Origin of the sequence: Mesorhizobium vachelliae, from assembly GCF_033977325.1 — a bacterium.
Lineage (GTDB): Bacteria > Pseudomonadota > Alphaproteobacteria > Rhizobiales > Rhizobiaceae > Mesorhizobium > Mesorhizobium vachelliae.
Map to the genome: position 1 here is coordinate 166,418 of NZ_JAVIIR010000010.1, position 54,449 is coordinate 220,866.

The 54,449-nt window shown below is 64.9% G+C and carries 58 protein-coding genes, 1 tRNA gene and 1 riboswitch (1 of these 60 cut by a window edge); of the genes, 26 read left to right on the plus strand and 33 right to left on the minus strand.

From position 1 onward, the window contains the following. Nucleotides 1-375: the end of an ABC transporter ATP-binding protein/permease gene (locus RFM41_RS21595; protein WP_320250879.1), read on the plus strand. 1,467 nt of this gene lie to the left of the window's left edge; the window shows 375 of its 1,842 coding nt (coding positions 1,468-1,842); the start codon falls outside the window, past its left edge; its stop codon occupies nt 373-375. A 112-nt stretch (nt 376-487) separates the two neighbouring features. Here the strand turns inward: RFM41_RS21595 and RFM41_RS21600 are convergent, their stop codons facing one another. The 3 genes from RFM41_RS21600 to metX all read right to left on the minus strand — a co-directional run bounded on the left by RFM41_RS21600 (nt 488) and on the right by metX (nt 3,522). Beyond that, on the minus strand, nt 488-1,417 hold the full coding sequence (locus tag RFM41_RS21600; RefSeq protein WP_320250880.1) for a glycosyltransferase family 2 protein: 930 nt from the start codon (nt 1,415-1,417) through the stop codon (nt 488-490). 262 nt (nt 1,418-1,679) lie between these two features. Next, the gene (metW, locus tag RFM41_RS21605; protein WP_320250881.1) at nt 1,680-2,294 is read right to left on the minus strand and encodes a methionine biosynthesis protein MetW; all 615 of its coding nucleotides are present in this window, start codon (nt 2,292-2,294) and stop codon (nt 1,680-1,682) included. A 58-nt stretch (nt 2,295-2,352) separates the two neighbouring features. Further along, complete coding sequence (gene metX / locus RFM41_RS21610; RefSeq protein ID WP_320250882.1) at nt 2,353-3,522, minus strand: homoserine O-acetyltransferase MetX; 1,170 nt, start codon at nt 3,520-3,522, stop codon at nt 2,353-2,355. A gap of 96 nt (nt 3,523-3,618) precedes the next feature. Then, a riboswitch (SAM riboswitch) is annotated at nt 3,619-3,696 on the minus strand. Nucleotides 3,697-3,832: 136 nt separating this feature from the next. Here metX and hisC point away from each other — a divergent pair. Both hisC and RFM41_RS21620 read left to right on the plus strand, forming a co-directional pair. Beyond that, nucleotides 3,833-4,936 carry a histidinol-phosphate transaminase gene (hisC, locus tag RFM41_RS21615; RefSeq protein WP_320250883.1) on the plus strand — a complete coding sequence of 368 codons (1,104 nt, stop codon included), beginning with the start codon at nt 3,833-3,835 and terminating at the stop codon, nt 4,934-4,936. Nucleotides 4,937-4,942: 6 nt separating this feature from the next. After that, nucleotides 4,943-5,881, plus strand: a complete 939-nt coding sequence (locus RFM41_RS21620) for a prephenate/arogenate dehydrogenase family protein (RefSeq protein WP_320250884.1) — start codon at nt 4,943-4,945, stop codon at nt 5,879-5,881. Here the strand turns inward: RFM41_RS21620 and RFM41_RS21625 are convergent. Further along, the gene (locus tag RFM41_RS21625) at nt 5,878-6,825 is read right to left on the minus strand and encodes a sugar kinase (RefSeq protein ID WP_320250885.1); all 948 of its coding nucleotides are present in this window, start codon (nt 6,823-6,825) and stop codon (nt 5,878-5,880) included. The two genes, RFM41_RS21620 and RFM41_RS21625, sit on opposite strands and share 4 nt — an antisense overlap. Before the next feature lie 7 nt (nt 6,826-6,832). Next, nucleotides 6,833-7,831, minus strand: a complete 999-nt coding sequence (locus RFM41_RS21630) for a DUF2125 domain-containing protein (RefSeq protein WP_320250886.1) — start codon at nt 7,829-7,831, stop codon at nt 6,833-6,835. 118 nt (nt 7,832-7,949) lie between these two features. Between RFM41_RS21630 and RFM41_RS21635 the strand changes: the two genes are divergently transcribed. From RFM41_RS21635 to RFM41_RS21645, 3 genes are all read left to right on the plus strand, one after another. Next, on the plus strand, nt 7,950-8,486 hold the full coding sequence (locus RFM41_RS21635) for a gamma-glutamylcyclotransferase (RefSeq protein WP_320250888.1): 537 nt from the start codon (nt 7,950-7,952) through the stop codon (nt 8,484-8,486). 134 nt (nt 8,487-8,620) lie between these two features. Continuing rightward, complete coding sequence (locus tag RFM41_RS21640) at nt 8,621-9,568, plus strand: aldo/keto reductase (protein WP_320250889.1); 948 nt, start codon at nt 8,621-8,623, stop codon at nt 9,566-9,568. 231 nt (nt 9,569-9,799) lie between these two features. Next, nucleotides 9,800-10,420: a LysE family translocator gene (locus RFM41_RS21645; protein ID WP_320250891.1), complete on the plus strand. Its 621-nt coding sequence runs from the start codon at nt 9,800-9,802 to the stop codon at nt 10,418-10,420. A 4-nt stretch (nt 10,421-10,424) separates the two neighbouring features. On the opposite strand, the gene RFM41_RS21650 is transcribed toward RFM41_RS21645, so the two are convergent. Both RFM41_RS21650 and RFM41_RS21655 read right to left on the minus strand, forming a co-directional pair. Then, nucleotides 10,425-11,219, minus strand: coding sequence for a lysophospholipid acyltransferase family protein (locus RFM41_RS21650; protein ID WP_320250892.1), 795 nt, complete (start codon nt 11,217-11,219; stop codon nt 10,425-10,427). Nucleotides 11,220-11,358: 139 nt separating this feature from the next. Then, nucleotides 11,359-12,261, minus strand: a complete 903-nt coding sequence (locus RFM41_RS21655) for a LysR family transcriptional regulator (protein WP_320250893.1) — start codon at nt 12,259-12,261, stop codon at nt 11,359-11,361. A gap of 214 nt (nt 12,262-12,475) precedes the next feature. On the opposite strand from RFM41_RS21655, the gene RFM41_RS21660 reads away from it, so the two are divergent. Further along, entirely contained in the window at nt 12,476-13,096 is a 621-nt protein-coding gene (locus RFM41_RS21660) for a pyridoxamine 5'-phosphate oxidase family protein (RefSeq protein ID WP_320250895.1), read from the plus strand. On the opposite strand, the gene RFM41_RS21665 is transcribed toward RFM41_RS21660, so the two are convergent. From RFM41_RS21665 to ftsE, 3 genes are all read right to left on the minus strand, one after another. Then, entirely contained in the window at nt 13,093-13,782 is a 690-nt protein-coding gene (locus tag RFM41_RS21665) for a YdcF family protein (RefSeq protein WP_320250897.1), read from the minus strand. The genes RFM41_RS21660 and RFM41_RS21665 overlap by 4 nt on opposite strands. A 194-nt stretch (nt 13,783-13,976) precedes the next feature. After that, nucleotides 13,977-14,969, minus strand: coding sequence for a cell division protein FtsX (locus tag RFM41_RS21670; RefSeq protein ID WP_320250898.1), 993 nt, complete (start codon nt 14,967-14,969; stop codon nt 13,977-13,979). Then, entirely contained in the window at nt 14,962-15,621 is a 660-nt protein-coding gene (ftsE, locus tag RFM41_RS21675) for a cell division ATP-binding protein FtsE (RefSeq protein ID WP_320250900.1), read from the minus strand. Before ftsE ends, RFM41_RS21670 begins: the two co-directional genes overlap by 8 nt. A gap of 180 nt (nt 15,622-15,801) precedes the next feature. On the opposite strand from ftsE, the gene RFM41_RS21680 reads away from it, so the two are divergent. The 3 genes from RFM41_RS21680 (at nt 15,802) to RFM41_RS21690 (ending at nt 17,518) form a co-directional block, all read left to right on the plus strand. Beyond that, a complete protein-coding gene (locus RFM41_RS21680) occupies nt 15,802-16,440 on the plus strand; it encodes a hypothetical protein (protein ID WP_320250902.1) in 639 nt (212 codons plus the stop codon). A gap of 83 nt (nt 16,441-16,523) precedes the next feature. Beyond that, entirely contained in the window at nt 16,524-17,066 is a 543-nt protein-coding gene (gene hpt, locus RFM41_RS21685; RefSeq protein ID WP_320250903.1) for a hypoxanthine phosphoribosyltransferase, read from the plus strand. 80 nt (nt 17,067-17,146) lie between these two features. Further along, entirely contained in the window at nt 17,147-17,518 is a 372-nt protein-coding gene (locus tag RFM41_RS21690) for a response regulator (protein WP_320250905.1), read from the plus strand. Here the strand turns inward: RFM41_RS21690 and RFM41_RS21695 are convergent. Further along, a complete protein-coding gene (locus tag RFM41_RS21695; RefSeq protein ID WP_320250906.1) occupies nt 17,501-18,466 on the minus strand; it encodes a DMT family transporter in 966 nt (321 codons plus the stop codon). The genes RFM41_RS21690 and RFM41_RS21695 overlap by 18 nt on opposite strands. 210 nt (nt 18,467-18,676) lie before the next feature. Here RFM41_RS21695 and RFM41_RS21700 point away from each other — a divergent pair, with 210 nt between their 5' ends. Then, entirely contained in the window at nt 18,677-19,561 is an 885-nt protein-coding gene (locus RFM41_RS21700; protein ID WP_320250908.1) for a LysR family transcriptional regulator, read from the plus strand. A 57-nt stretch (nt 19,562-19,618) separates the two neighbouring features. Here RFM41_RS21700 and RFM41_RS21705 read toward each other — a convergent pair whose 3' ends face one another. Together RFM41_RS21705 and RFM41_RS21710 are read right to left on the minus strand one after the other, a co-directional pair. Beyond that, nucleotides 19,619-22,240 carry a TIGR02302 family protein gene (locus RFM41_RS21705; RefSeq protein ID WP_320250910.1) on the minus strand — a complete coding sequence of 874 codons (2,622 nt, stop codon included), beginning with the start codon at nt 22,238-22,240 and terminating at the stop codon, nt 19,619-19,621. Between the two features lie 114 nt (nt 22,241-22,354). Then, nucleotides 22,355-23,296 carry a threonine/serine dehydratase gene (locus tag RFM41_RS21710; RefSeq protein ID WP_320250912.1) on the minus strand — a complete coding sequence of 314 codons (942 nt, stop codon included), beginning with the start codon at nt 23,294-23,296 and terminating at the stop codon, nt 22,355-22,357. A 50-nt stretch (nt 23,297-23,346) separates the two neighbouring features. Between RFM41_RS21710 and RFM41_RS21715 the strand changes: the two genes are divergently transcribed. Further along, on the plus strand, nt 23,347-23,649 hold the full coding sequence (locus RFM41_RS21715) for an ArsR/SmtB family transcription factor (protein WP_320250914.1): 303 nt from the start codon (nt 23,347-23,349) through the stop codon (nt 23,647-23,649). 16 nt (nt 23,650-23,665) lie between these two features. Here the strand turns inward: RFM41_RS21715 and lysA are convergent, their stop codons facing one another. From lysA to argH, 3 genes are all read right to left on the minus strand, one after another. Beyond that, a complete protein-coding gene (gene lysA / locus RFM41_RS21720) occupies nt 23,666-24,934 on the minus strand; it encodes a diaminopimelate decarboxylase (protein WP_320250916.1) in 1,269 nt (422 codons plus the stop codon). Nucleotides 24,935-24,989: 55 nt separating this feature from the next. Beyond that, nucleotides 24,990-25,196: a lipoprotein gene (locus RFM41_RS21725; protein WP_320250918.1), complete on the minus strand. Its 207-nt coding sequence runs from the start codon at nt 25,194-25,196 to the stop codon at nt 24,990-24,992. A gap of 128 nt (nt 25,197-25,324) precedes the next feature. Beyond that, nucleotides 25,325-26,725, minus strand: a complete 1,401-nt coding sequence (gene argH, locus RFM41_RS21730) for an argininosuccinate lyase (protein ID WP_320250920.1) — start codon at nt 26,723-26,725, stop codon at nt 25,325-25,327. A gap of 33 nt (nt 26,726-26,758) precedes the next feature. Here argH and tlpA point away from each other — a divergent pair, with 33 nt between their 5' ends. After that, complete coding sequence (tlpA, locus tag RFM41_RS21735) at nt 26,759-27,442, plus strand: thiol:disulfide interchange protein TlpA (protein WP_320250921.1); 684 nt, start codon at nt 26,759-26,761, stop codon at nt 27,440-27,442. Nucleotides 27,443-27,472: 30 nt separating this feature from the next. On the opposite strand, the gene RFM41_RS21740 is transcribed toward tlpA, so the two are convergent. After that, nucleotides 27,473-28,513, minus strand: coding sequence for an endonuclease/exonuclease/phosphatase family protein (locus RFM41_RS21740; protein ID WP_320250923.1), 1,041 nt, complete (start codon nt 28,511-28,513; stop codon nt 27,473-27,475). 251 nt (nt 28,514-28,764) lie between these two features. On the opposite strand from RFM41_RS21740, the gene RFM41_RS21745 reads away from it, so the two are divergent. The 5 genes from RFM41_RS21745 to RFM41_RS21765 all read left to right on the plus strand — a co-directional run bounded on the left by RFM41_RS21745 (nt 28,765) and on the right by RFM41_RS21765 (nt 33,985). Beyond that, nucleotides 28,765-30,117, plus strand: a complete 1,353-nt coding sequence (locus RFM41_RS21745; protein WP_320250924.1) for an extracellular solute-binding protein — start codon at nt 28,765-28,767, stop codon at nt 30,115-30,117. Nucleotides 30,118-30,221: 104 nt separating this feature from the next. Continuing rightward, a complete protein-coding gene (locus RFM41_RS21750) occupies nt 30,222-31,106 on the plus strand; it encodes a carbohydrate ABC transporter permease (protein ID WP_320250925.1) in 885 nt (294 codons plus the stop codon). 8 nt (nt 31,107-31,114) lie between these two features. After that, nucleotides 31,115-32,029 (plus strand): ABC transporter permease subunit, encoded by a 915-nt coding sequence (locus RFM41_RS21755; protein ID WP_320250927.1) that lies wholly within the window; start codon nt 31,115-31,117, stop codon nt 32,027-32,029. A 9-nt stretch (nt 32,030-32,038) separates the two neighbouring features. After that, complete coding sequence (gene ugpC, locus RFM41_RS21760; protein WP_320250930.1) at nt 32,039-33,145, plus strand: sn-glycerol-3-phosphate ABC transporter ATP-binding protein UgpC; 1,107 nt, start codon at nt 32,039-32,041, stop codon at nt 33,143-33,145. 42 nt (nt 33,146-33,187) lie between these two features. After that, nucleotides 33,188-33,985: a phosphodiesterase gene (locus RFM41_RS21765; RefSeq protein ID WP_320250931.1), complete on the plus strand. Its 798-nt coding sequence runs from the start codon at nt 33,188-33,190 to the stop codon at nt 33,983-33,985. 1 nt (nt 33,986) lies between these two features. On the opposite strand, the gene RFM41_RS21770 is transcribed toward RFM41_RS21765, so the two are convergent. The 5 genes from RFM41_RS21770 to RFM41_RS21790 all read right to left on the minus strand — a co-directional run bounded on the left by RFM41_RS21770 (nt 33,987) and on the right by RFM41_RS21790 (nt 38,547). Beyond that, complete coding sequence (locus RFM41_RS21770; RefSeq protein WP_320250932.1) at nt 33,987-34,385, minus strand: type II toxin-antitoxin system VapC family toxin; 399 nt, start codon at nt 34,383-34,385, stop codon at nt 33,987-33,989. Then, nucleotides 34,382-34,657: an AbrB/MazE/SpoVT family DNA-binding domain-containing protein gene (locus RFM41_RS21775; protein WP_292515658.1), complete on the minus strand. Its 276-nt coding sequence runs from the start codon at nt 34,655-34,657 to the stop codon at nt 34,382-34,384. The genes RFM41_RS21770 and RFM41_RS21775 overlap by 4 nt, the downstream gene beginning before the upstream one ends. A gap of 56 nt (nt 34,658-34,713) precedes the next feature. Beyond that, on the minus strand, nt 34,714-35,796 hold the full coding sequence (locus tag RFM41_RS21780; protein ID WP_320250935.1) for an ABC transporter ATP-binding protein: 1,083 nt from the start codon (nt 35,794-35,796) through the stop codon (nt 34,714-34,716). Continuing rightward, entirely contained in the window at nt 35,793-37,319 is a 1,527-nt protein-coding gene (locus RFM41_RS21785) for an ABC transporter permease (protein WP_320251047.1), read from the minus strand. The genes RFM41_RS21780 and RFM41_RS21785 overlap by 4 nt, the downstream gene beginning before the upstream one ends. A 223-nt stretch (nt 37,320-37,542) precedes the next feature. Then, nucleotides 37,543-38,547 (minus strand): iron ABC transporter substrate-binding protein, encoded by a 1,005-nt coding sequence (locus RFM41_RS21790; protein ID WP_320250936.1) that lies wholly within the window; start codon nt 38,545-38,547, stop codon nt 37,543-37,545. Nucleotides 38,548-38,752: 205 nt separating this feature from the next. On the opposite strand from RFM41_RS21790, the gene RFM41_RS21795 reads away from it, so the two are divergent. From RFM41_RS21795 to RFM41_RS21805, 3 genes are all read left to right on the plus strand, one after another. Beyond that, entirely contained in the window at nt 38,753-39,289 is a 537-nt protein-coding gene (locus RFM41_RS21795) for a sigma-70 family RNA polymerase sigma factor (RefSeq protein WP_320250938.1), read from the plus strand. Nucleotide 39,290: 1 nt separating this feature from the next. Then, nucleotides 39,291-39,929 (plus strand): NrsF family protein, encoded by a 639-nt coding sequence (locus tag RFM41_RS21800; RefSeq protein ID WP_320250940.1) that lies wholly within the window; start codon nt 39,291-39,293, stop codon nt 39,927-39,929. Nucleotides 39,930-40,138: 209 nt separating this feature from the next. After that, on the plus strand, nt 40,139-42,067 hold the full coding sequence (locus RFM41_RS21805; protein ID WP_320319297.1) for a PAS domain S-box protein: 1,929 nt from the start codon (nt 40,139-40,141) through the stop codon (nt 42,065-42,067). 132 nt (nt 42,068-42,199) lie between these two features. On the opposite strand, the gene RFM41_RS21810 is transcribed toward RFM41_RS21805, so the two are convergent. From RFM41_RS21810 to RFM41_RS21840, 7 genes are all read right to left on the minus strand, one after another. Continuing rightward, nucleotides 42,200-43,078 (minus strand): 3-hydroxybutyryl-CoA dehydrogenase, encoded by an 879-nt coding sequence (locus RFM41_RS21810; RefSeq protein WP_320250942.1) that lies wholly within the window; start codon nt 43,076-43,078, stop codon nt 42,200-42,202. Nucleotides 43,079-43,277: 199 nt separating this feature from the next. Beyond that, complete coding sequence (locus RFM41_RS21815) at nt 43,278-44,207, minus strand: electron transfer flavoprotein subunit alpha/FixB family protein (RefSeq protein ID WP_320250943.1); 930 nt, start codon at nt 44,205-44,207, stop codon at nt 43,278-43,280. A 24-nt stretch (nt 44,208-44,231) separates the two neighbouring features. Then, on the minus strand, nt 44,232-44,981 hold the full coding sequence (locus RFM41_RS21820; RefSeq protein ID WP_320250945.1) for an electron transfer flavoprotein subunit beta/FixA family protein: 750 nt from the start codon (nt 44,979-44,981) through the stop codon (nt 44,232-44,234). A gap of 162 nt (nt 44,982-45,143) precedes the next feature. Further along, nucleotides 45,144-45,947 (minus strand): rhomboid family intramembrane serine protease, encoded by an 804-nt coding sequence (locus RFM41_RS21825; RefSeq protein ID WP_320250946.1) that lies wholly within the window; start codon nt 45,945-45,947, stop codon nt 45,144-45,146. A gap of 21 nt (nt 45,948-45,968) precedes the next feature. Next, nucleotides 45,969-46,550 carry a cob(I)yrinic acid a,c-diamide adenosyltransferase gene (locus tag RFM41_RS21830; protein ID WP_320250948.1) on the minus strand — a complete coding sequence of 194 codons (582 nt, stop codon included), beginning with the start codon at nt 46,548-46,550 and terminating at the stop codon, nt 45,969-45,971. 20 nt (nt 46,551-46,570) lie between these two features. After that, nucleotides 46,571-46,762 (minus strand): twin transmembrane helix small protein, encoded by a 192-nt coding sequence (locus RFM41_RS21835; protein ID WP_320250950.1) that lies wholly within the window; start codon nt 46,760-46,762, stop codon nt 46,571-46,573. 25 nt (nt 46,763-46,787) lie between these two features. Then, on the minus strand, nt 46,788-47,654 hold the full coding sequence (locus tag RFM41_RS21840; RefSeq protein ID WP_320250952.1) for an SDR family oxidoreductase: 867 nt from the start codon (nt 47,652-47,654) through the stop codon (nt 46,788-46,790). A gap of 58 nt (nt 47,655-47,712) precedes the next feature. Between RFM41_RS21840 and RFM41_RS21845 the strand changes: the two genes are divergently transcribed. Continuing rightward, a complete protein-coding gene (locus tag RFM41_RS21845; protein ID WP_320250953.1) occupies nt 47,713-48,564 on the plus strand; it encodes a YihY/virulence factor BrkB family protein in 852 nt (283 codons plus the stop codon). Nucleotides 48,565-48,768: 204 nt separating this feature from the next. Here RFM41_RS21845 and RFM41_RS21850 read toward each other — a convergent pair whose 3' ends face one another. Continuing rightward, nucleotides 48,769-49,662, minus strand: a complete 894-nt coding sequence (locus RFM41_RS21850; RefSeq protein ID WP_320251049.1) for a DMT family transporter — start codon at nt 49,660-49,662, stop codon at nt 48,769-48,771. Nucleotides 49,663-49,817: 155 nt separating this feature from the next. Between RFM41_RS21850 and RFM41_RS21855 the strand changes: the two genes are divergently transcribed. Further along, nucleotides 49,818-50,111 (plus strand): hypothetical protein, encoded by a 294-nt coding sequence (locus tag RFM41_RS21855; protein ID WP_320250955.1) that lies wholly within the window; start codon nt 49,818-49,820, stop codon nt 50,109-50,111. Here RFM41_RS21855 and gluQRS read toward each other — a convergent pair. Beyond that, nucleotides 50,106-50,975 carry a tRNA glutamyl-Q(34) synthetase GluQRS gene (gene gluQRS, locus RFM41_RS21860; protein WP_320250957.1) on the minus strand — a complete coding sequence of 290 codons (870 nt, stop codon included), beginning with the start codon at nt 50,973-50,975 and terminating at the stop codon, nt 50,106-50,108. The genes RFM41_RS21855 and gluQRS overlap by 6 nt on opposite strands. Nucleotides 50,976-51,065: 90 nt before the next feature. On the opposite strand from gluQRS, the gene RFM41_RS21865 reads away from it, so the two are divergent. Next, nucleotides 51,066-51,725, plus strand: a complete 660-nt coding sequence (locus RFM41_RS21865) for a DNA-3-methyladenine glycosylase family protein (protein ID WP_320251050.1) — start codon at nt 51,066-51,068, stop codon at nt 51,723-51,725. Nucleotides 51,726-51,933: 208 nt separating this feature from the next. After that, nucleotides 51,934-52,491, plus strand: a complete 558-nt coding sequence (locus RFM41_RS21870) for an HNH endonuclease (RefSeq protein WP_027167440.1) — start codon at nt 51,934-51,936, stop codon at nt 52,489-52,491. A 363-nt stretch (nt 52,492-52,854) separates the two neighbouring features. Here the strand turns inward: RFM41_RS21870 and RFM41_RS21875 are convergent, their stop codons facing one another. Both RFM41_RS21875 and RFM41_RS21880 read right to left on the minus strand, forming a co-directional pair. Continuing rightward, on the minus strand, nt 52,855-53,373 hold the full coding sequence (locus tag RFM41_RS21875) for a disulfide bond formation protein B (RefSeq protein WP_320250958.1): 519 nt from the start codon (nt 53,371-53,373) through the stop codon (nt 52,855-52,857). 24 nt (nt 53,374-53,397) lie between these two features. Next, entirely contained in the window at nt 53,398-53,985 is a 588-nt protein-coding gene (locus RFM41_RS21880) for a YqaA family protein (protein ID WP_320250959.1), read from the minus strand. A 277-nt stretch (nt 53,986-54,262) separates the two neighbouring features. On the opposite strand from RFM41_RS21880, the gene RFM41_RS21885 reads away from it, so the two are divergent. After that, a tRNA-Leu gene (locus RFM41_RS21885) sits at nt 54,263-54,347 on the plus strand. Nucleotides 54,348-54,449: the final 102 nt, after the last annotated feature.

Sequence of the window (54,449 nt, forward strand, 5' to 3'; positions counted from 1 at the left end):
GGCCTCGATCGGCTGGCGACTGCCCTCGACCATCCCGGGCGGTGGGAACGTGAGCTCGGCGATGACGAACAACGGGTGCTGGCTTTCGCCAGGCTCGCCTTGCGCAAGCCGAAATGGGTGATCATGGACGAAGCGCTCGACGCGTTCGACGGCCCGACGCTGCGACGGGTGTTGGCCATGCTGGAGAAGCGCTTGCCTGAAACCGCGATCGTGAATATCGGGCGCGGCCAGCACAACAACCAGTTCTTTCCGCGCTCGCTGAACATCGTCAAGGATTCCGGCGCGCCGGCGCTGAAACCCGCGCGCGTCAGGGCAGGGGCGATCGAGCCGCCGCCTCCGGCGGCGCGCCGCAAGAAGGAATCCACTGAAGCTTGAAGCATGTCTCCCGAAAGCGGGAACCGGTTTCGGGATAAAGACATGCGTAAAATCAAAAACCTAAAAGCGTATGGAGCGAATCTGAAAGATCGCGGCGCGCTTTAGAAGGCGGTCAGACTGCCCGGGCGCCGTATTTGGCGCGGAACTCGTCGTAGCAGTCGCGCCGCCAGCGGCGGCCAACGACATAGCCGCGCAACAGTTCGGCCGGCGAGTAGCCGAGCGACTTGGACGACCGGTTGGCGTGATAGCCCGAAAATGCCTGCGGAAACCTGCCCTTGAGGATATCGGCGATGATCTGTCGCGCAATCATGTAAGGTGGAACCTCGGGGTAGCGGTCGGCGATATAGGGATGCTTGTCGATCAGATTGGCGTAGGCCTGGACATAGCCGTCGCGGCGGCCGGAGATCGAATTCTCCGAACTGTACTTCTTCCAGTCGATATCCTGTGACAACAGGGCGCCGCTGCGTTGGGCAAAGCGCAGCAGCAATTCGCGATCCTGCATGCGCGTCACGTCGCTGTCGTAACCGCCGATCGCAAGCAACGATTCAAGCCTCGCCGTGATCGCCGAGCCGGCAATGAAGATGGTCTGCGAGACCAGGGCGCGCTGCAGCGTGCCCTTGTCGAGGAAAGCGTCGCGATTGATGCACTTGGTGCTGCGGCCGCCCTTCAGCGACACGAAGGAACTGATCAGCACCTCGAGCGAAGGTGTCTCCTCGAAGCGCGCGAGCGTCCGCTCCAGCCGGTCGGGCAGGTAGATATCGTCCGAATCGAGGAACGTCACGACCGGCGCACGCGCGCGCTCTATGCCCGCATTGCGCGCGGCATTGGCGCCGCGCCATTTGGCGCCGACATAGATCAGCCTGGGGTCGCGGATTTCGGCGAGCGCGGCGGCCGTCCCGTCGGTCGAACCGTCGTCGACCACGATGTGCTCGAAGCGGGTAAGTGTCTGCGCCAGAACGCTTTCCACCGCGCGCACGACCTGACTGCGCCGGTTGTGAGTCGGCGTGATCACTGAGATCAGCGGAACATCCTGGCTCGGCATCGGCCTGCCACCACCGATCGGATCTGGCGTTTGTCGAATGGGTCCTATGTCTATCTTCTTGTCTCACCTTTGATTTGCGGCCGACGCTACAAAAAAGCCATCTTTGTGTCACGCCAGGCCGGCCGAGAAATGCCGAAATTGGTGGCTTTTCCGCAACATTGCGGTTTGATGGCAACATAATTGGCGTTCCGGCTGGCGTGACCGTCCGCTGACCGGGGGACAGCGGCAAGAGCCGTGCGCTTGCGGAAATCACTCCGCGGCGTCAGCGTCTCAGCAAAAACACCGCCTGCTGGCCGAAGAAGTTCCAGAACCACCAGGGCATCGACAGGCCGATCTTCTGGCCGTTGGCGTCGAGCGCGGTTGCCTTCTCCACCGTGGCGCCGAGCTCCTCGCACAGGTTGACGAAGTCGCGGATGGTGCAGAAGTGGATGTTGGGCGTGTCGTACCAGGAATAGGGCAGATCCTTGGTGACCGGCATCCTGCCCTTGATCAGCAGCGAGAAGCGCACGCGCCAGTGGCCGAAATTGGGGAAGGAGACGATGGCGCGGTTGCCGATCCGAAGCAGCTCGTCGAGCACGACCTTCGGGTTGCGCGTCGCCTGCAGCGTCTGCGAGAGCACGACGAAGTCGAAGCCCTTGTCGGCGTAGAATTTCAGGTCCGTGTCGGCGTCGCCCTGGATGACCGACAGCCCGCGCGCCACGCATTCGTTGACGCCGCGCTGCGACAGTTCCAGTCCGCGGCCGTCGACCTGCTTGGTTTCCTGGAGGAGCTCCAGGAGCACGCCGTCGCCCGAGCCGACATCGAGGACGCGCGAACTGGCCGGGATGAGATCGGTGACCACGTCGAGGTCGACACGCTGGGCGCGATTGACGCTCATGGCTTCGCCTCCTGCGTGGCGCATGATCCCCATCCGAAAGGACTGCTGCGTTTCGGGGTCATGCGCCGAGCCCCCTGGCGCGGGCGGCGGAGGCGATGAAGCCGTTGATGGCCGCGAAGAGCTCCGGCTCGTCGAGCAGGAAGGCGTCATGGCCGCGATCGGTCTCGATCTCGACGAAGGAGACGGAAGCGCCCGCCGCGTTCAAGGCATGCACGATCGAGCGGCTCTCCTCGGTCGGGAACAGCCAGTCGCTGGTGAAGGAAACCAGGCAGAAGCGCGTCTTGGTGCCGGCGAAGGCGTCGGCGAGGCGTCCGCCATGATCGGCGGCAAGGTCGAAATAGTCCATCGCGCGGGTCAGATAGAGGTAGGAATTGGCGTCGAAGCGGTCGACGAAAGTCATGCCCTGGTGGCGCAGATAGCTCTCGATCTGGAAATCGGCATCGAAGCCGAAGGTCAGCGCCTCGCGGTCCTGCAAATTGCGGCCGAATTTACGGTGGAGCGCGGCTTCGGAAAGATAGGTGATGTGGGCGGCCATGCGCGCGACGGCCAGCCCCTTTTCCGGCCGCTTGCCGAAATCGAGATATTTGCCGCCATGCCAGTCCGGATCGGCCATCACGGCCTGCCGGCCGACTTCATGGAAGGCGATGTTCTGCGAGGAATGGCGGGCGCCGGTGGCGATCGGCAGGGCGCAGAAGACCCGCTCCGGATAGCTTGCGGCCCATTCCAGCACCTGCATGCCGCCCATCGAGCCGCCAAGCACGCAAAACAGCTTTTCGATGCCGAAATGATCGATGAGCATCGCCTGCGCGCGAACCATGTCGCGGATGGTGATGATCGGCAAATCGAGCCCGTAGGGCTTGCCGGTGGCCGGGTTGGTCGAGGCCGGGCCGGTCGAGCCGAGGCAGCCGCCGACGACGTTGGAGCAGATGACGAAGAAGCGGTTGGTGTCGATGATCTTGCCGGGGCCGATCAGTACCTCCCACCAGCCAGGCTTGCCGGTCACCGGATTGGTGTTGGCGACGTGCTGGTCGCCGGTCAGCGCATGGCAGACGAGGATGGCGTTGGAGCGCGCGTCGTTCAAGCTGCCGTAGGTCTGGTAGGCGATCTGGAAAGGCGAAAGGATAGTGCCGGCGTCGAGCTTCAGCGGCTTGTCGGGGCCGAACTGCAGCACCGGGCTCGACGGATGGTCGACCTCGTCCTTGGTTCTTGCAGCGCGCTGAGCCGCCATGTCCGTCCCCATCCTGTGCCGCATCGGTCTTGTTCCGATGCGGTGTCCGGCCGGCGGCGGACAACAAAAAACCGGCATTGCCGTCGCAAAGCCGGTTACAGGTTGCAAACGGCCCTTTAGCAAATTGTTTAACGTGGCTGCAAGCCGACCGGCCAAATCACCACGGAAGTCTGGCAGCTCTTCTAGGACTAGCGCCGCGCTTCGTCAACGGGTGGGCAGCTTTCTGGCACCAAGCGCCAGCACTCGACATTCCAGCCTGCGGCCTGTATTTCCGCTGCGGCCTTGAAGGCCCTCTCGACGGATTTGTGACATGAAGCAGGATCAGCCCCGTCCGACGCCCCGCGCGGGCATCATGGACATCGAGGCCTATGTGCCGGGAAAAAGCACCGCGCCGGCCGGCGTGACGAAAGTCTACAAGCTGTCGTCGAACGAAAATCCGCTGGGACCTTCGCCGAAGGCGATCGAGGCCGCGCGCGAGGTGGCGGCGAAGCTCGATGTCTATCCCGACGGCACGGCGCGACGGCTGCGCGAGGCGATAGCCGAGGTGCATGGGTTGAACCCGGCCAACATCATCTGCTCCAACGGCTCTGACGAGATACTGGGGCTGCTGGCGCAGACCTATCTGGCACCGGGCGACGAGGCCGTGTTCACCGAACACGCCTTCATGGTCTACAAGATCTATATCCAGGCGGCCGGCGCCAAGCCGGTGGCGGTCAAAGAGACCGACGAGCGCGCCGATGTCGATGCGATTTTGGCTGCGGTGACGCCGGCGACGCGGATCGTGTTCCTCGCCAATCCCAACAATCCGACGGGCACCTATGTGCCGTTCCAGGAAGTGCGCCGTCTGCACGCGGCATTGCCGAAGAACGTGCTCCTGGTGCTCGACGCGGCCTATGCTGAATATGTGCGGCGCAACGACTACGAGGCCGGCATCGAGCTCGCGGGCAGTTCCGAGAACGTGGTGATGACCCGTACCTTCTCCAAGCTCGGCCTCGGCGGCGCGCGCATCGGTTGGATGTATGGGCCGGCGCATATCGTCGATGCGATCAACCGCATTCGCGGACCGTTCAACGTCAATGCCACCGCGATCGAGGCCGGCATCGCCGCGATCCGCGACCGCGCCCATATCGAGCGCAGCGTGGCGCATAACGAGAAATGGCTGGCCTGGCTCAGCGCCGAGCTGACCGGGCTTGGCCTGCGCGTCACGCCCAGCGTAGGCAATTTCGTGCTGATCCACTTTCCCGATAGCAAGACGCATTCGGCGGCGGCCGCTGACGATTACCTCAGCGCGCGCGGCTATATCCTGCGCCGCGTCACCGGCTACGGTTTCCCCAACGCGCTGCGCATGAGCGTCGGCACCGAAGAGGCCAATCGCGGTGTCATCGACGCCCTCAAGACCTTCCTGAAAAGCTAGAACACCATGGCATCACCGATGTTCGAGAAAATAGCGCTGGTCGGCATCGGCCTGATCGGCTCGTCGCTCGCCCGCGTCATCCGCCGCGAGGGGCTTGCCAAGCACATCGCCATCGCGACGCGCAGCGCTTCGACGCTGAAGCGCGCCGAGGAACTGGGCCTTGGCGATTCCTACACGACGGAGGCAAAAGAAGCGGTGCGCGATGCCGATCTCGTCATCGTCTCGGTGCCGGTCGGCTCCTCGGGCGAGGTCGCGGCCGAAATCGCGCCGGCGCTGAAGAAGGGCGCCATCCTCACCGATGTCGGCTCGACCAAGGCTTCGGTGATCGCGCAGATGCAGCCGCATGTGCCGGAAGGCGTGCACTTCATCCCCGGCCATCCGCTTGCCGGCACGGAAAAGTCCGGACCCGATGCCGGCTTTGCCGATCTCTTCGAGAACCGTTGGTGCATCTTCACGCCGCTGCCGGGCACCGATCCAGCCGCGCTCGAGACGCTTTCGGAATTCTGGCGGCGCTGCGGTTCCAACATCGATACGATGGACCCGCAGCACCACGACATGACGCTCGCGATCGTTTCGCACCTGCCGCATATCATCGCCTACAACATCGTCGGCACGGCGGACGATCTGGAGGCGGTGACCAAGAGCGAAGTCATCAAATATTCCGCCTCCGGCTTTCGCGATTTCACCCGACTGGCGGCGTCGGACCCGACCATGTGGCGGGACGTGTGTCTGCACAACAAGGACGCGATCCTGGAGATGCTGGCGCGGTTCTCTGAGGACCTCGCCTCGCTGCAGCGCGCGATCCGCTGGGGCGACGGCGAGAAGCTGTTCGACCTCTTCACTCGCACACGCGCCATCCGCCGCTCGATCATCGAGGCCGGCCAGGATATCGATGTGCCGGACTTCGGCCGGCAAGCCGTCGAGCATCCGGCAGCGAAGAGCTAGGCTTTTTCCCTCGCCTGTTCCGGTGACGGCCAATGCGTCGCCATCATTGCCAGCGTCTCGGCCCTGTTCGGCGCGCCAAGCCTGCCCCCGAAGCGCAGGCATTTGAGCGCCGCGGCGGCGCTGGCAAAGCGTAGCGCTTCCTCCATCGGCATGGCCTCGGCAAGCCCGACGGCGAAAGCGCCGTGGAAGACGTCGCCGGCGGCGAGCGTATCAATCGCCTTGACCTTTGGCGCCTCGACATGCCGGACGCGCCCGGTCGTTCGATCGTGCCACCAGGTTCCGGCCGCGCCACCGGTCACCGCGACAAAGGCATCGGTGCGCGAGGCGAGGTCGGCGCAGGCGCTTTCGGGGTCGAGCGCGTGGCCGCAGACGATGCGCGCCGCAGGCTCCGAGGCGACGATGTGCGAGGCCAAGGGCAGCAGGCGCTCCTGCACCTCGATCGGTGCGGTGTCGGCGTCCAGGATCGCCGGACAGCCGATCGATCTGGCGGCGCTGAGAGCAAGCGCCGCCGCGCCCGGCCAGCGGACATCCACCAGCACGGCATCGAAGCCGGAAAGATCGGCAAGCGGCAACGCCTCGGGATCGGCTTGCGCCTTTTTGTCGTAGAAGGGGACTATGATGCGCTCGCCATGCGCATCCACCACGATCGCGGCCAGCGCCGAACGCGCGCCGGGAACGCGGCGGATCAGGCTGCAGTCGACGCCTTCGGCCTCTATGTCGGCGATCAGCTGGTCGCCGACCAGATCGTCGCCGGCGCTCGCCCACAGCGAGACCTCGGCGCCGAGGCGGTGCGCCGCGCAGGCGGCGCTCGTCGCCATGCCGGAGGCGATCTGGACGCCGTCGCCGGCGATGAACTTGCCTTGATGCGTGGGCAGCGCATCGACGCGAAGGATGGTGTCGAGGGTGAAGGCGCCGACGCTGAGCAGTCTGACCGGGTCCCCCATAGCCGCGTTACTCGACGGGCTTGATCTTGCCGAGCGGGATGAAGCCCAGCGAAGCCTTGCCCTTGATGATCTTGAGCGGCAAGGACGGCTCCTTGCCAAGCATGGCGATGGCAGCAAAGCCCTGGTCGATCTCGCTTTTGTGCTCCGGCACGGCGCTGCCAAGGATGGCCGCCACAGCCTTGGGGTCCTTGAGCTTGATCGTCAGGCTTGCGTCGACCAGGCCATCCGCGTCGATGGAGACCGGTCCGGACACGGTGATGCGCGCTGTGCCGGATGACAGGTCGAGCCTGGCGATGTCGATCGACTGGCCGCGCAGACTCTTTGGCGGCACGGCGATCAGCGCCACGCCGTTCTTCAGCGTTACGTCGCCACTGCCGTCCAACGCCGGCAGCACGCGTCCGTCGATGGCATCCGCGTTGATCTCCAGATCGCCGAAGCTACCGATGTAATTGATGTCCTGGCCGGCCGGCTGCAACTGGCCGGCCGCCTTGCCGGCGCTGAACAACTGCATCGGGTCCGTGTCGTCCTGCGGATCGGTCTGACCGTTCAGGCCTTCAGCCTGCAGCGAGACGCTCCGCGGCAGCGGCCACCACACTTTGACATTGGCCTGCAACTGGTCCCAGTCGATCCACAGCGGCGGCATGCCGGGGGCTATCGTCCGCAGCGGGCCGCGCAGGTCGGCGACCGGCGACAGTGGTCCGGTGATCCCGGCGACGACGTTGAAGCTTCCGGTGGAGGCCGCGACTTTGCGGGCGTCATCCTCATAGGCGATGTTGTCGCAGGAGACCGTGAAGCTCATCGGATAGCCGCTGACGGTGAGGTTGGCGCAGCCGGCGGCGATGCCCTTGCTGCCCAGCCGCGCCACCGCCTGGTCGGCCTCGGTCTTGAGCCTGCTGGCGAGATAGAACCAGCCGCCGCTGTAGATGGCGAACAAAATGACGATGAACGCCGCGAGCCAAAGCAGCCGGCGGCGGGGTTTGGGCGATCGCTCGTCACTTGACGTCATGCTGCGGCTCTCGTTAACCCGGCGAGCGGGCGTTTACCAATACGCAAACAAGCGGGGGACAGAAGAAGCACCCTAACGGTGCGGTGTCGTTCACTCGAATGCGATCAGGCTTGGCGATATGGGCGATTTTTGGGTTTTTGGCTATGGGTCGCTGATCTGGCGGCCCGGATTTGCCCATGTCGAGACGCGCCGTGCCCGGCTTTACGGCTATCGCCGCTCGCTTTGCGTCTATTCCTTCGTGCATCGCGGCACGCGCGGACGGCCGGGCCTTGTGCTCGGGCTCGACCGGGGCGGCTCCTGCATCGGTCTCGCTTACCGCGTTCCCGGCAATTTGCGCGACGAGGTGCTTTCCTATCTGCGCGAGCGCGAGCTGGTGACCAGCGTCTATCTCGAACGCCTGCTCGACATACGGCTGGACAAGGACGGGGAAAGAGGGGGCGATTCAGTCGAGGCGGTCGCCTACATCGTCGACCGGCGGCATGAGCAATATGCCGGCGCGCTCGATGCCGGTCACGCGGCGAAACTCGTTCGCGGCGCCGTCGGCCAATCCGGGCGGAACGAGGATTATGTCTTGAGCACGCTCGAGCACCTCGAGGCGCTCGGCATCTGCGATCACTGGCTGGAGGAAGTGGGTCGGCGGATCGCGTCTTCGTGAGGGGCTGGTCCGATCAAGAAGCGCTGGTCCGATCAAAAAGCAAAACCATGCCTTTGACCTCGGCTGGCCACGACCTAGCTTAGCGCCAACCATCCTTGGGCGTCAGGCCCGTTCCAGCATCACGGAGATCAGTCTTGCAGAAACGTCGTCTCGGTCGCACCGACCTTTCCATCGCGCCGCTGGTCCTGGGCGGCAACGTCTTCGGCTGGACCGCCGACGAGAAGACCTCCTTCGATCTGCTCGACCGGTTCGTCGGAGCCGGCCTGAACGCCATCGATACGGCCGATGCCTATTCCCGCTGGGTCCCCGGCAACAAGGGCGGCGAATCGGAAACCATCATCGGCAAGTGGATGAAAAGTCGCGGCAACCGGGACAAGGTCATCGTCATCACCAAGGTCGGCTCCGACATGGGGCAAGGCAGGAAGGACCTCTCCGCGGCCTATATCGAAAAGGCGGTCGACGCGTCGCTGAAGCGGCTGCAGGTCGATGTCATCGACCTCTACCTGTCGCATTGGCCGGATCCGGCCACGCCTTACGAGGAAACGCTCGGCGCCTATCAGCGCCTGCTCGAAAAAGGCAAGATCCGCTATCCCGGCTGCTCCAATCTCGATGCCGGCCAATTGCGCGCCGCGCTCGACGTCGCCAGCCTGCGCAGCCTGCCGCGCTATGAGGTGCTGCAGCCCGAATACAATCTGTACGATCGCTCGTCGCTTGACGGGCCGCTGCTCGACCTCTGCAATGCAGAGGATATCGGCGTCATCACCTATTTCAGCCTGGCCAAGGGATTTTTGAGCGGCAAGTACCGCAGCAAGGCCGATCTCGGGCAAAGCGCGCGCGGCGAGGGCGTGGCGGGCTACCTCAACGAGCGCGGCATGCGCATCCTGTCCGCGCTCGATGCCGTGGCCGAGCGCCATTCGGCCAAACAGGCGGAAGTGGCGCTGGCCTGGATCATCGCGCGGCCGGGGATCACCGCGCCGATCGCCAGCGCGACGACGCCCGCCCAGATGGACAGCCTGATCCGCGCCGCGTCGCTCAAGCTTTCGGCCGACGATATCGGAGCGCTCGACCGCGCCAGCTCGTAAGGCGTGTTGATCTTCAGGTGAGGCCGGTCTGCAAATGGCGGCTTCCTGCGCTTCCGGTGCTCACGTACTTCAAGTACGCTCCGCTCCGGTTCTCGGAAACCACCATTTTCGACTCGGCCTGACCTGAATCTCAATACGCCTTAACGCAGCAGCGCCGCGCACGATCGTCCAAGACGGCCATTACAAAACCCTCGTAAGTCCTGTCGCATGGCGGCAGGAGGAGGGTTCGGCATGGCCGGCGGCGTCTTGAGCGAAGCGCAGCCTTGGCAGCAAGTGCTGGCGCTGGTGCTGGCCGCGACTGTCGTCATGGGCAGCCCTGGACCCGCGACCATCAGCGTGACCGCGGTCGGCGCGGCTTTCGGCCTGCGCGCCTCGCTGGGTTACACCTGGGGCGTGGTGCTTGGAACGATCGCCGTGCTTCTCATCGTCGCCGCAGGCATCGTCGGCATGCTCGCCTCGATGCCCAGGATGGCCACGGCGCTCGCGATCCTTTCGGCCGCCTACATTCTTTATCTGGCTTTCAAGATTGCGACCGCGCCGCCATTGGTCGAGCGCGGCAGCACGGCGACGAAGCCCAATTTTCTCGGCGGCTTCATGCTGGCCGTCGCCAATCCGAAAGCCTATGTGGCGATCGGCGCCGTGTTTGCCGGCGCCGCTTCGCAGGCCGATACGCTCGGCGTCTCCACCAGGCTGCTGGTGCTTGCCGCGATGATCGTCGCCATCCATGTGGTCTGGCTGCTCGCCGGAACCGCCTTCGCGCGCTTCCTGCGCCATCCGCTGGCCTCGCGGATCATCAACCTGGTGTTTGCCGCCACCCTGGTGCTGACGATCTTGCTGGCAGCACTACGATAGCGGGTCAGGTCTTCGCGGTAACGCCGAGCTCCGCCAGGCGCTTGACCGCCGTCGGCGGCATGGGCGGCGGGTTCGGCGCCTGCGCTGCCTCGACGAGCATCTGGTCGCAGGCAGCCTCGGTCTCTCCGATCAGCCGCTGCATGAATTCCTCCTTGCCGAGCCCGGGCGGGATCGCGGGCAGGAAGCGGGCCTTGATGGTGCCCGGATAGCGCAGGAACTTGCGGCGCGGCCAATAGAGCCCCGCGACATGAGCCACCGGGACCACGGGAACGCCGAGCTGCGTGTAGAGCTCGACAATGCCGTATTTGTAGGACGGCTCGGCGCCCGGCGGGCGGCGCGTGCCTTCGGGATAGATGATGAGCTGGCGCGGATTGCGGTTCATCTCCTGCCTGGTCGCGACGACGACCGCCTTCAGCGCTTTCGAGCGGCTGCCGCGGTCGACCGGGATCATGCGCATCTTCATGATGTACCAGCCGAAGAAGGGGATCCAGGTCAGCTCGCGCTTCAGGATGTAGAGCGCGTCGTCGAGATAGGGGAAGAAGGCGATTGCGTCCCAGAAGGACTGGTGCTTCGGCGCCAGGATGAAGGAGCCTTCCGGCAGGTTCTCGACGCCGGTGATCTCGCTCTTCGTCGCGGCGATCTTGTCATAGAGCCACATCGAGGTGCGCGACCAGAATTTCGGCACGAACCAGGCGCGATGGCGCGGCGACAGGAAATAATAGGGCGTCCAGAAGATCATCTGGACGATCAGGCTGAGATAGAAGACGAGGTTGAACGCCAGCGAGCGGATGATGAGCATGCAAGGGGCCCGTGAGGAAGTGTGCGTTGGTTACACCAAGCGGCGGCAAAAAGGAAACGGCACGGTGGTCGAATGCCGGCCACTCATGTCTTGCCGCAATTCCGGACGGAAAACCGCGATGCACTTTTCCTGGAATTGCTTAAAGTGACCGCGCCAGCCTCTCCTTCAGGCGCGGCGCGGCGAAATCGAGGAAGGCGCGCAGCTTCACCGGCAGCCGGCCCTGGCCTGCATGGACGAGGCTTACCGGCCAGGGCGGCGGCTCGAACGGCTCAAGCACCAGCCGTAGCGCGTCGGCGCGCAGGGCGGCATCGGCCTGGTAGGAGAGCACTTTCGTCAGGCCAAGGTCGGCGACCGCGGCATCGATCGCCGCCTCGGCGGTGTTGACCTGGAGGCGCGAGCGGACCGGGACCATGGTTTCCGCCTTGCCTGTCCCGAAGCTCCATGTCGCGGGAGCGGCAAGGCCTTCGAAGGTGATGCAGTTGTGGCCCGCGAGGTCCGGCGGTTGCTCCGGCGTGCCATGCATGGCGAGATAGGCGGGACTTGCGCAGACGATGCGGCGGATGGAGCCGACGCGGATCGCGACCATGGCCGAATCCGGTAGCTCGCCGATGCGCACGGCAAGATCGATATGCTCCTCGACCAGCTGGGTGATCCGGTCCGACAAGGTCAGGCGGATATCCACCTGCGGATAGGCGTCGAGAAAGCCGGTGATCACCGGCAGCACATGCAGGCGGCCGAAGACGACCGGCGCCGTGATCACCAACTCGCCGGTCGGGCTCGAATATTCGCCGGCCGCGGTGCGCTCGGCCTCGCTGACCTCGTCGAGGATGCGGCGGCAGGCTGCAAGATAGGACTGGCCGGCATCGGTCAATGTCAGCCGCCGCGTCGAGCGGTTGAGCAGGCGCGTCCTCAAATGCTTCTCCAGTTCGGAGAGCTTGCGGCTGGCGGTCGCCAGCGGCACGCCGGCGCGCCTGGCCGCGGCGGAAAGGCTGCCGGCCTCCACCGTGGCGACGAACAGCGACATGGCGTCGAGCCGGTCCATTATTCTTCCGAAATCTGGAAAGATGGATTGCGAATATGCTCCCTACATCCGATTTTCGGAAGAGGCTAAATGATGTGCGACCCTGCCCGAGAGCCGGATGGTTTCAGGTCGAATTGACCTGAAACCTGAATCCGGCTCTAAATCAAAGAGATAGAGCATGATGTCGTCCGAAACCGCTTCACACTTTTCGGCATCATGCTCCAGGAGCGCCGGCATGAATGAATTCACCAGCGACGTCGCCTTCACGCCGACCGTCAAGGCCATCCAGTCCCGGAAGGGATCGCGTGATTCCTATGCGCGCGTCGAACAGCGCGGCGGCTGGCGGGCAACGATCACGTCGGACCTCGCCGCTTTCATCGAGGCGCAAACCAGCGTGTTCCTGGCGACGGCAAACGCCGAAGGCCAGCCCTACATCCAGCATCGCGGCGGGCCGGCCGGCTTCCTCAAGGTGCTGGACGAGCACATGATCGGCTTTGCCGACTTTTCTGGCAACCGGCAATTCATCACCCAGGGCAATCTCGAGGACAACGGCCAGGCGTTCCTGTTCCTCATCGACTACATGCTCAGGCAGCGCATCAAGATCTGGGGCAGGGCGCGCGTCGTCGAAAATGACCCGGAACTGATGGCGAAGCTGATGCCGCCCGACTATAGGGCGCGGCCGGAGCAGGCGATCCTGTTCACGGTCACGGCCTGGGATGCCAATTGCCCGCAGCACATCCCGCAGCGTTTCGAGGCGGCGGACGTCGCCGCGGCGCTGGCCGAGCGAGACCAGCGTATCGCCGGGCTGGAGCAGGAGATTGCTCGCTTGCGCGATAATGCAGCGGCCAAGGTTTAGTTCTTCACGGCGGTCGATGCTTCCGCCAGCGCTACGCCCTCGGGCGTCGTGCGAAGCGGCAGGAAGCCGCGGGCCAGCGACAGCACATATTTGCTGTATTCGGTCAGCAGCACGCGCAGCGCCTCCGGCTTTGTCAGCCAGCTGCCATTGCCGAGATTGGTGTTGACCACCGGATAGGGTTCGAGGCGTGCGCCGTGCAGCAGCCGGCCCATCTCGAGCAGGCTGCGCGGCATGTGGTAGTTGTTGGTGACGATGATGATGCTGCCATAGGCGTGGTTCTCCACCCATTTGGCGCTTTCCTCGGCATTGCCGATCGTGTCGAGCGCGGCGCGGTCGATATCGACGCAGCAGGAGAAGAGCTGCTTGTCGCCGCCCATCGCCACTTGCAATTGGCGCCTGGTGGCTGAGGGATGCACACCGCTGATCAGCAGGCGTTCGCCCTTGCCCGAGGCCAGCAGGTCCATTGCCGCATCGAGCCGCGACTGGCCGCCGGTGAGCACGATGATGGCGTCGGCCTTGGCCGGATTGGTTGGGGTCGTCATATGGCTGACCTTGTCGGCGAACCAGCCGAAGCCGCCGGCAAAAAGCACCAGCGCGGCGAGAAGGACGAAACCGCAGGCGCGCAGGGCGAGCCGCAGACGGCTGGGCGCAGCGGAAGCAGCGGCGCGTGCATGCACCACCGGCATCCGTCCAGCTGTCCCGATCGAATCCCGCGCTTCCATCATCCCCAGGTTAACCCCGAAAACATCGCATGGTTAACTCCGAAATGCGGCCTTTGATGGGTAAGACGCGCACATTGCGTTACGGCAAGTGTCCCATATGTGATCGTTGTCTTATATGTGTATAACGCTTTGCGCCGGCTTTCGTTTGATCTCATGGGTCAGCCCGCATCCGGCTGGCGAACGTCGATGTCGCTGAGATAGGCGACGACGGTCGCATGCGAGGTGGCCGCGGTCAGCGCGCCGATCACCAGCACCATCAGGCCGACGCCGAAATAGCCTGCCGAACCGATGGCGAAATTGCCGAACAAAGCGGTCGCCTGGTCGGCCTCAGGCGTGGCCATGTTGCGCGACGACCACCAGGAAAAGACGATGAAGACGACGATCGCGAGCGCGCCGCCGGCGGCCGCGCCCTTCATGCCGGTGACCAGGAAATGCCAGCGGAATTCTCGCGCGATGAAGCGCGCCTCGGCGCCGACGAAATGCAACACCTCGATGATGTGGCCGTTGCCGGCCATGGCGCCGCGCGTGGCGAACACCACCGTCAGCACCGTTGCCGACAGCATCAGCACCAGAACGGCGATGCCGATCGTCACCGTCGTGTGGGCCATGGCGACCAGACGGTCGACCCAGGTGCGGTGGTCGTCGAGCGCCGCGGTCGGGATCTTTGGCGTGATGGCGGCGCGCATGGCGGCGAAGTCCGGCGGGCTGGCCTCGTCGATGGTGACGATGATGAGGCGCGGCACCGGCAGCTCGTCGATGTTGAGGCCGCTGCCCAGCCATGGCTCCAGAAGGCGCGCCGTCGCGTCGCGGTCGATGATCTTGGTGCCCTTCACGCCGGGGAAGTCGCTGGCGATCTGCGAGGCCTGCGCAAGGGCCGCCTCCATGTCGAGACCGTCTGCCGGCTTGATCTGGATCGTCGCCTCGCGCGAGATCTGGTTCTCCCAGACCGAGGCGGTGTCGCGCACCAGCGTCACCGCGCCGAAGGTGAGGCAGGACAGGAAGGTCATGATGGCGATGACCAGCACCAGCGCCCGTCCGGCGATGTTTTGCGCCGGCACGATCGGCGCCGTCTTGCGCTGGACACGCCGGGCCATCACCGGCGCCTCGGCGCCGGCTTCGTCGTGGAGGTGATCGGCCGGAAAGTCAGTCATAGACGTCCAACCTTCCACCGGCCAGAATCATGCGTCGCGCATCGACCTGTTCCATCAGGCCGAGGTCGTGGGTGGCGATGACCACAGCCGTGCCCAACCGGTTCAATTCGATAAACAGCCTGAGCAGCCGGCGCGCCAGCGGCGGGTCGACATTGCCGGTGGGCTCGTCGGCCAAAAGGATCTCCGGCTGTTCGATCAAGGCCCGGGCAATCGCGGCGCGCTGCTTCTCGCCGCCCGACAGCACCGGCGGCAGCACATGCATGCGGTCGCCGAGGCCGACCCATTTCAAGAGCTCGGTGACGTCGGTGCGATAGGTCGCTTCCTCGCGCCCACGCACACGCAGCGGCAGCGCAACATTCTCGTAGGTCGTCATGTGGTCGAGCAGGCGGAAATCCTGGAACACCACGCCGATGCGGCGGCGCAGCAGCGGCAATTCGCTGCGCGAGATGCGCGAGCGGTCCTTGCCGAAGATGGTGATCAGGCCGCGCGTCGGCTTCAGCGACATGAACAAAAGGCGCAGCAAGGTCGTCTTGCCGGCGCCCGAGGGGCCGCTCAGGAACTGAAAGGAGCGCTCCGGAATGTGCAGGGAAATGTCGCGGAGAATCTCCGGACCCATGCCATAGCGGAGGCCGACATTTTCGAAGCGGATCACGTTCGGCGACCTGAAACTCTCGGCGGCGACGCGCCACAATCTACTTTAACAGACCATCGGCCGGCATGGTTAACCGGCGGTTAATTTTTCGACGTTCGGTGTTCGTCAAAGCCATTCCGGTGGGGAAGCGTTAACCAATTCCGTTTACGCAAAAGAAACGAAGACTGCACTGGTGCCGTAATGGCTGACGGAAGAACCGCGCGCCCTGTTTCCGGCGAAATCATGACCGGGCCGGCAACAAATGCCGCGCCGGACCGCGTGGTTTTCGATGCGGCCAATATCGTCGATGCCGACTATGTGGTGCTGCCGCGTTTTGTCGCGCACCCGCGACCGTCGACGGCGGCGACGCCACAGATTCCCTCGGCGCCATCGATCGAAGGCATGGGCATGCTGCGCAAACCCGAGGCCGCGCCGTTGCGGTCCTCGCGTGGCGGTCCGGTGTTCTGGATCGCCGGCGTCGGCATAGCACTCGCCTCCTTCTGGGTGTCGGGCGGTCACGCGCTGGTCCGGCACAGTCCGTTCTGGGTGAACGCCGCGCCGGCGAGCGCGCTCACCATTTCCGGTGTGACGTCGCGCATCGATGCGTCGGGCTTGAAGCCGGTGCTCTTCGTCGATGGCGAGGCCGCCAATGACGGGATGAGGTCGGAAACACTGCCGCCGTTAGAAATCCGCGTCACCGACAACAACGCCAACATCATTCGCTACAGGCTGGGGACATCGAACCGTTCCCTGGGACCGGGCGAAAGATTCGGCTTTTCCAGCCGCCTCGATGTGCCTAAAGACGGCGTAAGGACAGTCTCCGTAATCTTCGCCGGCTAGGTGCGCCGATATTCAGGTGAGGCCGGCCTGACCTGAATCTCAACCCGTCTATCGACGTCGATGCCGATTTTGAGGATAAAACTATGCCAGTAGTGCGTGGCAAGGATATCGAAGTCTTGTTTTCGGCGTCGGCGATCGCGCGCCGCAACCTCGAGCTCGCCAAGGAAATCGCCGGGCGCGACTACCACGATCTTCTGGTGATCTCGATCCTCAAGGGCTCGTTCGTCTTCGCCGCCGATCTCATCCGCGCCATGCATGATGTCGGCCTGTCGCCGGAAGTCGAGTTCATCTTCATCTCCAGCTATGGCGCCGGCACCACGAGTGGCGAGGTCAGGGTGCTGCGCGACATCGACAACGAGGTCGCCGGCCGGGACGTGCTGTTGATCGACGACATTCTGGAATCCGGCAAGACGCTCACCTTCACCCGCGACCTGATGCTTTCGCGCGGCGCCAGGAGCTGCGCCATCGCGGTGCTGCTCGACAAGCGGATGCGCCGCCAGACCTCGCTCAACGCCGACTATGTCGGCTTCGATTGCCCGGACTATTTCGTCGTCGGCTATGGCATGGATGTCGCCCATGCGTTCCGCGAGTTGCCGTTTGTCGGGGTGGTGAAGGGCGACGCCTGAGGCGCAGGGGCCGTTCCGAAAAACTGCCGATCGTTAGAATTTTCAGAAAACATCAACGTTTCGGCGGCATCTATCTCGGCATGGCAAAGCTTCTGATCGTCGAGGACGATGAATCCGTCCGCACCCTCGCCGCCCGCGCGCTGGAGCGCGACGGCCATGATGTCACCGTCGCCACCGACGGCGCGCAGGGGCTGGACCTGATCCGCAAAGCCTGTGGCGGCTACGAGCTGGTGGTGTCCGACATCCGCATGCCGGAAATGGACGGCATCGAGATGGCGACGGCCGCCGCCAGAGAGTTCCCTGCGATGAGGATCATGCTGATGACCGGCTATGCCGATCAGCGCGAGCGCGCCGAGGAACTGAACGGCATCATCCTCGACGTTGTGCAGAAGCCGTTCACGCTTGCCGAAATCCGCACCCGCGTCGGCAAGGCATTAAGCTGCTTCGTTTGAGACCGCATTGGTCGTGACAGGGGCGGCCGGCGCGGCACTTCGCCGACGCCCGCCGCTGAGCGCAAGCAGGCCGGCGCCGATGATCAGCGCCGCACCGAGCACTGTCGTTTCGCGCGGCACCTCCGCGAAGAACAGGAACCCCCACAGCGGCGACCACAGGATGCCGGTGTATTCGAACGTGGCGACGCGGTTGGCGGGCGCCATGCGGTAGGCCTGTGACAACAGGATCATGCCGGCGGAAGCGACGAAGCCGCAGGCAGCCATCTTCAGGAAATCCGGCATCGTCGGCCACACCCATGGCCGCACCAGGAATTCGACGCTCGGATGGGCCGCATGCGTGATGCCGGCAAGGTGGAAGACGGTCGCAACCGCAACGGCGCCGCTGAGATAGGCGCCGTTTTGGTAGAAGGCCATTACCGTCGATGATTCGGTGTCGCCGATGCGGCGCGCCATCAGTTGCGAGAAGCCGTAGAGGAAGGCCGAGCCCAGCGACAGCAGTGCCGCCCAGTCGAACACGCCGGCGCCGGGGCGCACCATCACCAGCACGCCGACCAGGCCGATCAGCACCGTCGCCAGCGTCTTCCACGACACGCGCTCGCCGAGATAGGGTCCGGCCATCGCCATGATGAACAGCGGCGCCATGAAATAGAGCGCCACCGCATCGGCCAGCGGCAAGGCGGCGATCGCCAGATAATAGACCGTGTAGGACGAGAACTGGATGAAGGCGCGCAGCGTCAGCATGCCGAAGCGCTTCGACAGCACCGCCTTCAGGCCGACATCGGCCTGGACGATGACGATCAGGATCGGCAGCGCGACGACGGCGCGGATCGCCATCACCTCGGTCACCGGATAGCCGCCCGACACCGCCTTCACCAGCGGATCCTGCAACGAAAAGACCAGCACGCCGAGGCAGAGGCTCAGTATGCCAAGCACCATCCGGTTCCGCATCAGTCTCGGCCCCCCGCGAGCCGTAATCTACCAGCAAAAAGAACCCGCTACCGTTTTCAGGCAGCGGGCACGAGTGAGGACTCTTCGTTGGTCCGCGGCCGATTTCGCGGTCGCATATCCAATGGGTGTGGCGACTATCCTGCGGCGTTTGACATGTTGCAAACGAATTGGAATGATGCCAGCAATCAAATTTTCTTATGGCGACCCCCAATGAGACCAGTCCTCGACAGCGACCTCCTCCGAACCTTCGTGGCGGTGGCCGAAACCGGCAATTTCACACGTGCGGCGGAGAAAGCCGGGCGCACTCAATCGGCCGTGTCGATGCAGATGAAGAAGCTGGAGGACATGGTCGGCGACGATCTGTTCGAGCGCGGCTCGCGCGGCGTGGCGCTGACGCGCCGTGGCGGCGAGCTCATCGTCAATGCGCGCCGGATCGTCTCGCTGCTCGACGAGACGGCGGCTTCGCTGGTGGCGCCGCCGCTCGGCGGGCTGGTGCGCATCGGCATCCCGGCCGAATATGGCCGCTCGATCCTGTCGCGGGCGCTGGGCGAATTCGCCAAGCGGCATCCGCGCGTCGAGGTCACGGTGCGCTACGCGCATTCGGATTCGCAGGTGCGGGCGCTCGCGGCCGGCGAGCTCGACCTCGCCGTGGTGTTCGAATGGGAGGGCTCTTCCGGCGGCGAGGTGCTGATGCACGACCCGACGGTCTGGGTGACGTCGAAGCTGCACCACATGCATGAGGAGCGGCCGGTGCCGATCGCGCTTTACAGCCGCAACGGCTGGTGCCGCGACTTCGCCATCAAGTCGCTGCAGCAGCGCGGCCTCGACTACCGCGTCGCCTACACCAGCGACACCAATGGCGGCCTCACGCTCGCGGTCACTTCCGGCCTTGCCATCGCGCCGATCTCGCGCAGCAACATCCCGGAAGATTGCCGCGAGCTGACGGCTGCCGACGGCTTCGGCGACATCGATTCCTCCAATGTCGTGCTGCACCGCAATCCGCAGGCGACCGGCGAAGCGATCGACGGCATGGAGAACGCGATTCGCGAGGCCTTCATGCTGACCAGGCAGGCGAGTGTGGCAGTCGGTGGTTGAGCGGCGTCAACGGCCATCCGACGAAGGCGGAACGCCAAAAGCGACCCTGTAAGACTATTATTTCAGCTCCAGCAGCCGTTCGAGATAGCTGCGCTCGATGTCGGGGCTGAGCGCATTGCCGAGCCGCTTGCGGATCGCGTCGAGGATCTGGCGGGCGCGCTGCACGTCGATCTCATCGGGGACTTTGACCGAGGTGCCGTCATCGGGGCCGTTGGTGGCGCGCGGTCGGCCCAGCGGATCGCGGTCGGCATTCTGCTGGCGGCCGCCCTGCTCGCTGCCGCCCTGGTCGCCCTGCATGGCCTGCATCTGCTTCATCATGTCCTTGGCGCCTCGGCGCAGCGCTTCCAGCGCGCGGCCCTGATGGCCGACGGCCTGGTCGCCATCGCCCTGGCCGAGCGATTGCTCGGCGTTGCCCATCGACTTGCCGGCCTCGCCGAAGCCCTCATTGGGCTGCATACCCATGCCTTCGAGGCCCTTCTTCAGCTGGTTGAGCTCGCTCTGCAGCTGGCCTTGGCCTTCCTGCAGCTGCTTCAATGCATCGCTGAGGTCCTTCGGCGACATTTTCGGCCGCGCCAGCGGATCGCGGTCCTGACCGGGGCCCGGCCGCTGGTCGTCCTGGCCCTGCTGCTGCTGTTCGCCGTCCTCGCCGAATTGTTGTTCGCCATTGTCGCGTGAGCCGCGCTGCATCTGGTCCAGCCGGAAGGTGTCGTTCATCATTTCCTGCTGGCGGCGCATGATATCGCCGAGCTTGTCCATCTGCTGGCGCAGCTCGCTATCCTGCTCGCCGCCCGGCTGCTGGCGGCCGGCCTGCAGGTTGTTCATCATGTCCTGCAGCTCGGAGAGAAGCTGCTGCGCCTTGTCGCGATCGCCCGATTTGGCCAGATTCTCGATCTGGTTCATCATGCGGTCGATATCGCTCTGGCGCAGCTCGCGGCCGTTCTGCTGCATCTGCGGCGCGTTCGGGTTCTGCTGCGCGCGCTGGGCGAATTCCTGCAGGAACTGGTTCATCGCCTCGCGCAGTTCCTTCATCGCCTTTTCGATCTCCTGATCGCTGGCGCCGTTCTTGATGGCGTCCTGCAACGCCTGTTGCGCCTGTCGTAGCCGGCGCTCGGCGGCCGACAGATTGCCTTCCTCGATGCCGAGCGCGATCTCCCACAGATAGGACACGACGTTGCGCAGCTGGTCGTCGCTCTCGGAGAGCTTCAGACGGCTCCTCGCGCTCATGATGGCGAGATAGTTCGACATGTTGTCGAACGTGTCCTCGGGCCGCAGCGTGATCGCATCCATCAGGTCGAGGACGCGCGGCTTGGCATTGGTGTCGAGCGCCAGCAGGCGGCGCTGCTCGATCACCGCTTTAGCCAGCGGATTGGCGAAGGGCCGCTCGGGCATCGCAAGCGTCTTGGTTTCGCTGGTCGCGGTGTGGCCGGCATCGTCGGTGACACTCAGCGTCAGCTTGATGTTGGTGCCTGCCCAGACATGTTCGGTCAGGTCCTTGGTCGTCTTGGCCGCGCTCGCCTTGCCGCCACGGCGCGGCAGGGTCAACGGCATGTCGGGCGGACCGTAGAGCGGATGCGCGTTGGCGGCCGGCGGGTCCGACGGCTCGAAAACGGCCTTGGCGGAGGCTGCGCCATAGTCGTCGGAGATCTCGTAGTTCAGCTCGAGGGCGCCGTTGACGGCACGCTTCGGCTCGCCGACGAAGCGGATCGTCGGCGGCTTGTCGGGAATGACGGCAAAGGCCCAGTGGCCGAGATCGCCGTCACCGGATTTCAGCGTCAGCGTGCCGTTGGTGTTCAGCTTGCCGGAGAACTGGCGCACCTTCGGCGCCGTCTGGCTGGCGGCGGCGGGCGCGGTCCCCTTGGGTGCTACCGGCGCCGTGGGCTCGATGGCGCGGTCATTGCCGCCTTGATCGGCATAGCTCAGCGTTTCCTCGCCCGAGCCGCCGGTGACGCGCAGCGAGACGTCGCTGCCTTGCGGAACGGAGAAAGTCTGGACGGCCTGGTTGGCATCGGCCGTCAGGAACAGCGGCGCCTTGCCGGTATAGGCGGGCGGCGTCACCCAGGCGTCGATGCGCGGCGGCACGGTATCGTGCGAAGCACGGGCGACAAAGGCGTCGCTGACCCTGCCGCCAAAGGGTCCGAGGGAGAAGGCCAAAGCGGTGACGAACAGCAGCCCCGCCACGGCGCGCAGGCCCCAGCGGTCATAGTCCGGCACGCCGGTGCGCGGCCGGTCGGCGCCGAGGCTCGAAAGCCGCTCGGCCATGCGCTTCTGGTGCTCGCGCCACAGCGCCTGCGAGAAGATGCTCTCGGCCCCGCTCGGCCGATCGGTCTGCGCCTGCACCGGGCTGTGCAGCAGCTCGTTCGCCGCTTCGATGCGACGGTCGATCTCGGCGGCCGACGGCATGCGGAAGAAGCGGAGCGGATAGAGCGCCGCGACCGCCGCCAGCGCGAACAGGATCAGAAGGCCGATGCGCACCACGTCCGGCAGACGCGGGAACAGGCCGAACCATGAAAAGCTGAGAAACAGGCTGGCGACGACCAGCAGCGGCAGCACGAGCGGCCAGGCGCGCTCGAAGAGTATCGAGGCCCGCGTCGCCAACCGGCTGAGCGCCAAGCGCCCGGCCAGACCGCGTTCACCGCTGGCCAGGCCGCGTTCGCCGCTGGAAATGGGTCGTTCGGTCATCGGCCCTTCCTGCCCGGGCACAATAGCCCGGACGTCATCAGCAGAAGGATACCAACAAACACGGCAAAGGCGAGGCGGGTTCCAAAAACGTGAAGCGGTTTGGCCGGGTTATGATCAGAAATTGGCGGGATTCGTGTTGGAACCGCAGACCAGGACGGCCACGCGCTCGGTCTCCGCCGGCACATAGCGCCCGGAAAGCATGGCGGCGAAGGCGGCCGCGCCGCCCGGCTCGGCGATGATTCGCACGCGGTCCCACAGCGCCTTCTGCGCCTCGACGATGTCGTCGTCGCTGACCAGGATCGAGCGCTCGACGAAGGCCTCGGCGATCGGAAACATCATTTCGCCGACGCGCTTCGGCGCCAGCGAATCGGCGGCAATGCCTTCTGCGGGCGCGTCGACCGGCTGGCCGGCCTCCAGGGCGCGGTAAAGCGTCGGCGCCCCCTCGGGCTCGATGGCGATGATGCGGATGCGTCCCGAGAACCAGGCCGCAATGCCGCCGATCAGGCCGCCGCCGCCGACGGCGACGAGCAGCGTGTCGATTTCAGGCAGATCGGCCTCGATCTCCAGGCCGAGCGTGCCCTGGCCGAGCAGCGTTTCCTCCTGGTTGAAGGCGTGTACCTGCAGGGCTCCGGTCCGGGCGGCAAAATCCTCGCTGGCGGCCAGCGCCTCGGCATAGCGCGCGCCGCCAACCACCAGCTCGGCGCCGTAGCCGCGAATGCGCGCAAGCTTCGCCGGCGGGCTGACCTCGGGCACGAAGATGCTGGCCTTGTGGCCGAGCTTCATGGCGGCATAAGCGACCGCGGCGCCATGATTGCCGCCGGAGGCGGCGACCACGCCGGCTTCGGGCACCTGGCGCTCGAGCAGATTGGTGAAGGCGCCGCGCGCTTTGAACGAGCCGGAATGCTGGAGGCATTCGAGCTTGAGATCGACCGGGAAGGCGGGTCGGCCGAAATCCGCCATGTCGACGCGCATGACCGGCGTGTGGCGCACATAGGGGCGGATGCGCGGCTCGACAGCGGCGATGCGTTCGCGCGTGATCGTTCTGGTGTTCAACATGACCTGCTCCTCGGGATTGACTTCAATTAGTAACTTAGCAAAATGGCTAAATGCAAGAGGTCGACATCTTCAAGGCATTTGCCAATGAGCGCAGACTGCAGATCCTCGACTGGCTCAAGGATCCGCGCGCGCATTTTCCGCGCCAGGCCGATGGCGACCTGGTCGAGGACGGTGTCTGCGCGCTGCTGATCGCCGAGAAGCTCGGCATCACCCAGGCGACGCTCAGCGAGCACATGCGTGTGCTGACCCAGGCCGGTCTGCTCAGCACCAAGCGCACCAAGCAATGGATCTTCTATCGCCGCGACGAGGGCCGGATCGCCGAAGCCAAGGCGCTGATCCAAGAGAAGATCTAGCGCTCCTTAAGGCGCGCTACTTCAGCCAGTCGGGGACCGAATCCAGTCCGATCAGGTCCTCATAGGTCTGGCGCGGCCGCACGACGTGAAAACGGTCGCCGTCGACCAGTACCTCCGGCACCAGAAGCCTGGTGTTGTAGGTGCCGGCCTGCACCGCGCCATAGGCGCCGGCGGTTGAAACGGCGATCAGGTCGCCCGCCTTCAGCCTCGGCAGGTCGCGGTCGAGGCCGATGAAATCGCCCGTCTCGCAGACCGGGCCGACGACATCGACCTTCATGCGCGGCGTCGAGGCGGGCGGCTGCACCACCGGCCTGATGTCGTGGAAGGCGTCATAGAGCGTCGGCCGGATCAGGTCGTTCATGGCGGCGTCGACGACGAGGAAGTTCTTGGCGTCGCCTTCCTTCACATAGATGACCTCGGACACCAGGATGCCGGCATTGCCGACGATCAGGCGGCCGGGCTCGAACATCACCTTCAGGCCAAGCCTGGTGACGTGCTTCCTGACGATTTCGGCATAGGCGTCGGGCAGCGGCGGCGGGCTGTTGTCGACACGGTAGGGAATGCCGAGGCCGCCGCCGAGATCGACGTGCTCGATCGCGTGTCCGTCGGCGCGCAGCGCGCCGACCAGCTCGACGAGCAGCGCGAAGGCATCGTCGAAGGGCTGCAACTCGGTGATCTGGCTGCCGATATGGGTGTCGATGCCGGTCACCTTGATCCCCGGCAATTCAGCCGCGCGGGCATAGACCTGCCGCGCGCGCTGCCACGGGATGCCGAACTTGTTCTCGGCCTTGCCGGTCGAGATCTTCTTGTGCGTCCTGGCATCGACGTCCGGATTGATGCGCAGCGAGATGGGCGCCACCTTGCCGAGCGCCACGGCGCGCGCCGACAGCAATTCCAGCTCCGGCTCGGATTCGACATTGAAGCAGAGGATGCCGGCGGAAAGCGCGAAGTCCATTTCCCGCGCCGTCTTGCCGACGCCGGAAAACAGGATCTTGCTGGCCGGGATGCCGGCGGCCAAAGCGCGGCGCAATTCGCCTTCGGAGACCACGTCGGCGCCGGCGCCCTGCTTGGCAAGCGTCCTCAGCACGGCCTGGTTGGAGTTCGCCTTCATGGCGTAGCAGACCAGCGCGTCGAGGCCGGCGAAGGCCTCCCTGAAGACGCGGAAATGCCGGGTCAGCGTCGCCGTCGAATAGCAATAGAAGGGCGTGCCGACCTCGGCTGCGATGTCGGGGATGGCGACGTCCTCGGCATGAAGCACGCCGTCGCGATAATCGAAATGGTTCACGGGGTTCGGTTCCGGAAAGTTGAAGCTCGATGAGATCGGGTCGATCCCGTCGGCTCTAGAGCAGGGGATCGAGGATGAATTTCCTGTCCTTGACCGGTTTCTCCGGCTCGGGCGGCACCGGCTGCTTGGCTTTTTCCGCATCCTTGCGCGCCTGCGCCGCCGCCTCATAGGGCGTGTCGAGGCCCGTCTTCCTGCCGCAGGCCGTGACGGTGACAACTGCCGCCAGCAGCGCGAGCGTCACCAAAATCCTGCTACGGGTCATCGATCCATCCGTTCGAAGCTGATTGCGTGCTGCGCTTTTAGCCGAGTTTTCAGCGCTTTGCATCCCGGCAATTGTTTTGATGCACGGTCGTTCTTCCAGAACCGCCGCACACTTCTGGGCGATATGCATTAAGCCTTGGCGAGCCGCTTTTTCCAGTAGCGCACCTGCTTGCGCACTTCCGACGGCGCGGTGCCGCCGAAGCTTGTGCGGCTCTTCACCGAATTCTGCACGGCAAGCACCGAGAAGATGCCGTCGGTGATGCCGGGATGGATCGAGCGCAGGTCGTCCAGCGAGAGCTTTTCCAGCCCGACCTTCTTCTCCTCGGCGAGCGCCACGGCGCGGCCGGTGACATGATGGGCTTCGCGGAAGGGCAGGCCGAGATTGCGCACCAGCCAGTCGGCAAGGTCGGTCGCGGTGGCGTGGCCGGCACCGGCAGCCTTCTTCATGGCGGCGGCGTTGACGGTCATGTCGCGCACCATGCCGGCGGTCGCCGCCAGCATCAGGTCGAGCGTCTCGGCGGCGTCGAAGACTGCTTCCTTGTCCTCCTGCATGTCCTTGCCATAGGTCAGCGGCATGCCCTTCATCACCGTCAGCAGGCCGACGAGATGGCCGTTGACGCGACCGGTCTTGCCGCGCACCAGCTCGGCGGCGTCCGGGTTCTTCTTCTGCGGCATGATCGAGGAGCCGGTGGAGAAGGAATCCGACAGGCGGATGAAGCCGAATTGCGGCGTCGACCAGATGATGATCTCCTCGGCGAGCCTGGAGAGGTGCGTCGCGCAGATCGCGGCGAGGCTGAGGAACTCGAGCGCGAAATCGCGATCCGAGACGCTGTCCAGCGAATTGCGTGTCGGCTCGCGGAAACCCAGCGCCTTCGCCGTCATGTGGCGATCGATGGAAAAGCTGGTGCCGGCAAGGGCCGCCGCGCCAAGCGGGCTTTCATCCATGCGCTCGATGGCGTCGCGGACGCGCGACAGGTCGCGGCCGAACATCTCGACATAGGCCATGCAGTGGTGACCGAAGGTCACCGGCTGCGCCGCCTGCATATGGGTGAAGCCGGGCATGACGGTCGCCGCATGCTCCTCGGCGCGTTCGAGGAAAGCGGCGATCAGGTCCTTCAGCGCCAGGGCGACGCGCTGGCATTCCTGCTTGACCCAGAGCCGGAGGTCGACTGCCACCTGGTCGTTGCGTGAGCGGGCGGTGTGCAGGCGTCCCGCCGCCGGGCCGATCAGGTCGGCTAGGCGGGCCTCGACATTCATGTGGATGTCTTCCAGCTTGGTCGAGAATTCGAATGTGCCGGCCTCGATCTCTTTCAGGATCGTGTTCAGCCCGTGAGCGATTTTTTCTTGATCGGCCGCCGAAATAATGCCCGTTTCAGCCAACATCTCGCTATGGGCGATCGATCCGCCTATGTCTTGCGCATAGAGCTTGCGGTCGAAGCCGATCGACGCGTTGATCGCTTCCATGATCGCGGCCGGACCCGAGGCAAAACGTCCGCCCCACATCTGGTTGCTGGCCTTCTTGTCGCTCATCGCTATAACCCGTGCTCCGGAGCAGTTTTGAAAATGGCAGACGGCAAGAGATTCTTTTTTCCGGCTACACGCCTCATCCTCGCCGCCTTGCTGGCGGGCGTGCTGGCCGGCGCGGTCGCGGTATATGTCAGCGAGAGCGGTTCTGGCAACAATGCTCCCGAGAAGGTCGCCGCGGCCGCCGGCAAGGACGATGTCGCCTGCGCGGCCAAGGCCGCGCGCGCCAAGACCATCGCGGCGAAAGCTGTTGGCCAGGTCGCGGCGCTGCAGCCGGCCGATCCGCCGCAGTCGCTGAAGAGCCTTGCCTTCAACGGCCCCGACGGCAAGCCGATGACCATCGCCGACCATGCTGGCAAGACGGTGCTGCTCAACCTCTGGGCGACATGGTGCGCGCCGTGCCGCGCCGAGATGCCGGCGCTCGACGCGCTGCAGAAGGAAAAGGGCAGCAGTGCCTTCGAGGTGATCGCGGTCAATGTCGACACCGGTGACGACACGAAGCCGAAGAAGTTCATCAAGGAGATCGGCGTCGAGACGCTCGGCTTCTACCGCGATCCGACGATCGCGCTGTTCAACGAGGCGAAGACACGCGGCCTGGCGCTCGGACTTCCCGTGACCATGCTGATCGACGCGGATGGTTGCCTGATCGCGCATATGAACGGCCCGGCCGAATGGTCGAGCCCGGACGCCAAGCGGCTGGTGGAAGCGGCGATCGCGCCGTGACCGCCAGATTCTTGTCGGTCCGAAACGCCGTCACCTCACCCGCACCGTGACCACCAGCGCCTCGTGGTCGGCGCTCGGGCTGCCGTCCGGCAACACCGCCGGCAGCGTCGCCGCCTCGCCTGCGGCTAGGCCACGAGTGAAGAACCAGTCGATGTGGCCGGCAGGTGTGGCGTCGCCGGCCGCTCGCCGTTGGGTAGGCCTATCGAACGCGTTGGCGTCGCGCCAGTCGTAGCCGCGGCCGGCCATGACGGCGAAAAGGGGCTCATGGCGGTCAGGGCACATCAGCCGGTCCGGTTCGGCGGCAATGCGGGCCTGCCATGCGGCCGGATCTGCATGACGTTCTACATAGGTTGCGGTCAGCGTGTTGAAATCGCCGCCGATCAGGACCGGCGCTTCCGCGTCATATCTGTCGATGGCGTCGAGCAGATGGCGCGTCTGGTCGGCGCGGCCGGCGGGATTGGTGCGGTTCTCGAGATGCACCGAGACGACCGTCACGCGACGATCGCCGACCATCACCTGGCCGCCGAGCGCCATGCGGCCGCCGATGCGCGGCTGGCCGTGCTCCGGCAGGAACCAGGCGCCGGCGGCGTCCAGCCGAACGAGGAAAGGCCGCAGCAGCGGGACGGCGCTGGTTATGGCGTTGCCATGGAAGCCCTCAATGTTTTCGGCGCCGCCATTTGCCGCCTGCTCCGCCTCATTGCCGGTGCCGAGTTCCAGGAACTCGACGCCATAGGCGTAGGAATGGCCCAGACGATCGGCAAGCCGGCTCAGCAGATGGCCGTTGCCGGAGCGTGCCATGCCCTTGTCGACCTCGGACAGCAGCACGACGTGCGGCGCCTGGCCGGCGATCGTTGCGGCGATGGCATCGACATGGCGCAGCCGCTCGACGTTCCAGGCCATGACGGTCAGGCTCTCGCCGGCGCTCTCCCGCGACGCCCGGCCGCCGATCTCGATCTCGCCGAGGGCGGGAACGGCGGCGGCGTGGCGCAAATGGGTGGCGCTGTCGCGCGGTCCGTCCCGCATGGCGTTGCGGAGGGCGACGGGCACGTGCGTGAGCTGCGGGACCAGCATCTCTCTTCTCATCCAGTTAGCCGGTTAATCACGGAGGTCTTTTCGCCGCTTGGCGGCGCCCTAGCTCTCTAGAGCGCCGATGTGACGTTTTCATGCCGGCGCGACCGCTGCCAGGGGGAGGAGAGACTGGCTGTCCACAGGGGCCGCTTGCCGGTCCAGGGGCCACAACAGAACTGTCACATACCTTCTCTATGAGAGCGGGCAAGGACTTGCGCAAAACCTTGTCACACTACCACTCAAGAGGGAAAACCATGACGATCATCAAGCGGGGCTTCGCTGCCCTTGCCGCCGGCGCGCTCAGCACCGCGCTCGCGGTTCCTGCTTTTGCAGAGCCGGTCAAATTCGATTTCTGGTTCGGTCTGTCGGGCGACCTCGCCCGCGTCGTCGATACGCTGTGCAAGAACTTCAACGAGTCCCAGAAGGACTACGAAGTCGTCTGCACCAGCCAGGGCAATTACGACGCCACGCTGCAGAACACGATCGCCGCCTTCCGCGCCGGCAAGCAGCCCACCGTCGTGCAGGTCTATGATGTCGGCACCGCCACCATGATGCTGTCGGGCGCCTACAAGCCCGCCGACAAGTTGATGGAAGAGAACGGCTACAAGATCGACTACGCCGACTATTTCCCGGGTATCGCCCGCTATTACGCGACGTCGAAGGGCGAGATGCTGTCCTTCCCGTTCAACTCGTCGACGGCGCTGATGTATTGGAACAAGGACGCCTTCGCCAAGATCGGCAAGACCGAGGCGCCGAAGACCTGGGAAGATGTCGGCGCCGACCTCAAGGCGCTGAAGGACGCCGGCTATGAGTGCCCGATGGCGATCAACATCTCGGCCAACGAGAGCTGGCAGCTGATGGAGCAGTTCTCGGCGCTGCACAATCAGCCGGTCGCCACCAAGAACAACGGCTATGACGGTCTCGACGCCCGTCTGGAAGTCAACAAGACCAAGTTCGTCCAGTATGTCACCGACTTGAAGAAGTGGTATGACGCCGGTCTGGTCAAGATCAAGTCGAAGGATCTCGGCCAGGATATGGTGCAGGCCTTCGCCACCGGCACCTGCCAGGTCATCCTGACCTCGGTCGGCGACCACGGCACTGTCGGCCGCACCCAGAAGGAAGGCATGAACTGGGACGTCGCCGAGCTGCCGGTCTATGCCGGCACCGAGCGCAAGAACTCGCTGGTCGGCGGCGCTTCGCTGTGGGTGCTGTCCGGCAAGTCGGACGCCGAATACAAGGGCGCGGCCGCTTTCCTCAACTTCATCCACGACCCCAAGACCGCTTTGTTCTGGTCGACCAACACCGGCTACATTCCGGTGACGAAGTCGGGCTTCGATTTCATGAAGTCCAACGGCTTTTACGACAAGGCGCCCTATAAGGGCCGTGAAGTCGCGATCGAGAGCCTGACCGCGTCGGAGCCGACGGAGATCACCCGCGGCGTGCGCCTCGGCAACTTCACTCAGATCCGCGCCGAGTTCGGCACGCAGATGCAGGCGATCTTCGCCAACAAGGTCAGCGTCCAGGAAGGCCTCGACACCCTGGTCAAGAATGGCGACGCGATCCTCGAGCGCTTCCAACAGACCTATCCGGGTAAGACCCTGCCCTGATCCCGGATGTTGGAGCGGCCGCCCGCCGGGATTCGACGGGCGGCCATTTCACATCTAGGTTTGCCCTGAAGGCGGGCTGGTGGTTCCACTGCATCGGCGGATCGATGGAAAAACGCGTCACTTTCGGCAGATGGACGATCGGCATCCTGTTCGCGGTGCCGCAGCTGTTGCTGATCTTCACCTTCTTCTACTGGCCGGCCGGCCAGGCGGTGTACTGGTCGCTGACGCTGCAGCAGCCCTGGGGCGGCGGCAACATCTGGGTCGGGCTCGACAATTTCCGCTCGATCCTCGCCAACGCCGACTACTGGAACTCCATCACCGCCAGCATGATCTTCGCCGGCATCAGCACGGGCCTTGCGATGATCATCGCGCTGGTGCTCGCCGCCCTGACCGACCGGAAGCTTGCCGGCTCATGGCTCTACCGCGTGGTTCTGATCTGGCCCTACGGCATCGCCGCGCCAGCCCTGGCGCTGGCGTTTCGTTTCATCCTGGCGCCGGAAGCCGGCTTCATGGCCGTGGTCAACAAATTCTGGCCGGGCTTCTGGGATCCGGGCCTCGACGGCGCCGATGCGATGGCCTCCGTCATCATCGCCTTTTCCTGGAAATATGTCGGCTATAATTTCATCTTCTTCCTCGCGGCCTTCCAGGCGATCCCGCGTTCGTTGATCGAGGCGGCGGCGATGGACGGATCCGGCGTCATCCGGCGCTTCTGGGACATCCAGTTTCCACTGATCACGCCGACCATCTTCTTCCTGCTGGTCATCAACATCACCGAGAGTTTTCAGGATTCCTTCGGCATCGTCGACATCATGACCGCAGGCGGACCGGCCAACGCCACCAATCTGATGGTCTACAAGATCTATTCCGACGGCTTCAAAGGTCTCGATTATTCGGGCGCCGCCGCGCAGAGCATCATCCTGATGCTGCTCATCATCGCGCTCACCATCGTCCAGTTCCGCTTCATCGAGCGGCGCGTGCATTATCGTTGAGGCGGGCCATGGTCGAGCGCACCCCGATCCTCAACTTCCTCACGCATCTCATCCTGTTCGCCGGCTTCGTATTCTGCGTGGCGCCGTTCGTCATCGTGGCGGTTGCCGCCTCGCACAATCTGAAGGACGTCAACGACGTGCCGATGTCGCTGCTGCCCGGCAGCGACTTCTGGGTCAACATCAAGACGGCGTGGACGACGGCGGATCTCGGCCCGAAGCTGCTCAACTCCTTCATCATGGCGTTCGGCGTTACCGCCGGCAAAGTGATCATCTCGGCGCTGACTGCCTTCTCGATCGTCTATTTCCGCTATCCCGGCCGCATGCTGATCTTCTGGCTGATCTTCATCACGCTGATGCTGCCGCTCGAGGTGCGCATCGTGCCGACCTACGCGGTGGTCGCCAACGTGCTCGAGCCTTATCAGACGATCATGGATCTGACAGGGCTGTCCTGGCTGATCCAGAAGATATCGGGGGTTCAGGTCCAGCTCAGCCTGGGGCTGCTCAATTCCTATAGCGGGCTGATCCTGCCATTGGTTGCCACCGCCACCGGCACGTTCCTCTACCGCCAGTTCTTCCTGACCGTGCCGGACGAATTGACCGAGGCCGCGCGCATGGACGGCGCCGGCGCGCTGCGCTTCTTCGTCGATATCCTACTGCCGCTGTCACGCAACAACATGGCAGCACTCGGCACCATCATGTTCCTGTGGGCCTGGAACCAGTATCTGTGGCCGTTGCTCATCACCACGGACCAGTCGCATGCGATGGCGGTGACCGAGCTGAAGCAGCTCATCCCCAATGTCGGCGGCGCGCCGGAATGGCATATCGCCATGGCCGGCACGCTGATCATCATGCTGCCGCCGCTGATCGTCGTGGTGCTGATGCAGCGCTGGTTCGTGCGCGGCCTGATCGCCACCGAGAAATAGGAGACAAAAATGGCCTCCATCACCATTCGCGGCGTCAAGAAGAACTACGCCAAGACGCAGGTCGTGCACGGCGTCGACCTCGACTTCGCCTCGGGCGAATTCGTCGTCATCCTCGGGCCGTCGGGCTGCGGCAAGTCCACGCTGCTCAGGATGATCGCCGGGCTGGAGGAGATTTCCGACGGCACGATCGCGATCGACGGCACGGTGGTCAACAGGCTCGAGCCGCGCGAGCGCGGCTGCGCCATGGTGTTCCAGAACTACGCGCTCTACCCGCATATGAGCGTGGCCCAGAATATCGGCTATTCGCTGAAGGTGGCCGGCGTTCCTGCCACCGAACGCGCCCAGCGCATCCAGGCGGTGGCGCGCGTCCTGGAACTGGAGCACCTGCTCGACCGCAAGCCGATGGCACTGTCCGGCGGCCAGCGCCAGCGCGTCGCCATGGGCCGCGCCATGATCCGCGAGCCCAAGGTGTTCCTCTTCGACGAGCCGCTGTCCAACCTCGACGCCAAGCTGCGCGTGCAGATGCGCTCCGAGATCCGCAAGCTGCACCGGCGCCTCAGCGCCACCTCGGTCTTCGTCACGCATGACCAGGTCGAGGCGATGACGCTTGCCGACCGGCTGGTGGTGATGAATGGCGGCCGCGTCGAGCAGGTCGGCACGCCGGCGGAAGTCTACAGCCGGCCGGCCAGCCGCTTCGTGGCGACCTTTGTCGGCGCGCCGGCGATGAACATGCTCGAAGGCACAGTCACGCTGGACGGGCTGTCGCTGCTCGGCGACAGCCGCAAGCTCAACGTGTCGCGCATGGGCCTGCCCGTCGGCGCGAAAGTCGCGGTCGGCATCCGGCCGGAGGCGGTGCGCATGGTGGCGCCAAGCACGCCGGGGGCGCTTACGGCGACCGTCGACCTCATCGAGGAACTGGGTGCGGGCCGCGTCATCTATGTCGATCTCGACGGCGCGCCATTCTCCATCGTGACGTCGGAGACCGTCCACCCCGAGCCGGGCAGCACGGTCGGCCTGCAGTTCGCCGAAGCGGACCTGCACTTCTTCTCCTCCGAGACTGGCGGCAGGCTCGACGTTTTCAAGGCTTCCGTGTCGGAGCCGGCGCCGGCGCTGTAAGCGATCGGCGGCTTCGCGAAATTCAATTGAGGGTTCATAGGAATGAAAATCATCCAGGTTACCGACGTCCATTTCGGCCGTCGGGGCGAACTTCGTTACGGCGCCGATCTGCATGAGCGGCTCGATCGCTGCATCGACAACATCAACGCCCGCCACGGCGACGCTGCGCTCTGCATCTTCACCGGCGACCTGACGGATGCCGGCGAGACGCAAGCCTATGCCGACCTGAAGGCGGCCCTGAGCCGGCTCACCGTGCCTTATCGGCTGCTGCCTGGAAACCACGACCGGCGCGCCAATCTCATCGCCGCCTTCCCCGAGAACGGGACCGACGGCAACGGCTTCGTCCAGTCGGTCTTCGACACGCCGGAAGGGCGGCTGGTTTTCCTCGACAGCCTGGCGGAAGGCCGCGTCACCGGCGAGCTGTGCGACAGCCGGCTTGGCTGGCTCGACGCGCGGCTTGGCGAGGCGGCAGGCAAGGCTGCCTATGTCTTCCTGCACCACCCGCCGGTCGAGCTCGGGCTACCACTGCTCGACCCGCTCGGCCTCGAAGAGCCGCACCGGTTGCTCGATGTGCTGAGCCGCCACGGTAATGTCCGCTACATCTTCTTCGGCCATGTCCACCGCGACATCGCCGGCACCGTCGCCGGCATTCCCTTCTCGGCGCAGCGCGGCCTGCATGGCCGCTTCATGCTCGATCTCATCGGCGACGAGGTTGTCGAGCAGGCGCCGCCCGCCTATTCGATCATCCTCGTCGAGGGCCAGCGCGTCGTCATCCACAGCCACGATTTCCTGGAGCAATGGCCGCTGTGGTCGCCGGCGACCGGAGAGCGGGTCCGATAGATCATTCGAGCAACAGTGTGGGCATTCCCTGTCCTTCGACCAGCTTTGCCGCTTTCCTGTCGAAGGACACGAAGGTTTCGCCACCAAGCCACTGACCGTCGAACGCGATCACGCCATCCGCGAAATCTCCACCGGCGTCGAGCACTGCCAGGCCCGCTTCGATTGTTGGCCGGTTGGCGACGACGTTGCGCATGTCGAGGATGCGGCGGATCGCGGCGGATATATCGGGACGCGCGACCCGGTAGCTTCTATCCAGCACCCAGACAAACTCGCAGAGCGCTTGAACGCTGATCGCGACCAGCTCGGCCTCTTCCAGGGTCGCGGCTGCTGTCCGTTGCTGCGCTTCGTCGTCCCCGACGACAAGGCGCAGCAGCACGTTGGTGTCGAGGCCGATCTTCACTTGCGCTCGATTCCGCGCATCCCGCTCGAGGCGCCGGCATTGGCGATCGCATCATTGATCTCCTCGATCGACAACCTTGCGCCGTTCGTCTTGCCCTTGAGCATCCCGCTCAGCTCCTGCCAGGAGCCCTTGCCCTGGTCGGCTTTCAGCTCCGCCCGTCCACCGGGCAGAAGATCAAGCCGGATCTTGTCGCCGGGCTGGATGCCGAGGTGCTTGAGCACGTCTTTCCGGAATGTGACCTGGCCCCTCGCGGTAACCGTCAATGTCGTCATGATGTGCCTCCGAGTCTCCAAAATAATGCAAAACTGCATTATTTTCAAGTTAGAGGCTAAGCGAACACATGCGCCTTGCCGGTGACGGTGAGTCGCACGATCTCGCCGACAGCCGGCGCGTCCATGCCTGTCCTGCGCAGGATGAGCGGCGTGTTGCCGATGGCGGCGGCATCGGGCGGATCCGGGCTGTTGAGCAGCCGCACGGCGACGGTGCAGACCGAGCCCGCGAACTCGCAGTCCGTCACCTCGCCGAACAGCATGTCCGGCGTGCCTGACATGCCTTCGCGCGAGGTGAGCTTGAGCAGGACCTGCTCGGGCCGCAGCATGATGCGCGCGACATCGCGCCGTTCGTTCGTGTCGACCGCGATGCGGCCGAGCCGCGACACGGCGAAGCCGTCGGCGATTCTGGCCGGCACGATGATGGCATCGCCGAGGAACTCGGCGACCATCCTGTCCCGGGGCTTAAAATAGAGCTCGCGCGGGGTGCCGACCTGCGAGAACAGGCCGTCGCGCATCACGGCCACCTGGCTGGCGAAGGACAGCGCCTCGGCCTGGTCGTGCGTAACCAGGATGGTGGTGATGCCCGCCTCTTCCAGAAGCTCGGCCACCGCCTTGCGCATCGAGGCGCGAAGCCCGGTGTCGAGGGCCGAGAAGGGCTCGTCGAGCAGCATCAGCCTCGGCTTCATCGCCATGGCGCGGGCCAGCGCGACGCGCTGCTGCTGGCCGCCGGACAACTCGTGCGGCCGGCGCTTCAGGACCGCCTTGTCCAGCCCGACGATGTAGGCGAGCTCGACAATGCGCTCGTTGCGCCTGTCTTCGCCACGCGCCATGCCGAAACCGATATTGTCGGCGATGCTGAGATGCGGGAAAAGGGCGCCATCCTGGGCGACCACGCCGATGCCGCGGCGATGCGCCGGCACGGCGGCGCCGCCATTGGCCAGTACCTTGCCGTCGAGCGCGATGCGGCCGCGGTCCGGGGCCTCGAAGCCGGCGATCAGCCTGAGCAAGGTGGTCTTGCCGCAGCCGGACGGTCCAACGATCGCGGTGCGGCTGCCGCTTTCGACCTTGAGGTCCACGCCGGCGAGCGCCGTCACTGGGCCGTAGCTTTTCGCGACATCGCTGAGTTCGAGAAAGCTCATCGTCCGGCCATCCGCTTCGACTGGATGTAGAGCCACCAGGTCATCGGCAACGACATCGCCACCATGATCAGCGCGTAAGGGGCGGCGGAAGCGTAGTCGATCTCGCCGCTATAGGACCAGAAGGCCATCGCCAGCGTGCGGGTGCCGTTGGGCGCCAGCATCTGGGTGGCGGTGAGCTCGTTGGTGATGCCGAGCGCCACCATGGCCATGCCGGCCGCGGCCCCCGGCGCCGACAGGCGGACGGTCGTCGACCACAGCGCCTTGACCGGCGACCGGCCGAGGCTGGAAGCGGCGCGCTCCAGCTCCACCGGCGCCTGCGCGATCGAGGCGCGCAGGCTGACCAGCGCGCGCGGCAGGAACATCAGCGCGTAGCCGAACAGGATGGTGCACAGCGTCTGGTAGAGCGGCAGCGCGACGCGCACGGTGATCGTCACCAGGGCCAGCGCGGTGACCACGCCCGGCAACGCGCCGACGATATAATTGCAGCTCTCAAGCAGGCGCTGCAGCGGCCCCGGCGCGCGGATCGAGATCCAGGCCATCGGCATGGCGGCGAGCGTTGCAAGCACCGCGCCGGCAATGGCGAGGAACAGGGTCTGACCGAGCGCCAGGCCGATCTCGTCCCAACGCCAGACTTCCGTGCCGCCGGCAACCAGCCAGCGGCTGACCGTGCCGAAGGGCACGCCGAGCGACAGCAGCGCGACGCCCGCCGGCAAAAGCAGGCAGGGCAAGGTGGCGCGGCCGAGGCGAGCACGCTGCTGCTTGCGCGCGGCGCCGGAGCCGACGCGGGCATAGCGTTCCTCGCCGCGTATCATCACTTCGAGAGCAAGCAGGAAGAGGCAGCAGACCACCAGCACGGCGGCCAGCATGTTAGCAGCCGGACCGTTGAAGGTCGACTGGAACTGGTCGACGATCGCGGTGGTGAACGTGTCGAAACGGATGAAGACATAGAGGCCGTATTCGGCCAGGAGATGCAGGCCGACCAGCAGCGAGCCTCCGCAGATGGCGAGCCTCAGCTGCGGCAGCACGACGCGCGCGAAAACCCACCACGGGCCGAGGCCAAGCGCTGCGGCCGCGTCTTCCAGCGCCGGATCGAGCCGGCGCAGCGCGGCGACGATCGGCAGATAGAGGAACGGGAAATAGGCGATGACGGAAACCAGCACGCCGGCCCAAAGCCCATGCAGGCCCGGAACGAGGCTGATCCAGGCATAGGAGTGCACGAAAGCGGGGATGGCGAGCGGCGCGACCGAAAGCCAGGACCACCAGCGGTTGCCCGGCAGGTCGCTGCGCTCCGTCAGCCAGGCCAGCGCCACCGAGAGCACGATGGCGATCGGCACCGTGACGACGACGAGGAGCACGGTGTTGACCAGCAATTCGCCGACGCGCGGGCGGAAGATCAGCGCCACCACCGTGTCCCAGCCGGTCTGGATCGCGACCCAGACGATGAAGGCGAGCGGCAGCAGCGCGATGAGCGCGATCAGGGCCGCAGCGAGGGTGATCCACGAGGTGGACCGGTGCTTCTTCATCCCGGCCGCCGGCAGTCTTGCCGGCGTCATGTCGATCGCCGACTGCATCAGGCGCGCCACCATGTCGCCGGCGCCGCATGGCGGAAGCGATCTGATACGCCGCGCAAGCGGCTCGAGGCGCAGCCGATCGTCATTCGACGAGCGATCTCCAAACAAAAACGCTCCCGCGGAAGGCGAATTGCCGCGGGAGCACGGTCGTTCGCCCTTTTAGGACGAACGCGAACTAAAGCAAGCCGGCTTGCGTCATCAGGTCGATGACCTTCTTGGAATTGAGCGTCGCCGGATCGACTTTCGGCGCCTGCAGGTCGGCCAGCGGCACCAGCTTCGGGTTGGACTCCGCACCCTTGCCGACCGCGTATTCATAGGACGTTCCGGTCTTCAGCACGTCCTGGCCGCCCTTGCCGGTGACCCACTTCAGGAAGGCCTGGGCTTCCTTCTGATGCTTGCTCGAAGCCAGAACGCCGCCGCCGGAGACCGAAACGAAGGCACCTGGGTCCTGGTTCTTGAAATAATGCAGGCCGACATTCTTGCTGTTTTCGCCGGTCTTGGCCTGATCGCCGAAATAATAATAGTGGTAGATCACGCCGCCATCGATCTCGCCGGCGTTGACTGCCTTCATCACCGTTGAGTTGCCCTTATAGGCGGTGAAGTTCTCCTTCATCGCCTTCAGCCAGTCGGCGGTCGCGGCCTCACCCTTGATCTGCAGCAGGGCGCTGACGATGGCCTGGAAGTCGGCGCCGGACGGCGAGGCGGCCCAGCGGCCCTTCCAGCTCGAATCGGCGAGGTCGAGCAGCGACTTGGGCAGCTGGTCTTCCTTCAGTTTGTCCTTGTTGTAGGCAAAGACGGTGCTGCGGGCGGCGACCCCAACCCACTTGCCGCTCGAAGGCTGGTATTCCTGTGGAACCTGGGCGAGGGTCTCGGCGTCGACCGGCGCGAACAGGCCCGCCGCCTCGACCAGCGCCATGGCCGGCGAGTTCTCGGTCAGGAACACGTCGGCCGGCGAGGCCGCGCCCTCGGCGACGATCTGGTTGGAGAAGTCGCTGTCGCCGCCATTGCGCAGCGTGACCTTGATGCCGGTTTCCTTGGTGAAGCCCTTCGCCCATTCCTTGGCCAAGCTCTCATGCTGGGCATTGTAGACGACGATGCCTTGATCCTCGGCCATGGCCGGGCCGGCGATCAGGCCGAGCGCCAGCGCGGCGCCGGCAAGCGTGGAAAGGGCAATTCTCATGGGCATCGTCCTCAAAACTGGAGACAGGGGTTCGGGCACGATTGCTCCTATCAATACCTGATTGTTGTAGTCAACATTGTGACCCTGCTTCAATCGGTCGCCGTGGCGCAAACTTTCGTGATTTTGCGGCAGTTTGGCTTGGACATTATTTCAGCGGCCACGTAACAAACCAGGGCCGAGACGCGAACATTGGGGGTAAACTCTTGTGACCGGCAAGGACGAGGCCGAGCTCTCCCGGCTGCTCAGGGCCGCGATCGCGGGAGACGAAAGGGCTTATGCCGACTTTCTGCACCGGATTGCCGCCCTCGTTCGGGGCTTTGTCCGGCGCAAGATCGTTCAGGGCGGGGTCGATCCCGAGGATGTCGTGCAGGAAACCTTGCTGGCCATTCATGTCAAACGCCACACATGGCGGCCTGACGCGCCGGTGCTGCCCTGGGTCTACGCGATCGCCCGCTTCAAGCTGATCGACGCGTTCCGCCGGCGCGGACGGCGTATCGAGGTCGAGATCGACGAGATCGCCGAAACCTTCGCCGAGCCGGAGACGGAAACGGTGAGCGAGCGCGACATCAACCGGGCGCTCGACGGGCTGCCGCCGGCGCAGCGCTCGGTGGTGTCATCGATCTCGGTCGACGGCCATTCGATCGGCGAGACAGCGAGCAAGCTCGGCATCAGCGAGACGGCGGTGCGCGTGTCGCTGCATCGCGGCCTCGCCGCGATCGCCAAACGGTTTGGACGACAGTAACATGAGGACAGAGGATCTCATCAAGGCGCTCGACGCCGATGCCCGCGACAAGGCGATGCCGCTCGGCAAGGCCTGGTGGCTGGCGGTCGGCGTGGCCGTGGTGATCGCCGCGGCGGTCTTTTTTGCGACCATCGGGCCGCGTCCCGACATCATGCCTGCCATGCACACGATGCGCTTCATGTCGAAATTCGTGTTCACGCTGGTGCTCGCGGCCAGCGCCTTCGCGCTGATCCGCGCTCTGTCGATGCCGGGCGCTTCGACCGGGCGGGCAATGGCCTGGATGATCGCCGCGCCGCTTCTGGTCGTGCTGGCGGTGGTTCTGGAGCTCTTCGTCGTGCCCGAGGCCGATTGGGGCAAGCGGCTTATCGGCTCCAACATGATGATCTGCATGAGCTTCATCCCGCTGATCGGCATCGGTCCATTGGCGATCTTCCTCGGCATGCTGCGCTACGGCGCGCCGACCCGACCGGTGCTTGCGGGCGCGGTCGCCGGCCTGCTTGCGGGCGGGCTCGCGGCAACCTTCTATGCCGCGCATTGCTTCGACGATTCGCCGCTCTTCGTGGCCACCTGGTATACGATCGCGATTGCCTTCCTCACGCTGCTCGGCGCCATCGGCGGGCGGCTTTTCGTGCGCTGGTAGGATTGCGCGCCGATCCTTCGGTACAGTTTGAAAACAGTCCCTTAATCATACCGGCAATTGTTTGCCGGTTAGCGGAGTGGCCGCTGCGGCCTGCGCAACCATTCCTTAAAATCGATCCGCCAGGGTTGCGGCAACGCGCAGTTGCGCATGGGTGGGATCGCATTGTGGCGTGGTTGAGTTGGAAAGGTCCGCGGGCAGGCCAGCGCGCTGTGCCCGCCTTGATGGCGGCAGGGCTCGTTGCCCTGACTGCGTCGATCCTGCTGCCGGCGCTGGAAGTGGGCTTGGACGCGCTGAAGGTCTGCCTGCAGATATCCGTCGCCGTCACGGCGGTAACGCTGTTCGTCTCGGCACTGTTCATCCGCAGGATCATCGACGACCGCCGGCAGATCGCCGAAAGCGAGCAGCGCTTCCGCCGGGCCATGGAGGATTCGGCGATCGGCGTCGCCATTGTCGGCCTCGACGGCCGCATCGTGCAGACCAATCCCGCTTTCGCCGCCATGCTTGGCTACAGCCGCGCCGAAATCGAGGCGCTGACCTTCTTCCAGATCACGCATCCGGACGACCTGCAGCTCGGCCGGGAGACGATGGTCGCGCTGAAGGGGGGAAAGATCGATACCTTCCATTTCGAAAAGCGCTACCTCAAGAAGGACGGTACTTCGGTCTGGGCGCAGCTCACCGGCTCGGTCATTCGCGACGAAGATACCAGCAAGCCGCTTTATCTGGTGTCGCAGATCGAGGACATCGACGCCCGCAAACAGGCAGAAGCGCGCATTGCCGAGGCCGAGACAAGATGGAACTTCGCGCTCACCAGCACCGGACAGGGCGTCTGGAACCTCGATATGCGCAAGGGCGGCCTGACTTATTCCGAGACCTGGGTGAAGATGCTGGGCTTTGCCCATGGCGAGCTCGATGGCGACCCCGGCCGCTGGCTGACCATGATCCACCCCGACGACCGCGAAATTGTCGCCGAGGCGGATCGCGCGCATCTTGCCGGCGAGACGCCCTTCTTCGAGGCCGAGTTCCGGATGCGGCACAAGGACGGCCACTGGGTCTGGATCCTCGACCGCGGCAAGGTGATCGAGCGCGACGGCGAGGGTCGGCTGGTCCGGGCCATAGGCAGCCTGACCGATATCACCGAGCGTAAGGAGGCCGAGGCGCGGCTGATCGTTTCGGCAGCAATGCTGGCCGACGAGAAGGAGCGGCTCAGGGTGACGCTGCAGTCGATCGGCGACGCGGTGATCTGCACCGATGCCGCCAATCGCATCACCTTCATGAACCCGATTGCGGAGAAGCTCACCGGCGTCGACGTCGGCGAGGCTATGGGCAAGCTGCTCAGCCATGTCTATTGGGCGGTCGATGAGGAAAGCGGGCACAGAATCGGGCTTTCGCGTCCTTCGGTGAACGAGCGGCCGCATTGCGACCAGAACACGCGCGCGGTCCTGGTGCGGCGCGACGACACGCGCTGCAGCATCCGCCAGGTGGTGTCGCCGATCATGAACGACCGCGACGAGTTCTGCGGCCTGGTCATCGTCTTCCAGGATTTCACCGACGCGCGCGCGCTGCAGCGCCAACTGGCCTACGCCGCCGCCCATGACGCGCTGACCGGGCTCGCCAACCGTTCGAGCTTCATGCGCACCATGGAGGAGCTTGTCGACCACTGCCGCCTCAATGGCGGCGAGCATCAGTTCATGTTCGTCGACCTCGACCACTTCAAAGCGGTCAACGACACCGGCGGCCATGCCGCGGGCGATGCGCTGCTCAAGCGCGTGGCCGATAGCCTTCGTAATGTGCTTGGCCCGGAAGACATCGTCGCGCGACTCGGCGGCGACGAGTTCGCCGTCATCCTCAAATCGGGCGCCGGGGCACGTGGGCCGATCGCGGCGCGCTCGATCATCGATGTCATCCGCAATCTCAACTTCAGCTGGGACGGGCGCCCGTATTCGATCGGGGCCAGCATCGGGCTCGCGCCGATCCGCGCCGGCTGCGGCGAGGTCGACGAGATCATCGCCCGGGCCGACGCCGCCTGTTATGCCGCCAAGGCAGCTGGTCGCGGCTGCGTTTCCGCCGCGCCGGACGAAGTTTCGCCCGACGAAATGTCCAAATACGTGCCGCCGCTGCCGCTCGCCGCGGCGTCCTGAGCCGCGTCCTCGAGCAATTCCAGGAAAAGTGTGAAACGGTTTTCCGTCCGGAATTGCGTAAAAACAAGAAGTTAGGGCGGTTCGGCGATTCCATGAATCGCTGAGCCGCTCTAAGCCTTCAGCCGCAGAAGATCAGCGCGTCGGCACCGGATGGTCGCCACGATAATCGTAGAAGCCACGGCTGGTCTTGCGGCCGAGCCAGCCGGCCTCGACATATTTCACCAGCAGCGGGCAGGGGCGGTATTTCGAATCCGACAAGCCCTCATGCAGCACCTGCATGATCGAAAGACACGTGTCGAGGCCGATGAAATCGGCGAGCTGCAGCGGCCCCATCGGATGGTTGGCCCCCAACCGCATCGCGGTATCGATGGCATCGACCGTGCCGACGCCTTCGTAGAGCGTGTAGATCGCCTCGTTGATCATCGGCAAAAGGATGCGGTTGACGATGAAGGCCGGGAAATCCTCCGAGACGGTGATCGTCTTGTCGAGGTGCTTCACATAGGTCTTGGCCGCCTCGAAGGTCTGATCCTCCGTGGCGATGCCGCGCACCAGCTCGACCAGCTTCATCACCGGCACCGGGTTCATGAAGTGGATGCCGATGAAGCGCTCTGGGCGGTCGGTCTGCGCGGCAAGCCGGGTGATCGAGATCGACGAGGTATTGGTCGCCAGAATCGCTTCCGGATTGAGCTGCGGACAGAGCTGCGCGTAGATCTTGCGCTTGACCGTTTCGTCCTCGGTCGCCGCTTCGATCACGAGGTCGGCGGCGGCGAGATCGGCCATGGCCGGAGCGGCGGAGATGCGCGCCATCGCTTCGTTGCGCGCCTTCTCCTCAAGCTTGCCGGAGCCGACCTGGCGGGCCATGTTGCCGCTGATGGTGGCGATGCCCTTCTCGATCCGGTCGGCCGAAATGTCGTGGATCAGGACCTTGTAGCCACCGAGCGCCGAGACATGGGCGATACCGCCACCCATCTGGCCCGCGCCGACAATGCCGATCGTCTCGATCTTGCTCATGACCCCAATCCCGTCCGGAGCAATTCCGCTTCTCGTTGAAGCATGAACGCTCCTGCTTGTTTGTTCCTAGCAATTCCGATGCAAACCGCCGGAATGGCTCAGACCTTGGCGGCCTGCTTTTTGTGCAGTGCAAACTAAAAGGGCGGGGCGACTTCGTCTACCCCACCCTTCGGATTTTAATATGCCAGAACGGACGGCGTCAAAGCGCCTTTTGCAGCTCCGGCAGGATGACGAAGAGATCGCCGACCAGGCCGTAGTCGGCAACCTGGAAGATCGGCGCTTCCTCGTCCTTGTTGATGGCGACGATGACCTTCGAATCCTTCATGCCAGCCAGGTGCTGGATGGCGCCGGAGATGCCGACGGCGATGTAGAGGTCGGGCGCGACCACCTTGCCGGTCTGGCCCACCTGCCAGTCGTTCGGCGCGTAGCCGGCGTCGACCGCGGCTCGCGAGGCGCCGACCGCGGCACCGAGCTTGTCGGCGACCGGCAGGATGACTTCCTGGAACTTCTCCGAGGAGCCGAGCGCGCGGCCGCCCGAGATGATGATCTTGGCCGAGGTCAGCTCCGGACGGTCGTTCTCGGAAAGCTTGTTCTCGACGAAAGACGACAGGCCGGGATTGGCGGCGGCGCCGACCGTCTCGACCGAAGCGGAACCGCCTTCCGGCGCTGCCGAGAAGGACGCGGTGCGCACGGTGATGACCTTCTTGGCGTCGGTCGACTGCACGGTCTGGATGGCGTTGCCGGCATAGATCGGCCGCTTGAAGGTGTCGGGCGAAACCACTTCGATGATTTCCGACACCTGGGCGACGTCGAGCAAGGCAGCGACGCGCGGCGCGATGTTCTTGCCGGCGGAGGTCGCCGGCGCGATGATCGTGTCGTAGCCGCCCGCAAGCGACACCACGAGAGCCGCCGTAGGCTCGGCGAGACGCTCGGCCAGTTCGTCAGCCTCGGCCAGAAGCACCTTGCGGACACCCTTCAGCTTGGCGGCGGCATCGGCAGCAGCCTTGGCGCCCTTGCCGGCGACCAGCACGTCGACGTCGGAGCCGATCTGGAGAGCGGCCGACAGCGCCTTGGCAGTCTGGTCGGAAAGGCTTGCGTTGTCGTGTTCGGCGATGAGGAGAATTGCCATTTTCTTTGTCCTTTCCCGCTTCGCTTAGAGCACGCCGGCTTCGTTCTTGAGCTTCTCGACCAGCTCGGCCACCGACTTCACCTTGACGCCCGCCTTGCGGCCGCCCGGTTCCTCGGTCTTGATCACCTTGAGACGCGGCTTGACGTCGGCGCCGTAGTCGGCCGGGCTCTTCTCGTCGAGCGGCTTCTTCTTGGCCTTCATGATGTTAGGCAGCGAGGCATAGCGCGGCTGGTTGAGGCGAAGGTCGGCGGTGACGATCGCCGGCATCTTCAGCTCGATCGTCTGCAGGCCGCCATCGACCTCACGCGTCACCATGGCCTTGTCGCCAGCGAGCTCCACCTTGGAGGCGAAGGTGCCCTGCGCCCAGCCCAGCAGCGCCGCCAGCATCTGGCCGGTCTGGTTTGAATCGTCGTCGATCGCCTGCTTGCCGAGGATGACGAGGCCGGGCTTCTCGGCCTCGACCACGCCCTTCAGCACCTTGGCGACGCCGAGCGGCTCGGCCTGCTCGTCCGTCTTGACGAGGATGGCGCGGTCGGCGCCCATGGCGAGCGCCGTGCGTAGCGTCTCCTGCGCCTGCTGCGGGCCGATCGACACGACGATGATCTCCTCGGCCTTGCCGGCCTCCTTGATGCGGATCGCTTCCTCGACCGCGATCTCGTCGAACGGGTTCATCGCCATCTTGACGTTGGCAAGCTCGACGCCCAGTCCGTCGGCCTTCACCCGGACCTTGACGTTGGCGTCCACAACCCGCTTCACGGGCACAAGGATCTTCATTTTCCTGTCACCTCTCCTGAGATAGTCGGGGCGCTATAGCAGCGTGCGCCCTGTCAGAGTTGTCGAAAGCCGACATTACGGACGGAATATCCGCCCAGCGGTGCCGCTTCCGTAGTGGCGGCAAACCGGCGCGTCAATATCCCACGACGCACCCAAATCGGTTCAGTCCCGGGGCGTTGCTGCTCCACGGCCCCATTGCGATGTCGGCTGCGCCGGGTCGCCGGTCGCCGGCTCGACAGGGACAGGCGGCTGCTGGATGTTGGGCGTCGGGTCCGGCTCGCCGTCGGCGCCGGCCAGCAGCGGCACGCCGCGGCTGCGCAGCACCAGCACCAGGATCGACCCGGCGATGATGCCGCCGATGTGGCAGGCCCAGGAGACCTGGTCCTCGCCGGCCGTGGCGAACATCACGATCTGGAACAGGATCCAGAGGATCAGGGGGATGAAGGCCGGGATGCGCAGCGGAATGCGGGCAAAGGCCAGCACCCAGACCTTCACCCGGGGATAGAGGATCAGATAGGCGGCGACGACGCCGGCGATTGCCCCCGAGGCGCCGATCAGCGGCACTTGCGAATCCCAGGCCACCAGCCCCTGGAAGAAGGCGCCCGCGACGGCGCAGGCAAGGTAGAAGATCAGATAGCGGATATGGCCCAGCGCATCCTCGACATTGTCGCCGAACACCCAGAGGAACAGCATGTTGCCGCCGATGTGGAAGATGTCGGCGTGCAGGAACGAGTAGGTGAGGTAGCTGAGGTTCTCGGGGATGACGACGAATTCGGGCGACAACGCGACCTTGTCGTGGACCAACGCGGGGATGAAGCCGAGACCGAGAACCGCGGCGTTGGTGAAGTTTTCACCGCCAAGCGTGGTCGCCAGATAGACGAGCACATTCGCCACGATCAGGCCGATGGTGACATATTGCAGGCGGATGTGGCGCAGCCTGTTGGTGTCGTAAAGCGGGATGAACATCGGACCCTCCCGCCTCCGGCTTCAGCGGTTCTTGCCGGGCACCCATAGCACGTCGGCCTTTCCATTGTCATTGACCGCACGGGCGGCGACGAACAGGAAATCCGAGACGCGGTTGATGTATTTGAGCGCTTCGCGGTTGACATGCTCGGCCGGATCCTGGGCCAGCGCCACCATCAGGCGCTCGGCGCGGCGCGCCACTGTGCGGGCAAGATGGAGCGCGGCGGCCGCGGGCGTGCCGCCGTTCAGAACGAAGGATCTCAGTGGCTGCAGATCCTTGTTGAGCGCGTCGATGTCCTGCTCGACGCGGTCCGTCTGGGCGGCGACGATGCGCAGCGGCGCGTATTCCAGGGGCTTGCCGTCGTCCGGCACGGCGAGGTCGGCTCCGAGATCGAACAGATCGTTCTGGATGCGCGACAGCATGGCATCGATCGCGGGGTGTCCGGCGGCGGTGTGGATGCGGGCCATGCCGATGCAGGCATTGGCCTCGTCGACGGTGCCATAGGCGTCGACGCGCAGGTCGGATTTCAGCCGCCGCTCGCCGGTGCCGAGCCCGGTCGTGCCGTCGTCGCCGGTGCGGGTGTAGATCTTGTTGAGCTTGACCACGCGATCCCCCTGAATCAGCGCTATTTGCGCGTGAAATAGACCACCAGCAACAGCAGCGCCAAGGCCACCGCCTGCAACATGATGCGCGCCTGCATCAGCTTGTTCGAAGTGATGCCCGAGCCGCCGCGCATCATGTTGATCAGGCCGCGGACCAGCACGATCACCACGGCGGCCATGGCGAGGATGGCGAGGATCTTCAAGGCGATGAGCATCTGGCTGGCTCCGGTTCAGGTTCGGTCAGGCGCGCCTGGCGAGCACGCGGTAGAGCAGGGACGCCGGCAGGACGCGTTTCAGCGCCGCGCCGATCCTGGCCGGCACCGTTACCACATAGTGCGGGCGCGGGCGCTGTGACAGAAGCGCGTGGCGCAGCGCCCTGTGCACGATCTCCGGTCCCGGCTTCAGCTTCGACACGCTGCCGCCGGCCTGAAGCCTGGCGAGCTGCGCCTGGTAGTCGGCGCGGTGGACGGAATTCTCGACATCGATGTTCTTCAGAAACCAGGTAAGGCCGTTGCTGGCAATCTTCGACGTCACCGGCCCTGGCTCGATCAGCGAGAGGTGGACGCCGCTGCCTTCGAGCTCCTGGCGCATGCACAGCATCAGGCCTTCGATGGCGTGCTTGGAGGCCGAATAAGCGCCACGGAAGCGGACCGGCGCCAGCCCGAGGATCGAGGAGCAGTGGACGAGGCGGCCGTGCCCCTGGCGGCGCATGATCGGCACGATGCGCCGGGTCAGATCATGCCAGCCGAAGAAATTGGCCTCGAATTGCTCGCGAAGCGCTGCGACCGTCAGGTCCTCGACGGCGCCTGGCTGGGCGTAGGCGCCGTTGTTGAAGAGCGCGTCAAGCCGGCCGCCGGTGCGCTCCAGCACCGCATCGACCAGAGCCGCGATGGATTCGGGTTCCCGATAGTCGAGATAGAAGGCCTCCAGGCCGTCGGCCTCGAGCGCGGCGATATCGTCCTGCTTGCGTGCCGTGGCGAAGACCCGCCAGCCTTCCGCCTTCAGCGCCCGCGCGCAATAGGCGCCGATGCCGGAGGAGGCTCCGGTGACGATGACGGTGCGCAACTCTTCCGCGGCGGGGCGCGTTGTGGGACCTGGGGTTGCCATTTGCCGCAATCACTTCCCATATTCGCGGCGTTGACACAATCGAGCGGAGCGCGGGCCCTTGCTGCGGAATATCGTCGCCCTCAAGCGCGTGCTCTACGATGCGATAGGCCATTTCAACACCGATGACGGCTGGGCGATGGCCAGCCATCTGGCGATCACCTCGCTGATGGCGCTGTTTCCGTTCCTCATCTTCGCCACCACGCTCGCCAGCTTCCTCGGTGCGCGCGCCTTCGCCGACACGGCCGTGCACCTGGTCTTCGACACATGGCCGGAACAGATCGCCAAGCCGATCGCGCATGAGGTGCAGAACGTGCTCACGGTGCGGCGCACCGACCTTCTGACCTATGGCGTGCTGCTTGCGGCCTATTTCGCCTCGAACGGCATCGAGGCGCTGCGCACCTCGCTCAACCGCGCCTACCGCGTCACCGAGACGCGCGGCATCATCCACCGCAGGGTGCAAAGCATCATCTTCGTGCTGATCGCCACCGCCTGCTTCCTCGCCATCAGCGTGCTTCTGGTGTTCGCGCCGCTGCTTGCGCGGCTGGCGGAAGCGCATCTGGAGTGGATCAAGCCCTATATGGGCACGATCACCATCTGGCGGTACGTGATCGCCTCGACGGTCATCGTCATCGGGCTGTTCTCGGTGCATATCTGGCTGCCGGCCGGCAAGCGCCGCTTCGTCTCGATCATACCCGGCATCGTCTTCACGCTGATCGCCTGGCTGGTCGGGTCGACGATCTTCGCCACCTATCTCGACCATTTCTCGTCCTATGTGACGACCTATGCCGGGCTCGCCTCCATCATGATCGCGGTCGTCTTCCTCTACATCATCTCGGCGATCTTCATCCTCGGCGGTGAGCTCAACGCCTCGATCAGCCGCTATTTGGAAGCCCGCGCGCGCGTCGGCTGAGATGTGCCGAGATTCAGGTGAGGCCGGCCTGCAAACGGTGGCTTCCTCCGCTTCCGGTGGTCACGTACGAAAAGTACGCTCCGCTCCGGCCTTCGCCGGCCGAAGCCCTCATAAATGTCTTCGCTCTGTGAAGGCTACGGCCGGCGTAGGCCGGTTCTCGGAAGCTACCGTTTCGACTCGGCCTGACCTGAATCTCGGCACATCTCAGGTGGAGATTCTTTTGGTCACGCCGTTGGGTCTGGCGGTCGCCAGGGCGACGCCAAGCGTGGCGATCGCCATGCCGGCGATCTGCAGCAGGTTGAGCTGCTCGTTGAAGAGCACCCAGGCGATGACCGCGGTCACGGCCGGCACCAGGTAGAACAGCGAGGCGACTTTCGACATCTCGCCGTCCCTGATCATCACCATCAACAGGAATATGGCGCCGACCGATAGCACCAGGACCAGCCAAGCCATGGCGAAGATCAGCTCGCCGTTGACGGTCACGGCGCGCGTCTCGAAGAGGAGCGAGCCCAGGATCATCACGGCGGAGCCGCCGACATATTGCCACATCGTCGCCGAGACCAGGTCGCCGCCGGAGGCGTAGCGCTTCTGCCAGATGGTGCCGGCGCTCATGCCGAGCACGGAGACGAGCGAGGCCGTCAAGGTCGCCACCGTGACGCCGCCGCCCAGCGTGCCGAGCTTCGGCCAGAGCACGATGACGACGCCGAGCAGGCCGACGGCAAGGCCGGCCCAATGGCGCGGCAGGATCGCTTCGCCCAGGAATTTTCCGGCGAGCACGGCGGTGATCAGCGGCTGCAGGCCGACGATCAGCGCCGAAAGGCCGGCCGGCATGCCCCTGTGGATCGCCCAGAAGACGGCGCCGAGATAGACGCCGTGCATGAGGATGCCGGCCACCGTCGCGTGCAGCGCCTCATCGCGCGTCGCCTTGCGCGAGCCGAGCAAAAGGGTGAGGCCGGCAAACAGGATCGCCGCGATCAGGAAGCGGATGGCAAGGAAGGTGAAAGGCTCGGCCCAGGGCATGGCGTAGCGAGCGCCGATGAAGCCGGTCGCCCACAGAACGACGAAGGAGGCGGGAATGAACCGCTTGATGCTCTGCATGAAGGGAAAGCTGCCGGGGTGAACGGTTGATGACGGCATTTGCTCTAATGCCGATCAATCCCGCAAGCAAAACGAAACGGTTGATCCATAAGCTAAGTCGAATTCAACAAACCGTGCCAACAGGGGCATGGCGCATCGCCGCGCCATGGTGAGGCATGTTTTTGCATCTCGACACGACCTGGCTTCTGTTCGCCTTCGCCATCATCGCCGCCTTTGGATTCTTCTTCGGCACCTTGCTCGACGCGATCATGAAAGAGGGCGCCTTCGGTCCGAGCGGCAATACGCTGCTGTTCATCGTCGGCTTTTTCGTTGCGGTGGTGGTCGCCCACAAGCATGGCATCAGCCTGAGCGATCTCAGGCTCGCAGTTGCCTGGGGGCTTGGCGGTGCCTTTGGCTTGATCAGCGTGCTGGCGCTGATCAAGGCCGGTCTGGCGCGGCTCGGATCATAATCCGGACAATTGCCTGATGCCTTGCGGCGACATGCCTGCCTCTCGGAGCGCCGCGAGACCGATGTCCTTGAGGCTCTTGGACAGCTTCCTGCCGTCCGGGCCAAGGATCAGGCGGTGGTGGAAATAACGTGGCTGCGGCAGGCCGAGCAGCTCCTGCAGCAGGCGTTGCACCCCGGTCGCCGAAGAGAGGTCCTGGCCGCGCACGACATGGCTGACGCCCTGCAGCGCGTCGTCGACGACGACGGCGAGATGGTAGCTGGTCGGGATGTCGCGGCGGGCGACGATGACGTCTCCCCAGGCCTGTGGTTGCGCTTTGATAGCGCGCGTCGCCGCCATCCTCTCGTTGGTGAACTCCATCCATGACAGGCCAGCCGCGACGCGCGCTATCGCCGCCTCGACGTCGAGCCGCCAGGCGAAGGGCATGTTCTCGGCGATCCGCCGCTTGCGCTCCCTGGCCGACAGGGCCTTGTCGAGCGGGGGGTAGAGCGGCACGCCGTCCGGATCGCGCGGCCAGTCGCGGCCGCCGCTCTCGGCGATGAAGGCGCGGATTTCACCCCGGCTCATGAAAGCGGGATAGACGAGTTCCTCGGAGATCAACCGGTCGAGCACTTCCCGGTATTCGGCAAAATGTTCCGACTGTCGGCGCACCGGCCGCTCCCAACGCAACCCCAGCCATTCGAGGTCGCGCAAAACGCCGGCCTCGAATTCGGGCGTGCAGCGGGTGATGTCGATATCCTCGATGCGCAGCAGCAAGCGTCCGCCCGCTTGCGCCGCCATCTGTTGGTTGAGCAGGGCCGAATAGGCATGGCCGAGATGCAGTTCGCCATTGGGGCTCGGCGCGAAGCGGAATGTCAGGAGCGTCATCTCTCGGGCGGCATTCAGGTTGAAAGGCGCTTTTGCCAACTGGTATCTAGCCCTCAATTGCCACTTCGCGGGCGTCCTGGGAACAAGAACGTGCAACGCATCGCCTCGCTCGACGACATTGCGGCAGCCCTCGACGCCCTCTGCCGGATCGATCCGCGGCTGGAGACGGTGCGCGGCAAGGCGGGCGAGGTGCCGCTCCGGCTGTCGGAGCCGGGGTTTCAAAGCCTCGCCTCGATCATTGTGTCACAGCAGGTGTCCCGCGCGAGCGCCGATGCCATCTTCGGCCGACTGGTCAAGCTGGTCGATCCGCTGACGCCGGAAGCAATCCTCGCCGTGGGTGAAGACGTATTTCGCGAGGCAGGGCTGTCGCGGCCGAAGCAGCGCGGCCTGCTTGCCGTCGCCGAAGCGGTGGCCGGCGGGCTCGATCTCGATCACCTGTGCACACTGGATGCCGGCGAGGCGATCGCAGCGATGACGGCCGTGCCCGGCATCGGCCCATGGACGGCCGAATGCTATCTGCTGTTCGCCGCCGGCCACCCGGATGTGTTCCCCGCGCGCGACGTCGCGCTGCAGACGGCGGTCGGCCATGCGCTCGGCATCGACCCGCGTCCGCCGGAGAAAATGCTTATCCGGCTGGCCGAATCATGGAGCCCCTGGCGGGGTGTCGCGTCGCGGCTTTTTTGGGCCTACTATCGTGAACTGAAGGGCAGGGACGCGGCGCCTCCCGTCGAAATGGCCAAAAAAGCATGAAAATCATGCGTTTTTGAGAGTTTCGGCGAGAGACAATCCGCTTCACATCCCTGTCATGTCGGGCTTACAGTATCCGCGCCAATCGGTTACGGCGCCGTGCATCCAATTGGGTCCACAATGACGCTGTAGGACTTTTGAAGAAGCGCATGATTCTTTCCGCAAATCGTCCGATTTTCGGAGTCATGCGCGGAGCCAAGGAGGCCAAGACGTGACGGTTGCCGTATCTCCGGATGGGCTTCCCGCGCTGGTGCTGAATGCGGACTATCGCCCGCTCAGCTATTACCCCCTGTCGCTCTGGTCGTGGCAGGACGCCATCAAGGCTGTGTTCCTCGACCGGGTCAACATCGTCGCCGAATATGAGCACGCCGTCTCTTCGCCGACCTTCTCGATGAAGCTGCCGAGCGTGGTCAGCCTGAAAGCCTATGTGAAGCCGTCGCGGCATCCAGCCTTCACCCGCTTCAACGTGTTCCTGCGCGACCGCTTCCAGTGCCAGTATTGCGGCACGCCCGAGGATCTGACGTTCGACCATGTCATCCCGCGCCATCGCGGCGGGGCGACGACCTGGGAGAATGTCGTCGCCGCCTGCTCGCCCTGCAATCTTCGCAAGGGCGGCATGATGCCGGCCCAGGCCAAGATGTGGCCGCTGCAGAAGCCTTACCAGCCGACGGTGCACGACCTACACAACAACGGCCGGCTGTTCCCGCCCAACCATCTGCACGAAAGCTGGATGGATTATCTGTACTGGGATGTCGAACTCGAACCCTGAGATCGTTCGAGAAATCGGGAGGCTGGCCGCCTGACGCGGCTTTCTTCGCTTCCGGCCTTCGCCAGCCCAGTTCGGTCGTGCTCACTTATCAGCGGCTTCGCGTTTAACGACCGGCTTCCCCCACTCCGTCGCTGCTTCGCAGCGCCACCTCTCCCCCCTCCGGAGGGAGAGGAAGGGAGCCGCCGAGGAGCGCTGGCTACAATAGGCTTGTGCCTTTCCTCTACCCCGTCGATCGGGGGAGAGGTGGCTCGGCGAAGCCGAGACGGAGTGGGGGTCGAACTGGCTCGGACGTCGAAAGTCGCGCCACGCGACGCAGCCTGCCCAATTTTTGCTCGAACTCTGCGTCGGCGCCTTGGTGCCGACTCAATCCCGCGCGAGCGCGCTGCGGAAGGCGACGGCGGCCAGGATAAGGCTGGCGATGGCGTTCCAGCCGGCGAGCGACAGGCCGAGGATGCGCAGCGCTGCCTTGTCGCAGGAGGGCGGCACGAATTTGTCGAGCGCGTCGAGCACGCCCTTGCCGCCGGTGTCGACCGGGCCGGCGCCGGCCGTGCAGTCGGCCGGGCCCGGCCACCACTTCCATTCGACGCCTGAATGGTAGACGCCGAGATAGAGGCCGTAGAGCATCAGCAAGCCGCCGATCACGAGCAGGCCGCGCGTCACCCAGGCCGGCGCGCGCAGCATCGAGGCGACCGCCGCCAGCACCATCAGCGGCACGCCGATATAATAGGGCGTGCGCTGCTCGAGGCAGAGATGGCAGGGGATGTAGCCGCCGATATATTGGAAGGCGAGCGCCGAGCCGACGGTCGCGGCCATGGCGACGGCGAGAAAGAGCGCCGCGCGCGTGCGCTGGCGTCCGGTGTCGGCATTCATGGTCGCGGTCATCGATGAGGATCCGTTGTTGCGTCGCTATCCGTGGGCGTATCTGACGAGGATATAGAGCAAAATCAGGGCAGCGGCGCCGGCGCCGACAATCAATCCCAAGCGCTTTTCGATGAACTCCCTGATCTCTTCGCCATAGCGGCGCAGCAGCCAGGCAAGCAGCAGGAAACGAGCGCCGCGCGCAACGATGGCCGAGACGATGAAGACCAGAAGATTGACGTGGAGCGCGCCGGCCAGGATGGTGACCACCTTGATCGGCGGCAGGTGCGCGGCGCCGGATGTCACGAGCAGCACCAGCATCAGCCCGGCGCCTGAGGACTGCCACCTCTGGAATGTGGCAAGGCCGCCAAAGTGCTCCAGGATCGGCCGTGCTATCGTGTCGTAGGCGTAGAAACCGATCAGCCAGCCGGCAATGCCGCCCAGCACGGACGCAGCCGTGGCGGTCAGCGCGTAGCGATAGGCGCGGTTGGGTCGCGCCAGCGCCATCGGCAGGAACAGCACGTCGGCCGGGATGAAGAACACCGAGCTTTCGACGAAGGCGATGAAGGCCAGCCACCATTCGGCGGATTTGCGCGCCGCCAGCGACAAGGTCCAGTCGTAAAGTCCGCGAAGCATCGGCTCTCCTAATCCACAGCACCCCGAGGCGCTTGGCGGTTTTGGGCAACGGCAGGCAGGAAGACAAGGACCCAAAGCGCCGCATCCAGCTTGCGGATGCGAGGCGCTCAACGCTTCGCCTGTCTAGAAAGATTTTCCGCGCCGCACAATGTCCTGCGTCGCCATGAGGCCGGCAGGCGAGCAATACCACCGCTTGCGCGGGCAAATCCGCAACAGGCCAGTTGACGAAAGGCCGTCCAACCGTATAGTCCGCGCCCATCCAGGCCGCCCGGCCTGAGCCCCTATGGCGGAATTGGTAGACGCGCTCGACTCAAAATCGAGTTCCGCAAGGAGTGCTGGTTCGATCCCGGCTAGGGGCACCATCCTTCGCTCTGCGAGCTTCGGATGGCAGGCCATCCTTCTCCAACCTCTTCGAGCTTCGGATGATGGGCCACCCTCTCTAATCTCTTCGAGCTTCTGATGAC

Coding starts and splice junctions, on each gene's coding strand:
- RFM41_RS21745 (WP_320250924.1), top strand. CDS start 28,765: ATGACGATCATCAAGCGGGGCTTCGCTGCCCTTGCCGCCGGCGCGCTC.
- RFM41_RS21815 (WP_320250943.1), bottom strand. CDS start 44,207: ATGGCAATTCTCCTCATCGCCGAACACGACAACGCAAGCCTTTCCGAC.
- RFM41_RS21750 (WP_320250925.1), top strand. CDS start 30,222: ATGGAAAAACGCGTCACTTTCGGCAGATGGACGATCGGCATCCTGTTC.
- ugpC (WP_320250930.1), top strand. CDS start 32,039: ATGGCCTCCATCACCATTCGCGGCGTCAAGAAGAACTACGCCAAGACG.
- RFM41_RS21800 (WP_320250940.1), top strand. CDS start 39,291: ATGAGGACAGAGGATCTCATCAAGGCGCTCGACGCCGATGCCCGCGAC.
- RFM41_RS21715 (WP_320250914.1), top strand. CDS start 23,347: ATGCAAGAGGTCGACATCTTCAAGGCATTTGCCAATGAGCGCAGACTG.
- RFM41_RS21835 (WP_320250950.1), bottom strand. CDS start 46,762: ATGCTCATCGCCTTGAAGATCCTCGCCATCCTCGCCATGGCCGCCGTG.
- RFM41_RS21790 (WP_320250936.1), bottom strand. CDS start 38,547: ATGAGAATTGCCCTTTCCACGCTTGCCGGCGCCGCGCTGGCGCTCGGC.
- RFM41_RS21670 (WP_320250898.1), bottom strand. CDS start 14,969: ATGACTGACTTTCCGGCCGATCACCTCCACGACGAAGCCGGCGCCGAG.
- RFM41_RS21850 (WP_320251049.1), bottom strand. CDS start 49,662: ATGCAGAGCATCAAGCGGTTCATTCCCGCCTCCTTCGTCGTTCTGTGG.
- RFM41_RS21840 (WP_320250952.1), bottom strand. CDS start 47,654: ATGGCAACCCCAGGTCCCACAACGCGCCCCGCCGCGGAAGAGTTGCGC.
- hisC (WP_320250883.1), top strand. CDS start 3,833: ATGAAGCAGGATCAGCCCCGTCCGACGCCCCGCGCGGGCATCATGGAC.
- RFM41_RS21680 (WP_320250902.1), top strand. CDS start 15,802: ATGGCTGACGGAAGAACCGCGCGCCCTGTTTCCGGCGAAATCATGACC.
- RFM41_RS21880 (WP_320250959.1), bottom strand. CDS start 53,985: ATGCTTCGCGGACTTTACGACTGGACCTTGTCGCTGGCGGCGCGCAAA.
- RFM41_RS21650 (WP_320250892.1), bottom strand. CDS start 11,219: ATGCTCATCATCCGCTCGCTGGCGTTCAACCTCGTCTTCTATCTCAGC.
- metW (WP_320250881.1), bottom strand. CDS start 2,294: ATGAGCGTCAATCGCGCCCAGCGTGTCGACCTCGACGTGGTCACCGAT.
- RFM41_RS21810 (WP_320250942.1), bottom strand. CDS start 43,078: ATGAGCAAGATCGAGACGATCGGCATTGTCGGCGCGGGCCAGATGGGT.
- gluQRS (WP_320250957.1), bottom strand. CDS start 50,975: ATGACGCTCCTGACATTCCGCTTCGCGCCGAGCCCCAATGGCGAACTG.
- RFM41_RS21765 (WP_320250931.1), top strand. CDS start 33,188: ATGAAAATCATCCAGGTTACCGACGTCCATTTCGGCCGTCGGGGCGAA.
- RFM41_RS21690 (WP_320250905.1), top strand. CDS start 17,147: ATGGCAAAGCTTCTGATCGTCGAGGACGATGAATCCGTCCGCACCCTC.
- RFM41_RS21855 (WP_320250955.1), top strand. CDS start 49,818: ATGTTTTTGCATCTCGACACGACCTGGCTTCTGTTCGCCTTCGCCATC.
- RFM41_RS21665 (WP_320250897.1), bottom strand. CDS start 13,782: ATGCCGGTGGTGCATGCACGCGCCGCTGCTTCCGCTGCGCCCAGCCGT.
- RFM41_RS21820 (WP_320250945.1), bottom strand. CDS start 44,981: ATGAAGATCCTTGTGCCCGTGAAGCGGGTTGTGGACGCCAACGTCAAG.
- hpt (WP_320250903.1), top strand. CDS start 16,524: ATGCCAGTAGTGCGTGGCAAGGATATCGAAGTCTTGTTTTCGGCGTCG.
- RFM41_RS21740 (WP_320250923.1), bottom strand. CDS start 28,513: ATGCTGGTCCCGCAGCTCACGCACGTGCCCGTCGCCCTCCGCAACGCC.
- RFM41_RS21825 (WP_320250946.1), bottom strand. CDS start 45,947: ATGTTCATCCCGCTTTACGACACCAACAGGCTGCGCCACATCCGCCTG.
- RFM41_RS21755 (WP_320250927.1), top strand. CDS start 31,115: ATGGTCGAGCGCACCCCGATCCTCAACTTCCTCACGCATCTCATCCTG.
- RFM41_RS21710 (WP_320250912.1), bottom strand. CDS start 23,296: ATGTTGAACACCAGAACGATCACGCGCGAACGCATCGCCGCTGTCGAG.
- RFM41_RS21660 (WP_320250895.1), top strand. CDS start 12,476: ATGAATGAATTCACCAGCGACGTCGCCTTCACGCCGACCGTCAAGGCC.
- RFM41_RS21705 (WP_320250910.1), bottom strand. CDS start 22,240: ATGACCGAACGACCCATTTCCAGCGGCGAACGCGGCCTGGCCAGCGGT.
- RFM41_RS21775 (WP_292515658.1), bottom strand. CDS start 34,657: ATGACGACATTGACGGTTACCGCGAGGGGCCAGGTCACATTCCGGAAA.
- RFM41_RS21655 (WP_320250893.1), bottom strand. CDS start 12,261: ATGGACCGGCTCGACGCCATGTCGCTGTTCGTCGCCACGGTGGAGGCC.
- RFM41_RS21725 (WP_320250918.1), bottom strand. CDS start 25,196: ATGACCCGTAGCAGGATTTTGGTGACGCTCGCGCTGCTGGCGGCAGTT.
- RFM41_RS21620 (WP_320250884.1), top strand. CDS start 4,943: ATGGCATCACCGATGTTCGAGAAAATAGCGCTGGTCGGCATCGGCCTG.
- tlpA (WP_320250921.1), top strand. CDS start 26,759: ATGGCAGACGGCAAGAGATTCTTTTTTCCGGCTACACGCCTCATCCTC.
- RFM41_RS21875 (WP_320250958.1), bottom strand. CDS start 53,373: ATGACCGCGACCATGAATGCCGACACCGGACGCCAGCGCACGCGCGCG.
- RFM41_RS21780 (WP_320250935.1), bottom strand. CDS start 35,796: ATGAGCTTTCTCGAACTCAGCGATGTCGCGAAAAGCTACGGCCCAGTG.
- RFM41_RS21600 (WP_320250880.1), bottom strand. CDS start 1,417: ATGCCGAGCCAGGATGTTCCGCTGATCTCAGTGATCACGCCGACTCAC.
- RFM41_RS21785 (WP_320251047.1), bottom strand. CDS start 37,319: ATGAAGAAGCACCGGTCCACCTCGTGGATCACCCTCGCTGCGGCCCTG.
- RFM41_RS21635 (WP_320250888.1), top strand. CDS start 7,950: ATGGGCGATTTTTGGGTTTTTGGCTATGGGTCGCTGATCTGGCGGCCC.
- RFM41_RS21645 (WP_320250891.1), top strand. CDS start 9,800: ATGGCCGGCGGCGTCTTGAGCGAAGCGCAGCCTTGGCAGCAAGTGCTG.
- RFM41_RS21695 (WP_320250906.1), bottom strand. CDS start 18,466: ATGCGGAACCGGATGGTGCTTGGCATACTGAGCCTCTGCCTCGGCGTG.
- metX (WP_320250882.1), bottom strand. CDS start 3,522: ATGGCGGCTCAGCGCGCTGCAAGAACCAAGGACGAGGTCGACCATCCG.
- RFM41_RS21630 (WP_320250886.1), bottom strand. CDS start 7,831: ATGACGTCAAGTGACGAGCGATCGCCCAAACCCCGCCGCCGGCTGCTT.
- argH (WP_320250920.1), bottom strand. CDS start 26,725: ATGAGCGACAAGAAGGCCAGCAACCAGATGTGGGGCGGACGTTTTGCC.
- RFM41_RS21700 (WP_320250908.1), top strand. CDS start 18,677: ATGAGACCAGTCCTCGACAGCGACCTCCTCCGAACCTTCGTGGCGGTG.
- RFM41_RS21625 (WP_320250885.1), bottom strand. CDS start 6,825: ATGGGGGACCCGGTCAGACTGCTCAGCGTCGGCGCCTTCACCCTCGAC.